Source organism: Acidimicrobiales bacterium (assembly GCA_035533595.1).
Lineage (GTDB): Bacteria > Actinomycetota > Acidimicrobiia > Acidimicrobiales > Bog-793 > DATLTN01.
In genome coordinates this window covers 1-53,076 of sequence record DATLTN010000056.1, presented here as the reverse complement: position 1 = coordinate 53,076, position 53,076 = coordinate 1, and the positions used below count along the sequence as shown (strand labels likewise).

52 protein-coding genes and 1 pseudogene are annotated in these 53,076 nt (G+C 72.5%); 39 read left to right on the top strand and 14 right to left on the bottom strand.

Annotated elements, in window-relative coordinates:
- Positions 1-64 precede the first annotated feature (64 nt).
- On the bottom strand, positions 65-1,588 hold the full coding sequence (locus tag VNF07_10685) for an EAL domain-containing protein (protein ID HVB06697.1): 1,524 nt from the start codon (positions 1,586-1,588) through the stop codon (positions 65-67).
- Between the two features lie 1,062 nt (positions 1,589-2,650).
- Between VNF07_10685 and VNF07_10680 the strand changes: the two genes are divergently transcribed.
- The 20 genes and pseudogenes from VNF07_10680 to VNF07_10585 all read left to right on the top strand — a co-directional run bounded on the left by VNF07_10680 (position 2,651) and on the right by VNF07_10585 (position 21,709).
- On the top strand, positions 2,651-2,848 hold the full coding sequence (locus tag VNF07_10680; protein ID HVB06696.1) for a hypothetical protein: 198 nt from the start codon (positions 2,651-2,653) through the stop codon (positions 2,846-2,848).
- 134 nt (positions 2,849-2,982) lie between these two features.
- Positions 2,983-3,807: pseudogene (locus tag VNF07_10675) on the top strand (transposase).
- A gap of 216 nt (positions 3,808-4,023) precedes the next feature.
- Positions 4,024-4,446: a division/cell wall cluster transcriptional repressor MraZ gene (locus VNF07_10670; GenBank protein ID HVB06695.1), complete on the top strand. Its 423-nt coding sequence runs from the start codon at positions 4,024-4,026 to the stop codon at positions 4,444-4,446.
- 190 nt (positions 4,447-4,636) lie between these two features.
- Positions 4,637-5,578: a 16S rRNA (cytosine(1402)-N(4))-methyltransferase RsmH gene (gene rsmH / locus VNF07_10665; protein HVB06694.1), complete on the top strand. Its 942-nt coding sequence runs from the start codon at positions 4,637-4,639 to the stop codon at positions 5,576-5,578.
- Positions 5,578-6,018, top strand: coding sequence for a hypothetical protein (locus VNF07_10660; GenBank protein ID HVB06693.1), 441 nt, complete (start codon positions 5,578-5,580; stop codon positions 6,016-6,018). The genes rsmH and VNF07_10660 overlap by 1 nt, the downstream gene beginning before the upstream one ends.
- Positions 6,015-7,760 carry a penicillin-binding protein 2 gene (locus VNF07_10655; GenBank protein HVB06692.1) on the top strand — a complete coding sequence of 582 codons (1,746 nt, stop codon included), beginning with the start codon at positions 6,015-6,017 and terminating at the stop codon, positions 7,758-7,760. The genes VNF07_10660 and VNF07_10655 overlap by 4 nt, the downstream gene beginning before the upstream one ends.
- 11 nt (positions 7,761-7,771) lie before the next feature.
- Positions 7,772-9,280 carry a UDP-N-acetylmuramoyl-L-alanyl-D-glutamate--2,6-diaminopimelate ligase gene (locus VNF07_10650; protein HVB06691.1) on the top strand — a complete coding sequence of 503 codons (1,509 nt, stop codon included), beginning with the start codon at positions 7,772-7,774 and terminating at the stop codon, positions 9,278-9,280.
- Positions 9,277-10,311: a phospho-N-acetylmuramoyl-pentapeptide-transferase gene (mraY, locus tag VNF07_10645; protein ID HVB06690.1), complete on the top strand. Its 1,035-nt coding sequence runs from the start codon at positions 9,277-9,279 to the stop codon at positions 10,309-10,311. The genes VNF07_10650 and mraY overlap by 4 nt, the downstream gene beginning before the upstream one ends.
- On the top strand, positions 10,311-11,666 hold the full coding sequence (gene murD, locus VNF07_10640) for a UDP-N-acetylmuramoyl-L-alanine--D-glutamate ligase (protein ID HVB06689.1): 1,356 nt from the start codon (positions 10,311-10,313) through the stop codon (positions 11,664-11,666). Before mraY ends, murD begins: the two co-directional genes overlap by 1 nt.
- Entirely contained in the window at positions 11,663-13,024 is a 1,362-nt protein-coding gene (gene ftsW / locus VNF07_10635) for a putative lipid II flippase FtsW (protein HVB06688.1), read from the top strand. The genes murD and ftsW overlap by 4 nt, the downstream gene beginning before the upstream one ends.
- Positions 13,021-14,157 (top strand): UDP-N-acetylglucosamine--N-acetylmuramyl-(pentapeptide) pyrophosphoryl-undecaprenol N-acetylglucosamine transferase, encoded by a 1,137-nt coding sequence (locus tag VNF07_10630; protein HVB06687.1) that lies wholly within the window; start codon positions 13,021-13,023, stop codon positions 14,155-14,157. Before ftsW ends, VNF07_10630 begins: the two co-directional genes overlap by 4 nt.
- Positions 14,154-15,518, top strand: a complete 1,365-nt coding sequence (gene murC, locus VNF07_10625) for a UDP-N-acetylmuramate--L-alanine ligase (GenBank protein HVB06686.1) — start codon at positions 14,154-14,156, stop codon at positions 15,516-15,518. Before VNF07_10630 ends, murC begins: the two co-directional genes overlap by 4 nt.
- Complete coding sequence (gene murB, locus VNF07_10620) at positions 15,518-16,450, top strand: UDP-N-acetylmuramate dehydrogenase (protein ID HVB06685.1); 933 nt, start codon at positions 15,518-15,520, stop codon at positions 16,448-16,450. The genes murC and murB overlap by 1 nt, the downstream gene beginning before the upstream one ends.
- Complete coding sequence (locus VNF07_10615) at positions 16,447-17,286, top strand: FtsQ-type POTRA domain-containing protein (GenBank protein ID HVB06684.1); 840 nt, start codon at positions 16,447-16,449, stop codon at positions 17,284-17,286. The genes murB and VNF07_10615 overlap by 4 nt, the downstream gene beginning before the upstream one ends.
- A gap of 203 nt (positions 17,287-17,489) precedes the next feature.
- Positions 17,490-18,581, top strand: coding sequence for a cell division protein FtsZ (ftsZ, locus tag VNF07_10610; GenBank protein ID HVB06683.1), 1,092 nt, complete (start codon positions 17,490-17,492; stop codon positions 18,579-18,581).
- Positions 18,582-18,609: 28 nt separating this feature from the next.
- Positions 18,610-19,236, top strand: coding sequence for a polyphenol oxidase family protein (locus tag VNF07_10605; GenBank protein HVB06682.1), 627 nt, complete (start codon positions 18,610-18,612; stop codon positions 19,234-19,236).
- Positions 19,233-19,943 (top strand): alanine racemase, encoded by a 711-nt coding sequence (locus VNF07_10600; GenBank protein HVB06681.1) that lies wholly within the window; start codon positions 19,233-19,235, stop codon positions 19,941-19,943. The genes VNF07_10605 and VNF07_10600 overlap by 4 nt, the downstream gene beginning before the upstream one ends.
- Before the next feature lie 16 nt (positions 19,944-19,959).
- Positions 19,960-20,490 (top strand): cell division protein SepF, encoded by a 531-nt coding sequence (locus VNF07_10595; GenBank protein ID HVB06680.1) that lies wholly within the window; start codon positions 19,960-19,962, stop codon positions 20,488-20,490.
- A gap of 17 nt (positions 20,491-20,507) precedes the next feature.
- Positions 20,508-20,759 (top strand): YggT family protein, encoded by a 252-nt coding sequence (locus VNF07_10590; protein ID HVB06679.1) that lies wholly within the window; start codon positions 20,508-20,510, stop codon positions 20,757-20,759.
- Positions 20,760-20,851: 92 nt separating this feature from the next.
- Entirely contained in the window at positions 20,852-21,709 is an 858-nt protein-coding gene (locus tag VNF07_10585) for a DivIVA domain-containing protein (GenBank protein HVB06678.1), read from the top strand.
- Between the two features lie 18 nt (positions 21,710-21,727).
- Here VNF07_10585 and VNF07_10580 read toward each other — a convergent pair whose 3' ends face one another.
- The 3 genes from VNF07_10580 to ileS all read right to left on the bottom strand — a co-directional run bounded on the left by VNF07_10580 (position 21,728) and on the right by ileS (position 26,253).
- Positions 21,728-22,333: a M24 family metallopeptidase gene (locus tag VNF07_10580; protein ID HVB06677.1), complete on the bottom strand. Its 606-nt coding sequence runs from the start codon at positions 22,331-22,333 to the stop codon at positions 21,728-21,730.
- Positions 22,334-22,396: 63 nt separating this feature from the next.
- A complete protein-coding gene (locus tag VNF07_10575; GenBank protein HVB06676.1) occupies positions 22,397-22,963 on the bottom strand; it encodes an aminopeptidase P family N-terminal domain-containing protein in 567 nt (188 codons plus the stop codon).
- A gap of 101 nt (positions 22,964-23,064) precedes the next feature.
- Positions 23,065-26,253 carry an isoleucine--tRNA ligase gene (gene ileS / locus VNF07_10570; protein ID HVB06675.1) on the bottom strand — a complete coding sequence of 1,063 codons (3,189 nt, stop codon included), beginning with the start codon at positions 26,251-26,253 and terminating at the stop codon, positions 23,065-23,067.
- A gap of 19 nt (positions 26,254-26,272) precedes the next feature.
- Here ileS and VNF07_10565 point away from each other — a divergent pair, with 19 nt between their 5' ends.
- From VNF07_10565 to VNF07_10550, 4 genes are all read left to right on the top strand, one after another.
- Positions 26,273-26,644 (top strand): DUF167 family protein, encoded by a 372-nt coding sequence (locus VNF07_10565; GenBank protein ID HVB06674.1) that lies wholly within the window; start codon positions 26,273-26,275, stop codon positions 26,642-26,644.
- 133 nt (positions 26,645-26,777) lie between these two features.
- Entirely contained in the window at positions 26,778-27,476 is a 699-nt protein-coding gene (locus tag VNF07_10560; GenBank protein HVB06673.1) for a TraR/DksA C4-type zinc finger protein, read from the top strand.
- A 65-nt stretch (positions 27,477-27,541) separates the two neighbouring features.
- Positions 27,542-27,961 (top strand): signal peptidase II, encoded by a 420-nt coding sequence (gene lspA / locus VNF07_10555; GenBank protein HVB06672.1) that lies wholly within the window; start codon positions 27,542-27,544, stop codon positions 27,959-27,961.
- On the top strand, positions 27,958-28,908 hold the full coding sequence (locus VNF07_10550) for an RluA family pseudouridine synthase (GenBank protein ID HVB06671.1): 951 nt from the start codon (positions 27,958-27,960) through the stop codon (positions 28,906-28,908). The genes lspA and VNF07_10550 overlap by 4 nt, the downstream gene beginning before the upstream one ends.
- A 14-nt stretch (positions 28,909-28,922) precedes the next feature.
- On the opposite strand, the gene VNF07_10545 is transcribed toward VNF07_10550, so the two are convergent.
- Positions 28,923-29,651 (bottom strand): sigma-70 family RNA polymerase sigma factor, encoded by a 729-nt coding sequence (locus VNF07_10545; protein HVB06670.1) that lies wholly within the window; start codon positions 29,649-29,651, stop codon positions 28,923-28,925.
- 248 nt (positions 29,652-29,899) lie between these two features.
- Here VNF07_10545 and VNF07_10540 point away from each other — a divergent pair, with 248 nt between their 5' ends.
- On the top strand, positions 29,900-30,499 hold the full coding sequence (locus tag VNF07_10540; GenBank protein ID HVB06669.1) for a histidine phosphatase family protein: 600 nt from the start codon (positions 29,900-29,902) through the stop codon (positions 30,497-30,499).
- A 46-nt stretch (positions 30,500-30,545) separates the two neighbouring features.
- On the opposite strand, the gene VNF07_10535 is transcribed toward VNF07_10540, so the two are convergent.
- A complete protein-coding gene (locus VNF07_10535; protein HVB06668.1) occupies positions 30,546-30,995 on the bottom strand; it encodes an Rrf2 family transcriptional regulator in 450 nt (149 codons plus the stop codon).
- A gap of 82 nt (positions 30,996-31,077) precedes the next feature.
- Between VNF07_10535 and VNF07_10530 the strand changes: the two genes are divergently transcribed.
- The 5 genes from VNF07_10530 to VNF07_10510 all read left to right on the top strand — a co-directional run bounded on the left by VNF07_10530 (position 31,078) and on the right by VNF07_10510 (position 35,943).
- Positions 31,078-32,220 carry an alkaline phosphatase family protein gene (locus tag VNF07_10530; protein HVB06667.1) on the top strand — a complete coding sequence of 381 codons (1,143 nt, stop codon included), beginning with the start codon at positions 31,078-31,080 and terminating at the stop codon, positions 32,218-32,220.
- Positions 32,217-32,765, top strand: coding sequence for a cob(I)yrinic acid a,c-diamide adenosyltransferase (locus VNF07_10525; GenBank protein ID HVB06666.1), 549 nt, complete (start codon positions 32,217-32,219; stop codon positions 32,763-32,765). The genes VNF07_10530 and VNF07_10525 overlap by 4 nt, the downstream gene beginning before the upstream one ends.
- Before the next feature lie 19 nt (positions 32,766-32,784).
- Positions 32,785-34,275, top strand: a complete 1,491-nt coding sequence (locus VNF07_10520) for a leucyl aminopeptidase (GenBank protein ID HVB06665.1) — start codon at positions 32,785-32,787, stop codon at positions 34,273-34,275.
- A complete protein-coding gene (locus VNF07_10515) occupies positions 34,272-35,090 on the top strand; it encodes an ROK family protein (GenBank protein ID HVB06664.1) in 819 nt (272 codons plus the stop codon). The genes VNF07_10520 and VNF07_10515 overlap by 4 nt, the downstream gene beginning before the upstream one ends.
- A gap of 664 nt (positions 35,091-35,754) precedes the next feature.
- Positions 35,755-35,943, top strand: coding sequence for a tail fiber protein (locus tag VNF07_10510; protein ID HVB06663.1), 189 nt, complete (start codon positions 35,755-35,757; stop codon positions 35,941-35,943).
- Between the two features lie 29 nt (positions 35,944-35,972).
- Here the strand turns inward: VNF07_10510 and VNF07_10505 are convergent, their stop codons facing one another.
- Positions 35,973-36,329, bottom strand: coding sequence for a hypothetical protein (locus VNF07_10505; protein HVB06662.1), 357 nt, complete (start codon positions 36,327-36,329; stop codon positions 35,973-35,975).
- Complete coding sequence (locus tag VNF07_10500) at positions 36,326-36,886, bottom strand: hypothetical protein (GenBank protein ID HVB06661.1); 561 nt, start codon at positions 36,884-36,886, stop codon at positions 36,326-36,328. Before VNF07_10500 ends, VNF07_10505 begins: the two co-directional genes overlap by 4 nt.
- Before the next feature lie 85 nt (positions 36,887-36,971).
- Here VNF07_10500 and VNF07_10495 point away from each other — a divergent pair, with 85 nt between their 5' ends.
- Together VNF07_10495 and VNF07_10490 are read left to right on the top strand one after the other, a co-directional pair.
- Positions 36,972-37,727 carry an inositol monophosphatase family protein gene (locus VNF07_10495; GenBank protein ID HVB06660.1) on the top strand — a complete coding sequence of 252 codons (756 nt, stop codon included), beginning with the start codon at positions 36,972-36,974 and terminating at the stop codon, positions 37,725-37,727.
- A 9-nt stretch (positions 37,728-37,736) separates the two neighbouring features.
- Complete coding sequence (locus tag VNF07_10490) at positions 37,737-38,471, top strand: C4-type zinc ribbon domain-containing protein (GenBank protein ID HVB06659.1); 735 nt, start codon at positions 37,737-37,739, stop codon at positions 38,469-38,471.
- 11 nt (positions 38,472-38,482) lie between these two features.
- Here the strand turns inward: VNF07_10490 and VNF07_10485 are convergent, their stop codons facing one another.
- On the bottom strand, positions 38,483-38,755 hold the full coding sequence (locus VNF07_10485; GenBank protein ID HVB06658.1) for a hypothetical protein: 273 nt from the start codon (positions 38,753-38,755) through the stop codon (positions 38,483-38,485).
- Between the two features lie 117 nt (positions 38,756-38,872).
- Here VNF07_10485 and VNF07_10480 point away from each other — a divergent pair, with 117 nt between their 5' ends.
- The 4 genes from VNF07_10480 (at position 38,873) to VNF07_10465 (ending at position 42,581) form a co-directional block, all read left to right on the top strand.
- Positions 38,873-39,025: a hypothetical protein gene (locus VNF07_10480; protein ID HVB06657.1), complete on the top strand. Its 153-nt coding sequence runs from the start codon at positions 38,873-38,875 to the stop codon at positions 39,023-39,025.
- 58 nt (positions 39,026-39,083) lie between these two features.
- A complete protein-coding gene (locus tag VNF07_10475) occupies positions 39,084-40,724 on the top strand; it encodes a DUF2142 domain-containing protein (protein HVB06656.1) in 1,641 nt (546 codons plus the stop codon).
- A gap of 390 nt (positions 40,725-41,114) precedes the next feature.
- Positions 41,115-42,275 (top strand): bifunctional diguanylate cyclase/phosphodiesterase, encoded by a 1,161-nt coding sequence (locus tag VNF07_10470; GenBank protein ID HVB06655.1) that lies wholly within the window; start codon positions 41,115-41,117, stop codon positions 42,273-42,275.
- A 66-nt stretch (positions 42,276-42,341) separates the two neighbouring features.
- Complete coding sequence (locus VNF07_10465) at positions 42,342-42,581, top strand: hypothetical protein (GenBank protein HVB06654.1); 240 nt, start codon at positions 42,342-42,344, stop codon at positions 42,579-42,581.
- 572 nt (positions 42,582-43,153) lie between these two features.
- Here VNF07_10465 and VNF07_10460 read toward each other — a convergent pair.
- The 3 genes from VNF07_10460 to VNF07_10450 form a co-directional block, all read right to left on the bottom strand.
- Entirely contained in the window at positions 43,154-43,657 is a 504-nt protein-coding gene (locus VNF07_10460; protein HVB06653.1) for a MaoC family dehydratase, read from the bottom strand.
- 33 nt (positions 43,658-43,690) lie between these two features.
- A complete protein-coding gene (locus VNF07_10455) occupies positions 43,691-44,881 on the bottom strand; it encodes a CaiB/BaiF CoA-transferase family protein (GenBank protein ID HVB06652.1) in 1,191 nt (396 codons plus the stop codon).
- Between the two features lie 72 nt (positions 44,882-44,953).
- A complete protein-coding gene (locus VNF07_10450) occupies positions 44,954-45,832 on the bottom strand; it encodes a CoA ester lyase (protein ID HVB06651.1) in 879 nt (292 codons plus the stop codon).
- Between the two features lie 536 nt (positions 45,833-46,368).
- On the opposite strand from VNF07_10450, the gene VNF07_10445 reads away from it, so the two are divergent.
- The 3 genes from VNF07_10445 (at position 46,369) to VNF07_10435 (ending at position 49,146) form a co-directional block, all read left to right on the top strand.
- Positions 46,369-46,800 carry a hypothetical protein gene (locus tag VNF07_10445; protein ID HVB06650.1) on the top strand — a complete coding sequence of 144 codons (432 nt, stop codon included), beginning with the start codon at positions 46,369-46,371 and terminating at the stop codon, positions 46,798-46,800.
- Between the two features lie 413 nt (positions 46,801-47,213).
- Positions 47,214-48,476 carry a GAF domain-containing SpoIIE family protein phosphatase gene (locus VNF07_10440; GenBank protein HVB06649.1) on the top strand — a complete coding sequence of 421 codons (1,263 nt, stop codon included), beginning with the start codon at positions 47,214-47,216 and terminating at the stop codon, positions 48,474-48,476.
- Between the two features lie 4 nt (positions 48,477-48,480).
- Positions 48,481-49,146 carry a carbonic anhydrase gene (locus VNF07_10435; protein HVB06648.1) on the top strand — a complete coding sequence of 222 codons (666 nt, stop codon included), beginning with the start codon at positions 48,481-48,483 and terminating at the stop codon, positions 49,144-49,146.
- Positions 49,147-49,415: 269 nt separating this feature from the next.
- Here the strand turns inward: VNF07_10435 and VNF07_10430 are convergent, their stop codons facing one another.
- Positions 49,416-51,854: a kelch repeat-containing protein gene (locus VNF07_10430; GenBank protein HVB06647.1), complete on the bottom strand. Its 2,439-nt coding sequence runs from the start codon at positions 51,852-51,854 to the stop codon at positions 49,416-49,418.
- A 699-nt stretch (positions 51,855-52,553) separates the two neighbouring features.
- Positions 52,554-52,976, bottom strand: coding sequence for a PIN domain-containing protein (locus VNF07_10425; GenBank protein ID HVB06646.1), 423 nt, complete (start codon positions 52,974-52,976; stop codon positions 52,554-52,556).
- Between the last annotated feature and the right edge of the window lie 100 nt (positions 52,977-53,076).

Here is a 53,076-nt window from a genome sequence, read left to right as displayed (position 1 = left end):
TGAACTCGCGTTTTCAACTTCGGACGGTCTCGCGCAGGAAGCCACGTCCCGCTACGAAGGGGGTTCAGCCCGACGGCGGCTTCGGGAACGCCTCCGGCCGGCCGAGGAAGTAGCCCTGTGCGAAGTCGACGCCGAAATCGCGGAGCATGTCCAGGGTCTTCTGGTCCTCGACGCCTTCTGCGATCGTCTTCTTGCCGAGGCTCTTCGCAATCGAGACGATCGTCTGGACGAGGCGCTGGTCGGCTTCATCCTGGACCATCTCCTGCACGAACTGGACGTCGATCTTCAGATGGGTGATGGGCAGGTGACGGAGGTAGGTGAACGACCCGTAGCCGGTACCGAAGTCGTCGAGCGCGAACGCGCAGCCGAGCGCAACGAGCCGCTCGGCGAACCGCCGGCCGTCCTGGAGGTCGTTCATCACCGCGGTCTCGGTGACCTCAAAGACGAGCTTCTCTGCCTTCGCCCCGGTGCGAGCGATCTCCCGTTCAATGTGCACGAGGATCTCGTCGTTGCCCACCGAGCTGGCCGACAGGTTGACCGCGACGTCGCGACCCGAGGCGGCGATCTCCACGGCGCGGGTGATGACCCATCGGTCGATCTGGTTGACGAGCCCGAACCGCTCCGCGGCGGGCAAGAACTCGCCAGCTTCGATGACCCGGCCGGTCGGAGACAGCATCCGGAGCAGGAGCTCGTGCCGGACGGTCTCACCGGTCGTGGTGGAGACGATCGGCTGGGCGTAGAGGACGAAGCGGCGGTGCGCGAGTGCGAGGCGGATCTCCTCGAACCACGCGACCTCCCCGAAATCAGCACGTACCCGTTCACGTTCCGCCAGAAGGGGGGAGATGTCGTGGAAGGCGACCACGCTGCCGGTCCCATCGACGAGGTCGATCGGCGCGGACGAGAACGAGACGGGAAGAGGTGAGCCGTCCTCTCGCCAGAAAATGTCCTCCTGCACATGTATTGACCGACCGAGGCGGCGCACCTTCGTGATCGGGCAGTCCTCGACGAGAAGCGGTGATCCATCGACGCGGCTGTGGTGGGCCGTCGCGTGGAAGTCCGACCCGAGCAGGACGGCTGCCGACCCGTGGCCAAGCAGGCGGATGCCAGCCGAGTTGACGTAGGTCACTAGACCCTCGGAATCAGCGACGACAATGCCCTCGTCGGCGCTCTCGACAATGGCATCGGTGAGGCTGGTGGCGCGCGCCTTGTCGTCCTCGGCGGCCCTGCGCTCGGTGACGTCGCGGCCGATTAAGTGGTACTCGCCCTCGTCGACGGTGATCGTCCACTCGATCCGGCGATAGCTGCCGTCGCTCGCGCGACAGCGGTCCTCGATCGCTACGACGGCAGGCGCAGGATCCCCGAGTAGTAGCCGAACCCGCTTCGTCGCCTCCTCGAGATCGTCGGGATGAATCAATTTCCTGAGTGGCTCGGCTTTGAGCTGCTCCTTGGTCCAGCCGAACGTCTTCTCCCAGGCTGGATTGAGGCAGGTGAGATAGCCGTCGGGGGACGCCGTGCCGAGCAGGTCGTGTGCCAGGACGAAAAGTCGCTCGATCGGGTCCGTCGAGGGGGAGTCCATGTCGCGTGTCATTCAGGCCTCCCATGACCGCACTGGTTCGACACGAACCGGTGGATCCGTGCGCTCGAGGCCACTCATTCTCAGCGATTTCCCAGAGGAATCGTACCGGCGGCCTCGTCCGAGCCCGCGCCTGTAGCGTGGCAGCGCACTCGACAAGCGTCAGGCAGCACTGGCACAACAAGGATCGACAGGACCTCAGCGGCTGCGCTGCACGTTCGGACGAGGAATTGGACCGTCGGGCACCTCGATCGAGATACCCCCGGATCCGCATTGGGTCTCTTGAGGAATCGACCGCGTCGTTGTTCACCTTCGCCAGCCCTTGTCTCAGCTCGCTAGGAGCATGCGGATAGGCATGGCTCGTCACCGGGCGAACGGTTGCGGTCTAAACGATGGCTAGCAGCTGGCGCCAGGCTCCAGAATGGAGGATCGCATCCGTCGGAAACGCGCGCCCCTTTTTGTTGATGCCGAAGAAGCCCAAGAGCCAGTGCGCCACACCTGGGGGTTTCTTGACGACACGACGCCGCCAACGGGCTGGATGCTTTCAACTGCACGCTCGAGGGCGTGAAGGTGCAATGAACTCACGGAAATTGGGCACTTCGACATGGAGCACAATCCGGCGGCTCTCAGAAGCGAGAATGTCGGAGACGGTCGTGTTGACGTCGTCCACGTTGGAGATGTGGCCGTGATGACCGTTTCTGGGTTCGAGCGCGAGGCACTGATCGCGATTTAGTACTCACTCCTATGTAGTTTCCGGCGCCCTGTATCAGTCCCTGCCCGAGCCGCGGGGAACGGCTGGAGCCTTCAGAGATCTGTACCGACGCCGCGTGTCGCGTGCCGCGTCGCCACGACCCGCGTGTTCTCGCGATCGCGCATTCGTTCCACGCGCGTTTCCCGCCATCCCGCGCGGATTCCGCGATTCACCCGCGCGGGGACATCTTTTGCGGCCCGCCTCGGCGCGATCTCCCTCGTCGGAGAGGTGGCAATGAATTACTTGACGCACCCGGAAGGTTTGAGCGCAACCCCCGTTGAACCGCGCGACGATTCAGGCACCCGCACCAGAGAGGTAGGACAGAGATGCCTAAGTTCGAGGTTCTGCTTGAGTTCGAGGCCAACGACGAGAACGGGACCAACCCGGTTGCCATCACGGCCGTTTCCGTTTCGGCTGGCACCGAGTGGGTTCTCTTCTACAGCGGCTTCCGGGATGAGGCTACCGAGGTCGTGGCAGCATTTCCGAAGAGTCGTGTCGTGAGTGTGATCAGGGAAGACGCTTAAACTCGGACCGGCGTTACCTGTGTGAGATCCGCGCGTCAAGACGCCTGCAGCGGGGGCGTCCGATCCCCGGTGTAAAAGGACGACGGGCGTAGGTTCCTTTCAAGCCTGACAAGCAACGAAAAGAACCCACACCCGTGACAACCCGAGTATCACCCACCGAGCGCGTCCGCGCTCAGATTGACGAGCTGTTCGCGTCCGACCGTGACCTCGGCGACGTCCTCGAGGACGTCGCCCGTCTCGGCGTGCGCCTGCTCATGCAGACGGCCCTCGAAGCCGAGGTCACCGAGTTCTTGGGCCGAGATCGCTACGTCCGCGACGAACACGCCCGGGAGGGCAGCCGCAACGGCTACTGCCCGACGACGATCAAGACGACGGCCGGGTCGGTCACCCTCGATCGCCCGAAGCTGCGCGGCACCGACGAGGCCTTCGCCAGTCGGTTGCTCGGGACGGGGATGTGCCGCACCAACGCCCTCGAGTCCCTCGTGATCGCCGGCTTCGTCCGCGGGCTCTCGGTCCGCGACGTCGAGGCCGCGCTCGCCGAGGCCCTCGGTCCCGGGGCCACCCTGTCCAAGTCGACGGTCAGCCGCATCTGCGAGGCGATCAAGGTCGAGTTCGAGATCTGGCGCTCGAGGGACCTGTCCGGGATCTCCCTCGACTAGCTGTTCTTGGACGGGAGCCACTTCAAGTTCCACGCCGGCGCGGCGGCCGAGCCGGTGTTCGCCGCCTGGGGGATCACCACCGACGGACAGCCCGTGCTCCTGGCGCTCGCCCCGGGCACCTCGGAGTCCCACGACGCCTGGGCCGAGTTCCTTGCCGAGCTGGCCGCCCGGGCCTTGTCCCACCGCTGCTCGTCGTCTCCGACGGCGCGCCGTCGGGAACTCCAAGCGCCCGTTGCCGTCACGGTCGAACACGAGGTTGGGCCGGACCTCGCCAGGTCCGTACTGCCGCAGGCCCATTAGTACCGGGTTGACTCTCGCACCCTGAGTGATCGCCGCGTCCCCGCGGACCTCGTCACTCACTTTTCCCAGCTCCCGAACGGTGCAGATGCGTCAAGTAAGTCATTGCCGGAGAGGTGAGGTGGTTGACGGGGGTTCGGAAAGACCATAAAGTGGCGCGAAGTGGAGCGTTAGGGAGGGGAGGGACCCCGCCCCGACGAAGTGAGAGAGGACGCACGGGTGGCGCTCGGTGCGCGGTTCTTCGGCAGGTACGAGCACTCGCTCGACAACAAGGGTCGGGTGATCCTTCCTGCCAAGCTGCGCGTCCACTTCTCCCAGCCCGGCTACCTCACCCCCCACCTCGAGGGCTGCCTCGCGCTGTGGACGAGCGAGGAGTTCGAGAAGGAGATCGAGGTGCGCCTCGCGCAGGCCGAGGGCGACCCCGTGGCCCGCAACGCGGTGCGCGAGTGGTCGGCCGCCGTCTTTGAGGCGGAGATCGACCGTCAGGGCCGGATGCCCGTGCCCGCCCACCTCCGCAGCTACGCCGGCCTCGAGCAGGAAGTGCTCGTCGTCGGGATGATCAACAGAGTCGAGCTCTGGGCGCCCGCAGCGTGGGGCGCGAAGCAGCTCGACGGGGCCGCCTCCTCGGTCGCTGGCGCCTGAGGTGTCCTCGGTTGGTGTCGTCGTCGTCGATCGCCACCCCCCGGGGCGGCTCGTCGCGAGGGCGCTCGGTCTCTCCTGGCTCACCCGCAGTCCCTCGGCAGTGGCGATGGATGGTCAGTCCACATCTCTCTCCGCTAACTCCCATCCGGCTCGCGAAGGTGTTCTTCGTGCCGCGGTCGGGGGGCTGCGGGTGAGCCAGGAGTTCCGCCACGTCCCCGTCCTTTTGGACGAGGTCCTTGAGCTCTTCGACGCGGTGCCGGAGGGGCTCGTCCTCGACGCCACCGTCGGCGGCGGCGGCCACGCCGCAGCGATCCTCGAGCGCCGGCCGGAGCTGCAGCTGCTCGGGATCGACCGTGACCCGGAGGCCGTGGTCGCGGCAACGAGTCGCCTCGCGCCCTTCGGGGCGCGGGCGAAGGTCGTGCACGCCCGCTTCGACGAGCTCGCGGCGCTCGTCGCCGAGGCGGGGGCGCCGCTCGTCGGCGCCCTCTTCGACCTCGGGGTGAGCTCGTTCCAGCTGGACGCGGCGCACCGCGGCTTCTCCTACCGCAATCCCGGCCCCCTCGACATGCGGATGGACCCGAGCCGCGGCCACGGCGCCGCCGAGCTCGTGAACGGCGCCGACGAGGAGACCCTCGTCGACCTCTTCGAGGCGCACGGCGAGGAGCGCTTCGCCCGCCGCATCGCGCGGGCGGTGATCGCGGCACGGCCCCTCGACAGCACCGACGAGCTCGCCGCAGTCGTCGAGAAGGCGATCCCCGCGGCTGCCCGCCGCCGGGGCCACCCCGCACGGCGGGTCTTCCAGGCGCTGCGGGTCGCGGTCAACGAGGAGCTCGACCTGCTCGCGCCGGCGCTCGAGGCGGCGATCGCCGCCCTCGTCCCCGGCGGTCGCCTCGTCGTCCTCGCCTACCACTCCGGTGAGGACCAGCTGGTGAAGCGCACCCTCGCCGGCGCGGCGAGCGGTGGCTGCGTCTGCCCGCCCGGCCTCGACTGCGTCTGCGGCGCGGTGCCGACGATCCGGCTCTTGAACCGCGGCGCGCGCCTCTCCGGCAAGGCCGAGATCGAGCGCAACCCGCGCGCCGAGGCGGCCCGCCTGCGCGCCGCTGAGCGCCTTCCCGCACCGGACCCCCACTGATGGCCGTCGCCGCCAGCCCGCACGCGACCCGCGCCCGCGCGTCGGTACGCCCGGCCGAGAAGGAGGCCCCCTCGGCGAGAGGGCGTCTCGCGGTCGTGAGCGCCCGGCGCCTCGCGGCGCGCACCCAGCGCCGCCGCGCCCGCCTCATCGCGCTCGCCGCAGCGGCCTTCGTCGTCGTCGCCCTGCTCGTCGTTGTCACCGGCCAGGCGCTCGTCGCCTCCCAGCAGGTGCGCCTCGACAACCTCAACGCCTCCCTCGCGAGCGCGACGGCGGCCAACGAGAACCTGCAGCTGCAGCGGGCGGAGCTCACCGCCCCCGGCGCGCTGCTGAAGATCGCGGAGCGGAGCCTGCACATGGTCACGCCCGCGACGGTGACCTACCTCACCCCGGTGCAGCCGGGCGTCACCGTCGCCGAGGCCGCGGCCGCGGCCAACCGGTGAACGGCGCCCGCCCCGCGGGGGCCCGCCGAGCGCCCCGCCGCGCCCCTCACCACCACCGCGTCCTCGGGATCGGGATGTGCCTCGTCGTCGCGGTGCTGATCATCCGTCTCGTCGTCGTGCAGGTCCTCGACGGCTCCCGCTACGCCGCCTACGCGGCGGGCGAGGTGAACCAGAAGGTGAGCCTGCCCGCGACCCGCGGCGCGATCTACGACGCCGGCGGCGACCTGCTCGCGGTCTCGGTGCCGCGCGCCGACGTCGTCGCCGACGACTTCCAGATCACGGACCCCGCCGGCGAGGCGCGACAGCTCGCCCGCTACCTGCACCTCGGCCAGGGCAAGCTGACCACGCTTTTGAGCCAGCAAAACGGGTACGTGGTGCTCGCCAAGGAGCTGCCGACGAGCACGGAGACCAAGATCGAGAACCTCACCCTCTCGGGCATCACCTTCCAGGCCGACACGCAGCGCCTCTTCCCCGGCAGCCAGCTCTTCCAGCCGCTCGTCGGCGGGGTGAACGCCGCCGGCCAGGGCGACGCCGCGCTCGAGTACCAGATGAACGGGTCGCTCTCCGGCCGCGCCGGGAGCGAGGTCGTGGCCGAGGCGCCGGGCGGCGTCGTCCTCCCCGCGGGGGCGAGCGACGTTGTCCCGCCGGTGCAGGGCGCGAGCCTCGTCCTCACGATCGACGAGCCGCTGCAGGTCGAGGTGACCCGCGACGTCGAGGCGCAGATGAAGGCGACGCACGCCGACTCGGGGATCGCGGTGGTGGAGGACGTGCACACCGGGGCGATCCTCGCGATGGTCGACCTCGTCACCGGGGCGAAGGGGGTGATCGGGCCGGCGCAGCAGAACCTCGCGGTGACCTCGATCTACCAGCCCGGCTCGGTGATGAAGCTGGCGACGATCGCCTTCGCGATCCAGGACCACCTGATCTCACCCGACACGGTGTTCACCGTGCCCTACGCCCTCTCGCTCGGGGGCTACATCTTCCAGGACGCCGAGCTGCACGGCACCGAGCAGCTCCCGGTGCGCCAGATCCTCGCCCAGTCCTCGAACATCGGGACGATCAAGATCTCCCAGCTCCTCGGCCTCACCCGCCTCGCCTCGGCCTTCAGCACCCTCGGCTTCGGCCACTTCACCGGGCTCGGATGGCCCGGCGAGTCGCCCGGGATCATCGGCACGCCGAGCAGCTGGCTCGGCTCCGCGGCCGGCTCGGTGCCGATCGGCACCGGCGTCGCCGTCACCCCGCTGCAGGTGCTCGACGCCTACAACTCCGTCGCCAACGGCGGGGTCGAGGTCGCGCCGCGCATCGTGAAGGCGACGGTCGACGCCACGGGCCAGGAGAAGAGCCTCCCGCCCTCGCCGACGCACCGCACGCTCTTGGCCTCGACGGTCTCAGAGGTGGTCCCCATGCTGAGCGGCGTCGTACAGGACGAGACCGGGACGGCCCTCGAGGCCCGGATCAACGGCTACTGCGTCGCCGGCAAGACGGGCACCGCGCAGGTCCCCGACACGACCGGGCTCGGCTACGTGCCCGGCGACTGGAACGCGAGCTTCGTCGGCTTCGTGCCCGCGCAGGCGCCGCAGCTCTCGGGGATCGTGGTCCTCAACCACCCCGACACGATCTACGGTGGCGTCGTGTCGGCTCCCGTGTGGGCGCAGATCATGTCCTACGCGCTCCGCCACTTCAGCATCGCTCCACCGAGGGCCGCCGATGGAGCGCCCGCGACCTGTTCCGTGGCGAAGTGAGGCGCGCCGTCATGTCGACCTCCGCTCTCGTGAGGCTCGACGAGCTCGTGGAGGCCGCCGCCCCCCTCGCCGTCCTCGGCGACCCGCACGGCGTCTCCGTGAGCGAGATCGCCTTCGACCACCGTGAGGTGACGCCGGGGGCGCTGTTCTGCTGCCTGCCCGGGGCGCGCGTCGACGGCCACGATTTCGCCGCCGCGGCGCGCCGCGCCGGCGCCGTCGCCTTCCTCTGCGAGCACTCCCTCGGCCCCGAGCTCGCCGGCTGCGTGCAGCTCGTCGTGCCGCCGGGGACCGCCCGCCCGGCGATGGCGCGCGTCGCCGCCGCCTTCTACGGCAACCCCGCCACCGCGATGCGCACCGTCGGGGTGACCGGCACCAACGGCAAGACGACGACCACCTACCTGCTGCGCGCGATCTTCGAGCAGTACGGCTGGCGCGCGGGGGTCGTCGGCACCCTCGACGGGGCGCGCACCACCCCCGAGGCGCCGCACCTGCAGCGGGCGCTCGCCCGCCAGCGCGACGCCGGCTGCGCGGCGAGCGCGATCGAGGTCACCTCGCACGCGCTCGTGCAGGGCCGCGTCGAGGGGGTCACCTTCGACGTCGCCGTCTTCACCAACCTCACCCAGGACCACCTCGACTTCCACGTGACGATGGAGGCCTACTTCGAGGCGAAGTCCCGCCTCTTCCGCTCCGAGCGGGCGCGCTTCGGCGTCGTGAACGCGGACGACCCCTACGGGCGGCGCCTCCTCGAGCGCTCCTGCATCCCGATGCTCGGCTACTCCCTCGGCGACGTCCGCGACCTCGAGATCGGGGTCTCGGCGAGCTCGTTCCGTCTCGGCGGGCGGATCATCCGCCTCGGCCTCGGCGGGGAGTTCAACGTCTACAACGCCCTCGCCGCGGCGGCCGCGGCCCGCTCGCTCGGGGTGAGCGCCGACGCGATCGTCGCCGGCCTCGAGGCCGCCCCCTCGGTGCCGGGCCGCTTCGAGGCGATCGCCGGCCCCGACGGGGTGACCGCCGTCGTCGACTACGCGCACACCCCGGCGGGCCTCGAGGAGGTGCTGCGCGCCGCCCGGCGGGCGGCGCGCTTCAACGCGCCGGGCGACCAGCCCCGCGAGCGGGGCGACGGGCGGCTGATCGTCGTCTTCGGCTGCGGTGGCGACCGCGACCGCGGCAAGCGCCCGGCGATGGGCGCGATCGCGTGCGAGTTCGCCGACCTCGTCGTGCTCACCTCGGACAACCCCCGCTCGGAGTCCCCCGCGACGGTGATCGAGGAGATCCGCGCCGGCATGCCGGCCGGCGCCGCGCTGCACGTCGAGATCGACCGCCGGCGGGCGATCGCCGCGGCCCTCGGGGAGGCGCGCCCCGGCGACATCGTGATCGTCGCCGGGAAGGGTCACGAGACCACCCAGCAGTTCGCCGACCGCGCCGTGCGCTTCGACGACCGCGAGGTGGTCCGCGACGAGTTCGCGCGCCTCGCGGCGCACCGGGGGGACGGGGCGGGAGCGGCCCGCGCGCCACAGTGATCTCGATCTTCACCGCGGGGGGCATCGCCCTCCTCGTCGCCGGCTTCGGCACGCCGATGCTGCTGCGCTCGCTGCGCCGTCGCGGCGTCGGCCAGCAGATCCGCGAGGACGGCCCGGCGCGCCACATCCTGAAGGCGGGGACGCCGACGATGGGGGGCATCGCGATGATCGTCGCGATCGTCCTCGCCTACCTGCTCGGCCACCTCGGCACGGGGACGCCCTTTTCCGCCGCCGGGCTGCTCGTCGTCGGCGCGGTGATGCTCGCCGGCGTCGTCGGCTACGCCGACGACTGGCTGAAGGTGCGCCGGCGCCGCAGCCTCGGCCTCAACAAGCGGGCCAAGTTCTCCGCGCAGGTGGCGATCGGCCTGCTCTTCGCGCTCGGTGCCCGCTACCTCGCGCACACGAGCACCGCCTTGTCCCTCACCCGCTACAGCGTCCCCGGCGTGCACCTCGGCACGGTGCTGTGGGTGATCTGGGCGGTCCTCATCATCAGCGCCTCGGCGAACGCCGTGAACCTCACCGACGGCCTCGACGGCCTCGCCGCCGGCTCCACCGCCTTCGCCTCGACGGCGCTCACCCTCATCGCCTACTGGGTCTACCGGCACCCCACCTACGCGGTGCACCCCGCGCTCGACCTCGCCCTCGCCGCGGTGGCGATCGCCGGAGCCTGCGTCGGCTTTTTGTGGTGGAACGCGGCGCCCGCCCGCATCTTCATGGGGGACACGGGCTCGCTCGCGATCGGCACCGGCCTCGCCTGCCTCGCCCTCGAGCTCAACGTGCAGCTGCTGCTGCCGCTGCTCGGTGGCCTCTTCGTGATCGAGACCCTCTCGGTCGTCGTGCAGGTGATCAGCTACCGCTGCTTCGGCACCCGCGTGCTGCGCATGGCGCCGCTCCACCACCACTTCGAGCTGCTCGGCTGGCCCGAGACGACGGTGATCGTCCGCTTCTGGATTCTCTCCGCCCTCTTCGCCGCGATCGGCCTCGGGGTCTTCTACGCCGACTTCCTGCTCGGCGTGCACGCGGTGCGCTGATGGGCGCAAAGCGGCACGTCGCGCGGCGCGCCCTCGTCGTCGGCTTCGCCCGCACCGGGCGCTCGGTCGCCGTCGCCCTCGCGCGCCGCGGCTGCGCGGTCACCGCCGTCGACGACGCCGGCGGCGCGGAGATGGCCGCCGTCGCCGAGGTGCTCGGGGTGGCTTTCGTCGCGGCGCCCGACGAGGGGACGCTCGCCGGCCTCGTCGCCGAGGCAGAGCAGGTCGTCGTCAGCCCCGGCGTCCCGCCGAGCCACCCGATCTACCGCCTCGCCACCGCACCGAAGCTCGTCGCGGAGATCGAGCTCGCCTTCTCGCTCACCGAGCTGCCAGTGGTCGCTGTGACGGGGACCAACGGCAAGACGACGGTGACCGAGCTCGTCACCGAGATGCTCGTGGCCTCCGGCCGGCGCGCCCTCGCTGCGGGGAACATCGGCCTCCCGCTCATCGAGGCCATCGACGACGAGCGCGCCGAGCTGCTCGTCGCCGAGGTCTCCTCCTTCCAGCTGAAGTACACCGCCACCTTCGCCCCCACGGTGGCGACCTACCTCAACCTCGCCGAGGACCACCTCGATTGGCACCCGACGATGGAGGACTACGCCGCCTCCAAGGCGAGGATCTTCGCCTGCCAGGGGGCCGACGACGTCGCCGTCGTGAACGCCGAGGACCCGGCCGTGCTCGCCGCCGCGGCGGGGGCCCGCAGCCGACGCGTCACCTTCGGCGCCGGCGGTGACTACGAGGAGTCCGCGGGCTTCCTCGTCGGGCCGGGGGGCGAGCGGCTGCTCCCCGCGGCGGCGCTGCCCCGCCGCCTGCCGCACGACGTGGCGAACGCCCTCGCCGCCCTCGCCACGGCGCGCGCCGCGGGGGCGAGCCCCGAGGGCTGCCGGGCCGCCCTCGAGGGATGGCACCACCCCCCGCACCGTGTGGAGTTCGTCGCCGAGCGCGGCGGCGTCGCCTACTACGACGACTCCAAGGCCACGACCCCCTCGGCCGTCGTCGCCGCCCTCGCCGGCTTCGAGCACGTGGTGCTGATCGCCGGAGGGAAGAACAAGGGCCTCGACCTCGGCGTCATCCCGCGCGCCCTCGGTGCGCGGCGCGACTCCACGCTGCGCGCCGTGGTCGCGATCGGCGAGGCGGCAGGCGAGGTCGCGGCCGCCTTCTCCGGCCTGCCGCTGCGCAGGGCGGCGACGATGGCCGAGGCGATCGGCGCCGCCGGCGAGCTCGCCCGCCCCGGCGACGTCGTCCTCCTCTCGCCGGGCTGTACCTCCTTCGACTGGTACGCGTCGTACGCGGCGCGCGGCGAGGACTTCCAGAACCAGGTGCGCGCCCTCGCCGTCGCCTCGGGGGGCGGGCGATGACCGACCTCCTCGGCGTGCGCGGCACGCCTGTGCTCCGCCTGCTGTCGGGCGTCGGCAGCGCGCGCAGCCACCAGCGCCCGGTGCGCGACGAGCCCTCGGGCCGCGCCGCGCACGGCTCGCGGCGGGAGAGCCGCAGCGAGCGGGCGGCGGCGGCCGAGGTCGGCACGACGAGGACGCGCACCACCGACCTCGCCCTCGTCGGCCGACGCGACGCGGCGCGCCTCGGCGCGCTCACCGCGGCGATCACCGGCTTCGGCCTCGTGATCGTGCTCTCGGCCTCCTCGGTCGTCTCGATCGCCACCTACGGCTCGCCGTGGGCGCTGTTCGAGCGGCAGGTGATGTGGACGCTCCTCGGGGCGGTCGCCTTCCTCGTCTGCTCGCGCGGCGACCTCCGCCGGCTGCGCAAGCTCGCCGCGCCGCTGCTCATCCTCACGGTGCTGCTGCTCGTCGTGGTGCTCACCCCCCACATCGGACGCACGGCGGGCGGCTCCTCGCGCTGGATCGGGGCGGGGCCGATCCGCCTGCAGCCCTCCGAGCTCGCGAAGCTCGCCTTCGCGCTCTTCGCCGCGGACCTCGTCGCCCGCCGCGAGCAGGCGCGCGACCACGTGCAGGTGGTCGTGCGCCCCGTCGTCACGGTGCTCGGCTTCATAGCGCTGCTGATCCTGAAGCAGCCCGACATGGGCACCGCGATCGTGCTCGTCTCGATCGGTGCCGCGATCCTCTACGCGGGGGGCACCGAGCGGCGGGTGCTCGGCGTCACCTTCGGCGGCCTGCTCTTCGTCGGCAGCCTGCTGATCCTCTCCGCCCCCTACCGGCGCTCGCGCTTCCTCTCGTTCATCAATCCCTTCGCGCACGCCTCGACCTCGGGCTACCAGGTCGTGCAGTCCCTCGAGGCCCTCGGCTCGGGCCACCTCTTCGGCACCGGCCTCGGCGGCTCGGTAGCCAAGTGGGGCTTCCTGCCGAACGCCCAGACGGACTTCATCTTCGCCGTGATCGGCAACGAGCTCGGGCTGATCGGCGCGCTCGCGGTGCTGCTCGCCTTCGTCGGCCTCGGCATCCTCGGCCTGCGGATCGCGGCGCGCGCCGCCGACCGCTTCACGAGCCTGCTCGCCACCGGGCTCACCTGCTGGCTCGTCTGCGAGGCGCTGATCAACATCGGCGGCGTGATCGGCATCCTCCCCGAGACCGGAATCCCGCTGCCCTTCCTCTCCTTCGGCGGCTCCTCGCTCGTCGTCACCCTCGGGGCGGTGGGGCTGCTCGTGAACATCGGCCGCAACCCGACGCTGCGCACCGCCCGCCCGGCGCCCGCCGCGCCGGCGCCGCGGCCGCGCCCCCGGCCGGCGGCGGCGCGGCGGTGAGGGGGCAGGGCCGCCTCGAGGTCGTCCTCACCGGCGGCGGGACGGGCGGCCACATCGAGCCCGCGCTGGCGCTCGCCCGCGCGCTCGAGCGCTCGGGGCGCGAGCGCGCCGCGCTGCACTTCGTCGGCGCCCGCCGTGGCATGGAGGGAAAAGCGATCGGCGACGCCGGCTTCTCGATCAGCCTGCTCCCGGGGCGGGGGGTCCGCCGCAGGCTCGCCTGGTCGAACGTCCCCGCCCTCTGCGGCCTCGCGCTCGCCCTCCTCGAGGCCTGTGCGCTGCTGCTGCGCCACCGGCCGCGCGTCGTCGTCACCTTCGGCGGCTACGCCGGGCTGCCGAGCTCGCTCGCCGCGGTGCTGCTGCGCATCCCCCTCCTCGTCGTCAACCTCGACGCCATCCCCGGCGGCGCCAACCGCCTCGTCGCCCGCTTCGCCGCCCGCACGGCGATGGCCTTCCCGGCGCCGCTGCCGCGCGGCGTGCTCACCGGGGCGCCACTACGCGAGGCGGTGCTCGCGGCGGCCGCCGAGGAGCCGAGCGCGGCGCGGGCGCGTCTCGAGCTCCCCGAGGGGCGCGCCGTGCTCGTCGTCGTCGGCGGCTCGCTCGGCGCCGGGCGGCTGAACGAGGCGGCACTCGGCCTCGCCCGACGTTTCGCGGCGCGCGACGACCTCGTGCTCGTGCACGTCTGCGGCGCCCGCAACTACGACGAGGTCGCTGCCGAGCGCGACGCCCTCGGGATCGCCACGGGCGGAGGAGCGGGGCTCGACTACCGCCTCTTGGCCTTTGCCGCCGAGCTGCCGGAGCTCTTTCGCGCCGCCGCGCTCGTCGTCTCGCGCGCCGGTGCGATGACCGTTGCCGAGCTCGCCGCGATCGGCGCGCCAAGCCTGCTCGTGCCGCTGCCGAACGCCCCCGGCGACCACCAGCGGCGCAACACCGCCGAGCTCGTGCGCGCCGGCGGGGCCCTCGTCGTCGACGACGCGGAGGTGACCGCCGAGCACCTCGAGGCCCTCCTCGGCCCCCTCCTCGCCGAGCCGGGCCGCCTCGAGGAGATGGCGCGGGCGGCGCGCTCGGTCGGGCGCCTCGACGCCACGAGCCGCGTGGTCGCGCTCATCGACGAGCTCGCGAAGGCGGCGGCGTGAGCCTCGACCTCACCCGCCCGACCCGCCTGCACCTCGTCGGGATCGGCGGCGCCGGGATGAGCGCGATCGCCACCGTGCTCGCGCAGATGGGCCACGCTGTGAGCGGCTCGGACCTGAAGGCCTCGGCGACGGTCGAGCGGCTGCGGGGCCTCGGGGTCACGGTGGCGATCGGCCACGACGCGGCGAACGTCGCGGGCGCCGAGCACGTCGGGATCTCGAGCGCGGTGTCCTCGAGCAACGTCGAGCTCCTCGAGGCGCACCGCCGCGGCGTGCCGGTGCACGCCCGCGCCGAGCTGCTCGCCGCGATCTGCGCGACGCGCCGCACCCTCGCCGTCGCGGGAACCCACGGCAAGACGACGACGAGCTCGATGCTCGCCCTCGTCCTCCTCGAGGCGGGGCTCTCGCCGAGCTTCATCATCGGCGGCGAGGTGAACGAGATCGGGACCAACGCCGCCTTCGTCGAGGGGGAGTGGCTCGTCGTCGAGGCCGACGAGAGCGACGGCACCTTCCTGCAGCTGCCCGCCGAGGTGGCGGTGGTGACGAGCGTCGAGCCCGACCACCTCGAGCACTTCGGCTCCTTCGCCGCGCTCACCGAGGGCTTCGCCGAGTTCCTCAGAAAGGCCGCGGGCGCGGTCGTCTGCGCCGACGACGCCGGGGCGCGCGCCCTCGCCCCCGAGGGTGCCGTCACCTACGGCTTCAGCGAGGGCGCCGACTACCGGGTGAGCGACTTCACGACGGGGCGCGCCGAGATCGCCTTCGGCCTGATCGGCCCCGAGGGCGACCTCGGCCGCTTCACGCTGCCGGTGCCCGGGGCGCACAACGCCCGCAACGCCGCCGCCGCGCTCGCCGCGGCGCGCCTTTTGGGCGCCGATCCCGACGCCGCCCGCCGCGCCCTCGCGCGCTTCGCCGGCGTCGCCCGCCGCTTCCAGTTCCGGGGCGAGGCGGGCGGCGTCACCTTCGTCGACGACTACGCGCACCTTCCGGGCGAGGTCGCCGCGACCCTCGCGGCGGCGCGCGGCGGGGGCTGGGAGCGTCTCGTCTGCGTCTTCCAGCCGCACCGCTACTCGCGCACCGAGTCCGTCGGGGGCGACTTCGGCGAGGCCTTCGTCGACGCCGACGTCGTCGTGATCACCGGCATCTACGGCGCCGGGGAGGCGCCGCGACCGGGCGTCTCGGCCAAGCTCGTGCTCGACGCGGTGCTGAACGCGCACCCCGAGACGACCGCCGCCTACTTCCCGGACCGCCGCGAGCTCGTCGGCTACCTGGCGCGCCTGCTGCGCCCCGGCGACTGCTGCCTCACCCTCTCGGCCGGCGACCTCACGAGCCTCCCCGACGAGCTCCTCGAGGTGGTGACGGGCTGATGGAGGCCCCCGTCGACCTCGCCGCGGCGCGCCTCGGTCCCCGCGCGCGGCGCGACGAGCCGATCGGTGCGCGCACGACCTACCGGGTGGGCGGGAACGCCGCCCTCTACGTCGAGCTCCTCGACGAAGAGGGCCTCGCGGCGGTCGTCGGCGCGGTCGCCGAGAGCAAGGTGCCGCTCCTCGTGCTCGGGAAGGGCTCGAACGTGCTCGTCGCCGACGGCGGCTTCGACGGCCTCTGCGTCACGCTCGGCGGCGCCTTCGAGGAGCTCGCGCTGCCCGCGGCCGCGCCCGCGGGGGAGGGCGCCGCGGCCACCGTCACCGCCGGCGGCGGCCTCGCCTACCCCGTGCTCGCGCGGCGCCTCGCGACGGCGGGCCTCGGGGGGATGTCGTGGGCCGTCGGGATCCCCGGATCGGTCGGCGGCGCGGTGGCGATGAACGCCGGGGGCCACGGCGCCGAGACGGCGGACCGCCTCGTCGCCGCGGAGCTCGTGCACCTCGACAGCGGCGAGCGCCACCTCGCCGCCGCCGGCGACCTCGACCTCGCCTACCGCCACTCGGCGGTGGGTGCTCACGACCTCGTCCTCGCCGCCACCTTCGCCGTCACCGCCGCGCCGAGCGGGCGCCTCGCCGAGGAGATCGACGAGATCGTCGCCTGGCGCCGTGAGCACCAGCCCGGCGGCCGCAACGCCGGCTCGGTGTTCACCAACCCCCCCGGCGACGCCGCGGGGCGCCTCCTCGAGGAGGCGGGGGCGAAGGGGCTGCGCGTCGGGAGCGCCGTCGTCTCGGAGAAGCACGCGAACTTCATCGGCGTCGACAGCGGCGGCTCGGCCGACGACGTCGCCGCCCTCATCGAGGCGGCGTGCCGCCTCGTCGCCGAGCGCCTCGGGGTGACCCTCGCGACCGAGGTGCGCTTCGTCGGGTTCGACCGATGACGCCGCCGCGCCGGGGGGCCGGCGCGACGATCGAGCGGCCGGCGCGCCGTCCCGCCCCCGAGCCGGCGCGCGCCGGGCGGCCACCGACCGAGCGGCGCTTCCGGGAGCGGCGCAACGCCGTCGCCCGCGACGCCGGCCGCCGTCGCCTCGCGGTGCTCGGCACCGTGCTGGCGGTGCTCGCGCTCGCGGTCTCGGCGGTGGCGATCGTGCACACCTCGCTCTTCGCCGCCCGCCACGTCGTCGTCTCCGGCGAGCGCCACACGAGCGCCGCCGCGATCCTCGCGGCGAGCGGCCTCGACAACGCCCCGCCCCTCATCGACGTGCACACCGGGCAGGTGGCGGCGGCCGTCGAGCGGCTGCCGTGGGTCGCGCACGCCGCCGTGCAGCGGGAGTGGCCCGAGACGGTGCGGATCACGGTGCGCGAGGCGGCGCCGATCGCCTTCGCCGAGGTCGCCGGCGGCACGGTGCTGCTCGACGGGCGGGGGAGGGTCCTCGAGGCGCTCCGGGCGGGGAGCCCGCCCCCCGCGCACCTCGTCCCCCTCGGCCGCCTCGCCGCTCCCGCCCCGGGCGGCACGCTGCCGGCGCGCGAGCTCCCCGTGCTCGCGGTCGCGGGGGCACTCCCGCTCTCGACGCTCGCCCAGCTGACGGCGCTCGTGCACGAGCCGAACCTCGGCGTGGTCGGCGTGCTGCGCTCCGGCGCGCAGGTGATCTTCGGTTCTGCGGCCGAGTTGCCGGCAAAGATGGTGGCCCTCGTGACGCTGCTAAAGAGCACGTCAATCGGCAAGAGCGCGCGCCTCGACCTGCGGGTCCCCGCAGCCCCGGTCTTGACCCGCTGATGCCTCGGCCGTATCGTTCATCGGACCTTGAGAGGCCGCTGCAGCGGGCGCTCTACCGGCAACGTCGCTGGTTCGGGTACCGCGGGCGGGGTGAGCGCAGCACCAGCCCGTGCGGGGACGGGTCTAACGAGAGCGGGCCACAGCTGCGGGAACTCCGTGTTGTCACGGAGCCGTTGCCAGGGCCGGAGAAGGCAGAGGCGGCAATGACCGGGGCATCGCAGAGCTTCATCGCTGTCATCAAGGTGGTCGGCGTCGGCGGCGCAGGCGTGAACGCCGTGAACCGCATGATCGACGCCGGGCTGAACGGCGTCGAGTTCATCGCCGTGAACACCGACGCGCAGGCGTTGCTGATGAGCGAGGCGGACATCAAGCTCGACATCGGCCGTCAGCTGACGCGCGGCCTCGGCGCCGGCAGCGACCCCGAGGTGGGTCGCGCCGCGGCCGAGGAGCACCTCGAGGAGATCGAGGAGGTGCTGAAGGGCGCCGACATGGTCTTCATCACCGCCGGCAAGGGCGGCGGCACCGGGACCGGCGCGGCACCGGTGATCGCCGAGGTCGCGAAGAGCCTCGGGGCGCTCACGATCGGCGTCGTCACCCGCCCCTTCGCCTTCGAGGGGCGCCGCCGCAGCGTGCAGGCCGAGGCCGGTATCCAGCGGCTGAAGGAGAAGGTCGACACCCTCATCATCATCCCGAACGAGCGGCTGCTGTCGCTCGCGGACGCGAAGACCTCGGTGATCGACGCCTTCCGGATGGCTGACGAGGTCCTGCTGCACGGCGTGCAGGGGATCACCGACCTCATCAACCTCCCGGGCCTAATCAACACCGACTTCGCCGACGTGAAGATGGTGATGCACGACGCCGGCTCGGCGATCATGGGGATCGGACTCGCCTCCGGCGAGGGCCGGGCCGTGAACGCGGCCCGCCACGCGATCACGAGTCCGCTCCTCGAGGCCTCGATCGAGGGGGCGCGCGGCATCCTTTTGAACATCGCCGGCGGCCGCAACCTCGGCCTGTTCGAGGTGAACGAGGCCGCCGAGGCGATCCACGCCGTCGCCCACCCGGACGCGAACATCATCTTCGGGAGCGTCATCGACGACGGCCTCGGCGACTCGGTGCGGGTCACCGTGATCGCCGCGGGCTTCGACCGCTTCGACGAGCGGGAGGTCGTCGCGAAGGGACCCTCGCACCTCGCCTCGAAGGACGGCAAGGCCGAGGCGATCGACGTCTTCGCCGTCGGCGGCGACGACCTCGACCTCGGCGACGACGACTTCGACGTCCCCTCCTTCCTCCGCTAGGCCCGCCGCCGCCCTGCCGGGCGGCGCCGTGGCCTGCTGCACCACCGTCGCCGACGGGGACCTCCGTCCGGAGCACTCCGACGAGGCCGCCCGCAGGGCGATCGCCGACCTGCCCTGGCGCTTCTGCGCGCAGGTGCACGGAACGACGGTCGCCCGCACCGGCGCCGGTGCCGGGCGCCCGGTCGCCGACGCCCTCGTCACGACCGACGACGTCGCCCTCGCCCTCCTCGGTGCCGACTGCGCCCTCGTCGCCCTCGCGAGCCCCGAGGGGGTGCGCGGCGTCGCCCACGCCGGCTGGCGGGGCCTCGCCGGCGGGGTGATCGAGAAGACCGCGGCGGCGATGCGCGAGCTCGGCGCGAGCGAGATCGCGGCCGTCTCGAGCCCGGCGATCCACCCCGAGTGCTACGCCTTCTCGCCGGCGGACCTCGAGGCGCTCGTCGCCGTCCTCGGCGAGGAGGTGCGGGCGACGACGGCCGACGGCGAGCCGGCGCTCGACCTCCCGCGCGGCGTCGCCGGTGCGCTCGCCCGCGCCGGGGTCACCGACCTCGGCGCCCTCGGCGGCTGCACCGGCTGCGACGAGCGCTTCTACTCCTTCCGCAGGCGCGGCGAGGCGGCGCGCCACGCCCTCGTGCTGCGCCCCGCCCCGAGCCGGTGAGCGCGCCCACAGGCGGCGGCGCGCTCGCAGGCGACGGCGCGCTCGCCGCGAGCGTCGCCGGCAACCTCGCGCGGCTGCGCGCCCGCATCGCCTCCGCGGGCGACCCCGCGGCGGTGCGGATCGTGGCCGTGACGAAGACCTTCCCGCTCGCCGCGGTGTTCGCGGCGCGCGCTGCGGGCCTCGCCGATATCGGCGAGAACTACGCGAACGAGCTGGTCGACAAGGCAGCGGCGGCTGGCGCGGCCGGCGCCTCGGAGCTGCGCTGGCACTTCCTCGGCGAGCTGCAGCGCAACAAGCTCGCCCGTCTGGCGCCGCTCGTCGCCTGCTACCAGGGCCTCGACCGCCTCGAGGAGGGGGAGGGGTTGGCCCGGCGCCGCCCCGGCGCGCGGGTGCTCGTCGAGGTCGACGTCGCCGGCACCCCCGGGCGCGGCGGCGTCGCGCCGCGCGAGGTGACGCCCCTCGTCGGCGCGCTCGTACGGCTCGAGCTCGACGTCGCCGGGCTGATGACCGTCGCGCCCCCCGACCCCGTCGCGGCGCGCCGGGCATTTAGCCTGGTCGCGGCGCTCCGCGCGGAACTCGGCCTCGCCGAGGCCTCGATGGGGATGAGCGACGACCTCGAGCTCGCCGTGGAGGCGGGCTCGACGATGGTGCGGGTCGGGAGCGCTCTGTTCGGTCCCCGCGCCGGGCAGGGACCGGTGCCACAATGAGGGTCGGAGGAGATCAATGGCTTCGTTCATGAACAAGGCGCTCGCCTACCTCGGCCTGAAGGACCTCGACGACGATCTGTACGACGACGAGGACTACGACGCCGAGCCGCCCCGGGAACGGGCGCGCACCGTCTACCCCGAGCGAGAGCCCGAGGAGGTCCCCCCCGAACCCCGCAGCTTCGGTGGCACGGTGCGGCCGCTCGCCAACAACGAGGAGGTGGGCTTCGGCCGCACCGGGAGCACGGTGCTGCGCCCGGTCTCGCCGAGCCGCAGCGCGAAGGTGCACGTGGTCGCCCCCGAGCGCTTCAGCGAGGCGCAGGAGATCGGTGACGTGATGCGCCAGGCGAACCCGGTGATCGTCAACCTCACGCTCGCGGACCGCGACCTCGCCCGGCGGATGATCGACTTCTGCTCGGGCCTCACCTACGCGTTGAACGGCGCGATGGACCGCGTCGCCGACCACGTCTTCCTGCTCACCCCGCCGAACGTCGAGGTGTCGGCGGAGGAGCGGCAACGGCTTCAGGAGCGCGGCCTCCTCGAGCCCTAGGAAGGGCGGACCGCGTGGTGCTCAACGTGCTGGCCTGGATCGTGCAGGCCTACATCCTCGTCCTCTTCGTGAGGATCGTCCTCTCCTGGTTCCCCTCCAACCCCTGGTCCGCGCTCGGCAAGGTGACGCGCGCGCTGGCGCGCGTCACCGACCCCGTGCTCGTGCCGCTGCGCCGCCGGCTGCCGCCGCTGAGGGTCGGCGGCTCGGCGATCGACCTCTCGCCGCTCGTGCTCTTCGTCGTCCTGGAGATCCTTCTCCGGGTGCTCTGAGCAGGGACGGCGCGAGGGGGGCATGCCCCAGGCGGGGGGCCGCCGGGCAGTAGGATCGGGTCATGGAGATCTCGGGCAAAATCCTTCGGGAAGTGGAGTTTCGCGACCGTCTGCGCGGCTACGACACCGACGAGGTCGATGAGTTCCTCGAAAAGGTGGCGATCGGGGTCGACGAGCTCCACGAGGAGATCTCGTCGCTGCAGGGGCGGGCCGACCGCGCCGAGCGGCAGATGGAGACGCTCCCCCCCACCGATGACGACAGCCTGCGGCGGACCCTCGTCCTCGCGCAGCGCACCGCCGACCTCGCGATCCACGAGGCCCGCGAGGAGGCCGCCCGCCTCCTCGAGCAGGCGCGCTCCCAGGCCGACGGGATGCTCTCCGAGGCCCGCCAGTCGGCGAGCGCGATGCGCAGCGAGGCCGAGCGCGACCTGCAGGCGCGCGTCGAGCACCTCGGTGAGGAGCACGACCGCCTCACCCGCCAGATCGGCGTGCTCACCTCGCTCGTCGACGGCGAGCGGACGCGCATCACCGAGGCGCTCTCCAGCCTGCTGGGCTTCGTCGGCGACGCGCTCTCGGTCTCGCCCGAGCTCGCCGAGGGGAGCGCCCTCCCCGGCTACCGCAGCGACGCCGAGGAGGGCGACCGCTACGGGGACAGCGAGTTCGGGAGCAGCTTCAGCGACTTCACCCCGCCGGAGACCTCCGGCCAGCCCTACCGCCACGACGACGACCCCCTCGATCTCGGCCTCCCCGACGTCGAGGCGGAGCTCGGCGAGGACGCGGCGATCGCCTTCGGCGGCGCCCGCGAGCTCGACGCGACCGAGAAGGCCCCCGCCGAGCTCGACCCCGACGAGGAGCTGTGGTCGCGCTGGGCGAGCGCCGAGGGGGACGAGAAGCGCGAGGGTGGCGAGACCTTCCGCTTCGGCCGCCGCGAGGACGACGAGCCGAGCTGAGCCCCTCGGGCCGGGGCCTCAGCCGGCGACCCAGATCCCGTGCTCGCGCCTGCCGAGGCGCTCGCCGCCCGCCGCGGTGACGACGACGCTGTCCCCCCAGTTGAGGGGGTGGCTGCGGTCCGCGCAGCGCACCTGCGGCTTGAAGATCACCACCGGGTTCTGCCGCAGCACCTTTTTCAGCTCGACCGGTGACTTCGCGTCGTTGGTGATGATCGGCCCGTCGTCGCCGGCGCCGCGGCCGTGCATCATCAGCTGCGCGGTCGCCCCCGCGGCGGGGCCGGAGGCGGGCGCCTCCTTCTCGCAGATCGCCCGGCAGCGCTCCTGCAGCTCGCCCGCGGTGGCCCCCGGCCTCAGCTCGGCGGCGAGCTGGAACCAGACCTCTCCCTGGAGCTTCGCGAGCTCGTCGTAGACGGGGTCGCAGCGCTCGACACAGACGGGCTGCACCCCCTGGGAGCGCCAGCCTCCCCAGGAGGCCTCGAGCTCGTTCAGGATGAGGTCGCCGGCCTCGAGGCGGCGGTGCGTCGGCCGCGTGAGGGTGCGCGTCGGGGCGGGCCCCGAGACCCAGTTGAGTGGACCGTCGCCTCCGAGCCGCGCAGCATCATCTCCGAGAAGGCCTTCGCCCAGACGACGTAGTCGAGCTCGCCGGCGCGCGCGCGGCGCGCAGCGCGTGGAAGCCCTCGTCGATGATCAGCGCCGCCTTCGGAGGAACTCGATCTCCTCCTCGCTCTTGGTGAGGCGCACCTCGTCGAGGAGGTCGGTGGCGTCCTCGAAGGTGGCGGCGGGGAAGGCCTGCTGGAGGGCGAGCATCGTGTGGTAGAGGACGGTGCCCTCGGGCGAGCGGGTCCCCGTCCCGAGGCCGGTGATGCCCACCCGGTCGTCGGTGACCCCGAGCTCGTGGAGGCGCTCGACGGCGACCTTCCCGTAGTCGCGGCGCGCCTCCCGGATGTCGGTGACCCAGTTCTGGGCCCGCGGCCAGCGCTCGGCGGCGGAGGTCGCGCCGACGGTCACCTCGCCGTCGAGGGGGAAGATCACCGTGATCTCCGCGCCCTCGCCGCCGCCGCAGTGCGAGAGGTAGCGGGAGTTGGCCTGGAAGTCGAGGCTGTGGCCGGTGTGTGCGGGGGTGACGATCGCGGTGAGGCCGCGCTCGGCCATGAGCGCCCGCAGCGCCGCCCAGCGACGGTCCCGCTCCGCGAGGGAGAACCGCGGGTGGGGGATCATCTGCTCCTCGTCGAGCGGTGCGCGCTGCCCGGCCATCTCGGCTCCTCGCTCCCCGGTCGCGCCCTCGGCCGCGGCCCGCTCCGAAGCGAGACCCCGCCGCCCGCCGCCCGCCACTGCCCCGCCCGCTCAGCAGGCGGTCAGGTGCCGCGCACGTCCTGCAGCTCGATCGCGAGCAGCGAGCCGTCGGAGAGCTCGGCGAGCACCGCCCCGGCGGGCTTCTCGGCGAGCGGGTGGAAGGTGAGGCTGCGGGCGAGGGTCTGGGCGGCGATCTCGGCGGCGTGCGGGGCGAGGCGCTCGGCGAGCTCCGCGTCGCAGTAGAGGCGGAGGTCGATGCGGTCGGCGACGTGCAGGCCGGTGTCCTTCCGGTGCTGCTGGATCTCGCGCACCGCGTCGCGGGCGAGGCCCTCGGCCCTCAGCGCCGCCGTCACCTCGACGTCGAGGAGGACGAGGCCGCCGCTGTCGAGGAGGCGCCCGGTCGTCTCCTCGAGGGGCGCGGCGCGCAGCTCGTACTCGCCCTCGACGAGCGCCTCGCCACCCACCTCGACCGCGCCCGCAGCGGTGACCTCCCACTCGCCGCGCCGCCAGGCACCGATCACCTGCTGGGTCTTCGCGCCGAGGCGGGGGCCGAGGGAGGCGGGGACGAGGGTGAGGCGCTCGCTGGTGCGCCCGCCGGCGTCGGCCTCGAGGTGCACCTCCTTCACGTTCACCTCGTCGGCGATGAGCGCCGCGAACTCGCCGAGGCGCTCGGCCGCAGGGCCGGCGTAGGTGAGGGCCGCGAGCGGCAGGCGGGCGCGCAGGCCGTTCGCCTTGCGGATCGAGTGCGCCGCCGAGCAGAGCTCGCGGACGAGGTCCATCGCTGAGACGAGCTCGGGGTCGGCGGGGAGGGCGTCGGCGGCCGGCCAGTCGGTGAGGTGCACGCTCGCCTCGGCGGTGAGGCCGCGGAACACGACCTCGGAGAGGTAGGGGAGGAGCGGGGCGCTCACCTGGCAGAGGTGGACGAGGCAGGTGTGCAGCGTGTCGTAGGCGTCGCGCTTGTCGGCGTCGGCCTCGCCCCCCTCGCCGAAGGCCCGCCAGAAGCGCTCGCGGCTGCGCCGCACGTACCAGTTGGTGAGCGCCTCGAGGTAGGAGGCGACCGCCGCGCAGGCGCCGGCGAGGTCGTAGCGCTCGAAGGCCCCGGTCACCTCGGCGACGAGCGCGGCGGTCTTCGCCAGCAGGTAGCGGTCGAGCAGCCCGCGCTGGTCGGTGCGCAGGCGCCCGACGGTGCCGTCGGTGCCGCCGTAGAGGCAGAGGAAGGCGTAGGTGTTCCAGATCGGGTTGAGGATCTGGCGCAGCGGCTCGGTCATCGCCTGGTCCTCGACGGCCGCGTCGAGGCCGCGCAGGATCGGCGAGGAGAGCAGGTACCAGCGCATCACGTCGGCGCCCGCCTCGGCGAAGAACTCCTCGGGGTCGGGATAGTTGCGGAGACGCTTGGAGAGCTTGCGGTAGTCGTTGCCGAGGAGGATCCCGTGCGCGATGCAGTGCGAGAAGGCGGGGCGGTCGAACAGCGCCGTCGACAGCACGTGCAGCGTGTAGAACCAGCCGCGGGTCTGGCCGACGTACTCGCAGATGAAGTCGGCGGGGAAGTGCGACTCGAAGCGCTCGACGTTCTCGAAGGGGTAGTGGAGCTGCGCGAAGGGCATCGCCCCCGACTCGAACCAGCAGTCGAAGACGTCGCTCACCCGCCGCATCGTCGAGCGCCCGCTCGGGTCGTCGGGGTTCGGGCGCACGAGCTCGTCGATGTAGGGGCGGTGGAGGTTCTCGGGGCGCACCCCGAAGTCGGCCTCGAGCTCGTCGAGGCTGCCGTAGACGTCGACGCGCGGGTAGGCGGGGTCGTCGGACTTCCATACCGGGATCGGCGTCCCCCAGAAGCGGTTGCGGGAGATCGACCAGTCCCGCGCCCCCTCGAGCCAGTGCCCGAAGGCGCCGTCGCGCACGTTCTCCGGCACCCAGGTGATCTGCTGGTTGAGCTCGAGCATGCGCCCCTTCACCGCCGTGACCTCGACGAAGTACGAGCTCACGGCGCGGTAGATGAGGGGCGTGTCGGTCCGCCAGCAGTGCGGGTAGCTGTGGTGGTACTCCTCGCGCCGCACGAGGCGGCCCTCGGCCGCGAGGCGCTCGACGATCGGTTCGTTGGCCTCGAAGACGTGGCTCCCCGCGTAGTCGGGGACCTCGCCGGTGAAGACCGCGCGGTCGTCGACGGGGCAGCGCACGGCGATCCCGGCGCCCTCGCAGAGGCGCTGGTCGTCCTCGCCGAAGCCGGGCGCCATGTGCACGATGCCGGTGCCCTCGTCGGTCGTCACGAAGTCGCCGGCGAGGACGACGAAGGCCCCTTCGTCGGCGGCGAAGTAGTCGAACAGCGGCCGGTAGCGGCGGCCGACGAGCGCCGCGCCGCGCACCTCGCCGAGGGGCTCGGCGCCCTCGAGCTCGGCGGCGTAGGCCTCGGCCCGCTCGGCGCCGATCACGAGGACGTCGCCGCCGCGGCGGTAGAGGGCGTAGCGCACCTCGGGGCCGACCGCGAGGGCGAGGTTGGAGGGCAGCGTCCACGGCGTCGTCGTCCAGACGAGGAACTTGAGCGGCCCCTCGAGCGGGCCGCCCTCGCGCCCGGAGGCCTCGACCGCGAAGCTCACCGTGACCGCCGGGTCGACGCGGTCGCGGTAGGCGTCGTCCTGGCGGGTCTCGAAGTTGGAGAGCGGGGTCTCGCACTCCCAGCAGTAGGGCAGCACGCGGTAGCCCTCGTAGACGAGGCCGCGGTTGTGCAGCTCCTTGAAGGCCCACAGGACGCTCTCCATGTAGTCGGCGTCCATCGTCTTGTAGGCGTGTTCGAAGTCCACCCAACGGGCCTGGCGGGTCACGTAGCGCTCCCAGGCGTGGGTGTAGCGGAGCACCGCGGTCTCGCACGCCGCGTTGAAGCGGTCGATCCCGTACTCGGTGATCGGCCCGCGCCCCGAGACGCCGAGCTCCTTTTCGACCTCGGTCTCGGCGGGGAGGCCGTGGCAGTCCCAGCCGAAGCGGCGCTCGACGAGCTTGCCGCGCATCGTCTGGTAGCGGGGGACGGCGTCCTTCACGAAGCCGGTGAGGAGGTGGCCGTAGTGCGGGAGGCCGTTCGCGAACGGCGGGCCGTCGTAAAAGACGTACTCCGGGCTCTGCCGCCTGCGTGCGACCGAGGCCGGGAAGGTCCCGTCCACCTCCCAGGAGGCGAGCACCTCCTCCTCGAGCTCGGGGTAGCGGGGCGGCGAGGGGATCTTGCGCAGGTCGGGGTAGGCGTGGGTGCTGTCTGGGTCCGCCATCTCCCTAGAGTAGGCGGCCATGCCCGCACAATTGTTCGAGGTCGTGGCCCCCACCGGCGCCGACGAGACGCCGGCGATCACGCTCCATGCGCAGCTGCACGCCGGCGCAGGGAAGGCGGAGCTGACCGGCTTCGGCCAGTCCGCGCTCGTGCTGCGGGTGGCGGCTCCCCCCGCATCCCCGCCCGCCAACCGTGCCGTCCGCGAGCTCGTCGCCGAGCTCTTCGGCGTCGCTCCCGAGGCCGTGAGCGTCCTCGCCGGCGAGCGCAACGCCGGCAAGCAGCTGCGCGTCGAGGGGGTCGACGAGGCCGAGGCGACCCGCCTCCTCGACATCGCCCGCGCCCACCTCGGCGATGCCCCAGCGGCGCGTGGCCGTGCGGGTCGCGGCCACTGAGCCCTCGGCGCTCCCGACCGGCCGCACGGCGGGATCGGTTAGTCTGTCGCACCCTCGTCCCCCGAGAGGAGGCAGTCCGATGCCGCTTCGCACCCGGACTCCGGCGTCCGCACCCGCGGAACCATCCAAGGCAGTGCCCGGCGCGAAGAGTGCCGCGACGAAAAAGACCGCACCCCTCGCGGGCAAGGCGGTCGCAGCCAAGCGCGCGGCGCCCGAAAAGGGCGCCCCGCCAAAGAAGGCCGCCGCCGAGAAGGCGCCGGCCAAGGCCGTCGGCAAGGTGACCGCGCAGAAGGCCGGCGCCGAGAAGGCGCCGGTGAAAGCCGCCGCCAAGGAGACCCCCGCGAAGGCGGCCGCGAAGAAGGCGCCGGCGAACAAGGCCGTCGCCGAGAAGGCGCCGGTGAAGGCCGTCACCAAGTCCGTCCCCCGTCCCCCCTACAAGCCCACCCCCGGCGGGTACGCCAACGACGACCGCTTCCTCGCCCACCAGCGCGAGGCGCTCCTCGCTGAGCGGGTGACCTACCTCGAGCAGGCGGCGAGCCTGAAGGCCGAGGCGGAGTCCCTCGTCGAGGAGATGGAGCCGGGCGACGTGCAGTTCGACGAGGAGTCCGGCGAGGGCGCCACCTCGACCGTCGACCGCGAGCGCGACCTCGCCCTCTCCGCGCAGGCGCTCCTCGCCGTCGAGGAGATCGACTTCGCGTTCGCGAAGATCGCCAACGGCCGCTACGGCGTCTGTGAGGGCTGCGGCGAGCTGATCGGCAAGCCCCGCCTCGAGGCGCTCCCCTATGCGCGCCTCTGCATCGCCTGCAAGAGCGGCGGGCTCTCGCGGCGCTGAGCACCGCGACCTCGCCGGCCACCGGCCGGCGGCGCCTCGCCGCCTCCGGCGCCCTCGCCCTCGCCGTGATCGCCGCCGACCAGGGGACCAAGGCGTTCGCCGTCGCCGCCCTCTCCGACGGCCACGACGTGCACCTCGTCGGCCCGTTCTCGCTCGTCCTCGCCTACAACCGCGGCGTGGCCTTCTCGCTCGGCTCCTCGGTGGGGGCGCCGCTCATCGCGCTCGCCGCCGTCGTCGTGGTCGTGATCGTCGCCTTCGGGCGGCGGCTCCCGGGCCGCCTCGGGGTGGCCTCGCTCGGGCTGGTGGTGGGCGGCGCGCTCAGCAACCTCGGCGACCGGCTCTTCCGCCCGGCGGGCGTCGTCGACTTCCTGCACAGCACCTTCTGGCCGACCTTCAACCTCGCCGACAGCGCGATCGTCGTCGGTTGCGTCCTCCTCGCCCTCGCCCTCCTCAGGGAGCGCCCCGCAGGGTCGCCGGCACGGTGAGCGACCCCGTCGAGGTCCCCGCCGCGCTCGACGGCGTGCGCGTCGACCGCGCCGTCGCCTTCCTCTCCGGCCGCTCGCGCGCCGAGGTCTCGCTGCTCATCGAGGCCGGCGCGGTGACCGTCGGCGGCGTCGTCGTGACCCAGCGCAGCCGCGCCGTGCGCTCGGGGGAGCGCCTCGGCTTCACCCTCGACCCGCTCGCCGCGGCGAGCGGCCCGCTGCGCGGCGTCGCCGGGGTGGCCTTCGCCGTCGTGCACGCCGACGAGCAGCTGATCGTGATCGACAAGCCGGCCGGCCTCGTCGTCCATCCGGGCGCCGCGCACCGCGAGGACACGCTCGCCGCCGGGCTCCTGCACCGCTTCCCCGACCTCGCCGCCGCGGCGGCCGCCGGGGCGGGCGAGGCCGACCGCCCCGGGATCGTGCACCGCCTCGACAAGGACACCTCCGGGCTGCTCGTCGTCGCCCGCACCCCCGAGGCCTACCGCTCGCTCGTCGCGCAGCTCGCGGCGCGCACCATGCACCGCCGCTATCTCGCGCTCGCCCTCGGGCGCGTCGAGGCGGAGGAGGGGCTCGTGGAGGCGCCGATCGGCCGCAGCCGCCGGCAACCGACCAAGATGGCCGTCACCGTGGACGGCCGGGAGGCGCGCACCCGCTACCGGGTGCTCGAGCGTTTCAGCGAGCCGGAGCCGGCGACCTACCTGCAGCTCGAGCTCGAGACCGGGCGCACGCACCAGATCCGCGTCCACCTCTCGGCGATCGGCCATCCCGTCGCCGGCGACCCCCGCTACGGCGGCGGGCGGAGGGGCTTCGGCGCGCTGCGGCGCCCCTTCCTGCACGCCGCTGAGCTCGAGCTCACCCACCCCGGCACGGGCGAGCAGGCGCGCTTCACCTCGCCGTTGGCGCCGGAGCTGGAGGCGGTCCTCGCCGGGCTGCGCCGCGCCGCCGAGTAGACGGGCGGCGGAGCTCAGGCGGCGGGGTGCAGCGCGCCGACCTCGGGCTGGGTGGCGAGGAAGCGCAGCGCCTGTGCCTCCACGCTGCGCACGCGGCGCACGCCGATGCCGAGGCGCTTGGCCGTCGTTTCGAGGGAGGCGGGCGGCTCGCCCTGCAGGCCGAAGCGGAGGCGGACGACGTCGCGCTCGAGCTGGCCGAGGCGGTCGATCGCCTCGCCGAGCTGCTCGAGGGAGACGAGGTCGGCGACCTCCTCGTCGATCGGCGAGAGGTCCGCGGCGAACAGGTCACCGAGGGTCGCGGTCGCCTCGCTGCCGAGCGGCTGGTCGAGGCTGGCGACGACGCGCGGCAGGCGCGGCTCGCCTCCCTCGCCGTCGCGCTCGGCCGCCGACTCGGCAGCCACCGCGTCCTCGGGGAGGCGGATCGCCCGTCCCTTGGACTGCACGGCGCGCTGCAGCGACTGGCGGATCCACCAGGTGGCGTAGGTGGAGAACTTGAAGCCCCGTCGCCAGTCGAACTTCTCGACGGCACGCATCAGGCCGAAGGTCCCCTCCTGGATGAGGTCGGTGAGGTCGATGCCGCGACCCTGATAACGGCGCGCCCAGTGGACGACGAGGCGCAGGTTGGCGGAGATCATCTCCTCGCGGGCCTGGTCGTCGCCCTCTTCGACCCGGCGCGCCAGCTGCACCTGCTCGTCCGCGCTGAGCAGCGGGTGACGACCGAGGTCGTCAAGGAACAGCCGCATGAGATCGGGACCGGCACCCGCACGCTCGAGGATGTCGTCTCCGTGGGTCGTGGTAGCGATGACCGCGCCTCCTTGGCACTTGCGCCGTTACGGTCGTAGGGAATCAACGACCGCTTCCGGCCCCGACCTGAGTCTTCTGGTCGGGTTCTAACTTTGCAGCTGTACTAACGCTTCATTGCCCGTTCGCATTCCAATTCATGTCCCCGAAACGGTGAGCAACCTGGGAGCTTGCCGAGATGAGGTGGTGAATGGCCTCCGTGCCGGATAGTACGGAGCGGCCCGTCGGCCGGATCATCGTCGTGCGACACGGGTCGACGGAGTGGAGTCGCTCGGGCCGTCACACCGGCCGCACCGACGTTCCCCTGGACAGCGCGGGCCGCTCCGCCGCGGCGGGGCTCTCGGGCCGCCTCGCCGAGCTCGGGATCGTGGCCGCCTGGAGCTCGCCGCTCTGCCGGGCGCGGGAGAGCGCGGCGCTCGCCGGCTTCGCCGAGGCGCGCCTCGCCGATGACCTCATGGAGTGGGACTACGGGGACTACGAGGGACGCACGACGGCCGAGATCCGCGAGGAGCGCCCCGACTGGGCGCTCTTTCGCGACGGCTGCCCGGGCGGCGAGACCCTCGTTGAGGTCGAGGCGCGCTGCACGGAGATGATCGGGCGCGTCCCCCTCGATCCCGAGGCCGAGGGGGCGGCGGCCCTCTTCGCCCACGGCCACTTGCTGCGGGTCCTCGCCGCCACCTACCTCGACCTCGGCGGCGCGGCGGGCGCGCACTTCGTGCTCGACACCGCGACGGTCGGGATCCTCGGCTTCGAGCGCACGACGCGGGCGCTGCGCGGCTGGAACGCCTGAGGGCGGCGCTTGACACCGGGGCCAGGCCCGGGCGTCGTGCCGCTGATCAGTCGAGGAGCGGGATCGCGCCGGCCATGCCGCGGGCGCGGGCGACCATGTCGGCGAGGGTGAACGAGTCGAGGTGGTGGCGCATGTGCTCGCCGACCTCGGACCAGACGGCGAGCAGGGCGCACTGCCCCTCGTGGTCACAGGCACCGTTCTGGTGCGGCTCGCCGAAGTCGCCGACGACGATCGGCCCGTCGACCGCCGAGACGATGGCGCCGAGGGTGATCTCGTCGCTCGCCCGCGCGAGCACGTAGCCGCCGCCGACGCCCCGTTTTGAGCGCACCAGCCCCGCGCCCTTCAGGGCGAGGAGGATCTGCTCGAGGTAGGGCTGGGGGAGCCCGGTGCGCTCGGCGATGTCCCGCACCGAGGTCGGGCCGTTCTCATCGACGCGCAGCGCCAGCGACAGCAGTGCCCTGCTCGCATAATCCCCGCGAGTCGAGACAGAGCGCACCTCCCCATGCTACGGCGCACGGAGGGTTTGAGCTGCGGCTCGCCGGGGTCGCGGCGGGTGGGGCGGACCTAAGCTCCCGGGAATGGCACTGCGGGACGACCAGCCTCGCGACGCGGCCGTGCTGCTGCCCGACGCCGTCCTCCCCGACTTCGGGGGCGCCTGCATCGCCTCGCTCGTCCCCGCACTGTTCTCCCGTCACGACGGGGCGGCCCCGGACTGGCTCCCTCCCTCGCTCATCGACGCCGAGCAGGTGGTGCTCTTCGTCGTCGACGGCCTCGGAGCCCGCCAGCTCGAGGAGCGTCGCTCCCTCACGCCGGTGATGTCGGCGATGGAGCGCTCGCTGCTCACCTCCGTCGCCCCCTCGACGACGGCCGCCGCGCTCACCTCGATCACCACCGGCCTCGCCCCCGCCGAGCACGGCCTGCTCGGCTACCGCCTCGCCGAGCGGGGCGCGGTGCTCAACGTGCTGAAGTGGCGGATCGGCGAGGAGGACGTCCGCGAGCGCCTCGCCCCCGCCGCCTACCAGCCGCACCTCCCCTTCTTCGGCCGCCCCGTCCCGGTCGTCAGCCGCGCTCGCTTCTCGGGCTCGGGCTTCACCGAGGCGCACCTGCGGGGCGCGCCCCTCGTCGGCTGGAGCCTCGCCTCGAGCATCGCCGTCGAGGTGCGCCGCCTCCTCGACGCCGGTGAGCGCTTCGTCTACGCCTACTACGACGGCCTCGACGCCATCGCGCACGAGCGCGGCCTCGGTGCCCACTACGACGCGGAGCTCGCGCACGTCGACCGCCTCGTCGCGGCGCTGCAGGATGCCCTCCCCGCCGGCGCCGCGCTCGCGATCTCCGCGGACCACGGCGAGATGGAGGCCGCCTCGCCCTCGATCGACCTCGCGCCGGCGATCGGCGAGGTTCCCGTCCGCCACTCCGGCGAGGGGCGCTTCCGCTGGCTCGGCGTCGCCCCCCACGAGGCGGCGGGGCTCGTCGGCCGCCTGCGGCACCACCTCGGCGAGCGCGCCTACGTCGCCCGCCTCGATGAGCTCGAGGCCGTCGGCCTCTTCGGCGGCCCGGTCGCCCCCGAGCACCGTGCCCGCCTCGGCGAGGTGGCGGTGATCGCCCGCGCCGCGGTGAGCTTCCTCGACCCGGACGACCCCTCCGAGGGACGCCTCGTCGGCCGCCACGGCGGCCTCTCCGCCGCGGAGATGTACGTCCCGCTGCTCGGTGCGCGACGGTGAGGATCTACACGCGCCACGGCGACGACGGGACGACGGCGCTGCGCGCCGGCGCGCGCCTTTCGAAGGCCGACGGCCGCTTCTCGCTCCTCGGCGACCTCGACGAGAGCCAGGCCGCCCTCGGCGTGGCGCGCGCCGAGGCCGAGCCGGGCGGGGCGCTCGACACGCTGCTCCTCGAGCTCGAGCGCGACCTGTGGATGGTGATGGCCGACGCTGCGCTCCCGACCGAGCGCCTCGCCGCCGAGGCCAAGGTCGACGAGGCGATGGTCGCCCGCCTGGAGCGCGAGATCGACCGCCTCCGCGAGGCGCTCGCCCTCTCGCCCAACTTCTCGGTCCCCGGCGCCAACCGCTGCTCGGCGGCGCTCGACCTCGCCCGCGCCGTCGTGCGCCGCGCCGAGCGCTCCGCCGTCGCCCTCGGCCTCTCGGGCCCGTTGCTCGCCTACCTCAACCGCCTCTCCGACCTCTGCTGGGCGCTCGCCCGCGACGCGGAGGAGGTCCACCTCGTGCACGGCGCCCGCCGCCGCGGCGAGCCCGAGACGGCCACGTGAGGGCCGAGAAGGAGCAGCGATGAGCCCCGAGCTCCACGGCACCTCGTCCGCGCCCGACGCCGACGCCACCGCGCGGGGCGTCTACGAGGAGCTGCGCGCCGCCGACGGCGGGATCCTCGACGCGGGCGCGCTGCAGCGCCGGGGCTTTTCCGGCAAGCTCGGCGAGGCGGTCGCGAACGACGTCGAGGGGCGCCTGCAGATCCTCGTCGGCCTCGGCCTGCGCGCGGAGCTCGGCACCGAGGCGCTGCGGCGCGCCGGGGCGGCGGCGGCGCGCGCCGCCGCCAGCTGCCTGACGCTCGTCATCGACCTCACCGGGATCGACCTCGAGGGCGTCTCCCCCCTCGCCGTCGCGCAGGCGACCGGCGAGGGGGCGCTCCTCGCGAGCTACCGCTTCGAGCGCTTCCGGAGCGAGGAGGAGGGCCCCGGCCTCGCGCAGATCGCGCTCACCGGCCTTGACGGGGCGGCGCTCGCCGAGGGGGCGCGGCGCGCCAACGCCGTCGCGCGCGCCGTCGAGCTCTGCCGCGACCTCGTGAACACCCCCGCGGGCTCGCTCACGCCGCGCGACTTCGCGGCGACGGCGGGCGAGGTCGCGGCCGCCGCTGGGCTCGGGATCGAGGTGCTCGAGGAGGAGGGGATCGCCGGCGAGCGCCTCGGGGGCCTCGCCGGCGTGGCCGCGGGCTCGGAGGCCCCGGCGCGCTTCGTGAAGCTGCACTACGAGCCGGAGGGCGCGCCGCCCTTCACCGTCGCCCTCGTCGGCAAGGGGATCACCTTTGACTCGGGCGGCCTCTCGCTGAAGCCGGCGAACTCGATGATGACGATGAAGACCGACATGTCCGGCGCCGCCGCGGTGCTCGGGGCGATGAGCGCCTGCGCGGCGCTCGGCGTCGGGGTGCGGGTCACCGGCTACCTGCCGATCACCGAGAACATGCCGGGCGGCGCGGCGACCAAGCCGGGCGACGTGCTCACGATCCGCAACGGCAAGACGATCGAGGTGCTGAACACCGACGCCGAGGGGCGGCTCGTCCTCGCCGACGCGCTCAGCCTCGCGGTCGAGGACGGGGCCGACGCGATCGTCGACCTCGCCACCCTCACCGGCGCCTGCGTGGTCGCCCTCGGGATGGAGATCGCCGGCGTGATCGGCAATGACGACCGCCTGATCTCCAAGGTGCGCGCCGCGGCGGCGGCCGCGGGGGAGGCGCTGTGGCCCCTCCCGCTGCCCCCCGCCTACCGCCGCCACATCGATTCCGAGGTCGCCGACATGAAGAACATCGGCACCGCGGGCCAGGCGGGCGCCCTCGTCGCGGCGCTCCTCCTCGAGGAGTTCGTCGGCGACGTGCCCTGGGTCCACCTCGACATCGCCGGGCCGGCGCGCAGCGAGGAGGACGACGGCTACCGCCGGAAGGGCGGGACGGGCTTCGGTGTGCGTACCCTGATCACACTGCTCGAGGGCTACGAGCCCCTCGGCGGCGTCGTCCAGGGCAGGGCTGAGGGGATCGAGGTGCTCCGATGAGCGAGACGGACAGCGCGCCGGAAGCGGCGCCGGCGCCAGCGCCGCAGCACCCCTTCACCCTCGCGGTCGACGTCGGCGGGACGGGGATCAAGGCCTCGGTGCTCGACGCCACCGGGAAGATGGTCGCCGACCGCGTGCGCGTCGACACCACCTACCCGCTCTCGCCGGAGACCTTCGTCAGCGACATCGTCGAGCTGGCGAAGCCCCTCCCCTCCTACGACCGCGTCTCGGTCGGCTTCCCGGGGGTCGTGCGCGAGGGGCGGGTCGTCACCGCCCCCCACTTCGTCACGACGCACGGGCCGGGGAGCAAGGTCTCCAAGGAGCTGCTCCGCGCCTGGAGCGGTTTCGCCGCGGTGGACGAGCTCTCCAAGCGCCTCGGGCACCCGGTGCGGATCCTGAACGACGCCGACCTGCAGGGCCTCGACGTCGCGCAGGGCAAGGGGCTCGAGCTCGTCGTCACCTTCGGCACCGGCGTGGGCACGGCACTGTTCATGAACGGCGTGCTCGCTCCCCACCTCGAGCTCGCCCACCACCCCTTCCGCAACGGAGGGACCTACAACGACCAGCTCGGCGACGCGGCGCTGAAGCACGTCGGCGTGAAGCGCTGGCGCAAGCGCGCCAAGCTCGGCCTCGAGACCCTCGACGAGCTCGTGAACTTCGACCACTGCTTCGTCGGCGGCGGGAACTCCCGCCACCTGTCGGGGCGCCTCGACGAGGCCCGCTACACGGTGATCGACAACATCGCCGGGATCCTCGGCGGCATCAAGCTCTGGGAGGACTCCCCCGGGGTCCCCGGCGAGGCGCAGGAGGCCTAACCGCCGGGCACCTCCGGCGCGGGCCGCCGGCGCTCGGGCGCGGCGCGCGCTCTCACGGCTTGTCAGCACCTCTCGTCGCGTTTCGTGCACGACGGATGGCGGACACGCATCCCCCAGTTGCGGCGCGAGTGGCTGGGCACCCCCGGTGCCGCCCCGGCGCCGGCCTGCCCGATCGGAGGACCCCGTTGGCCCCCCGCTCTGGGCGAGCACGAGGTAGCCGGCGGCGTTCACGCAGGCGACGGCTTCGGTCGGGGCTGCGGGGTGCGACTCGGTCGCCGTCGCGATGCCGGCCCCGGCGGCGAGCAGGCCGGCCGCGGCGAGGCCGGCGGCGAGCGATGACGAGGATCTCGCTCCCCCTGAAGCCGGAGCGGGGCCAGACCGGGCCCCGTGGCGCGCCCGGGGCAGCGGGCCCCGCAGGGGCCGGCGGGGCCGGCCGGCGCGGTGGCGGGGGCACCGGCCCCGCGGGGAGCAACGGCTCCAACGGCACGAATGGCGCGAACGACAGCAACGGGGCGGTCGGCCTCACGGGGGCGGCCGGCCTCACGGGGCCGTCGGGGACGGCTTCGCTCTTCGGGGCGAACACGAGCGGCACCTCCACCGCCGAGAGCGACGGGGGCGCCCTGCCTCCTCGGGCAGGTCTTCCTCACGGCGGGAACGGGGGCCGGTGGGGAACCCGGAGACGATGCCCGCCGACGGCCAGCTCCTCACGATCAACGGAGCCACCGCGCTGTTCTCGTTGCTCGGCGTGACCTACGGCGGGAACGGCACGAGCAACTTCGCCCTTCCCGACCTGCGCTCGATGGCGCCCGACGGCCTCACCTACGTGATCTGCACCACGGGCACCTTCCCCTGAGCGGCGGCACGGCCGCCCCCGGGGCGGCCTCACGCACCGGCGAGGTTGGCGCACTGCGCCCGCAGCGCTCCCGTGAGGTCGCTCTCGGGGACCCGCGAGCTCTCCGAGAGTGTGGCGGCGAGCGCCTGGAAGTCGGTGTCGCTGCTCGCCGCGAGCGCCGCGTTCGGCAGCGCTTCGCGCAGGTCGACGTTCGCCCGCTGGAGCAGGCGCACCTGCGCCGCGCCCGTCGCGTGCTGCGCCCGGCCGTAGAGGCGGAGGGAGGCGTCGACCTGCGCACAGGCCTGACGGGCGAGGCCGGTGGACTGCGAGCTGCAGGCCGAGAGGCCGAGGGCGCCGCCCCCGACGAGCGCGACCCCGACGAGGCGGCGGCCGAGCCGGCGCCTCATTCCCCGAGCCAGGCCGGCGTCGCGTCGAGGAGGAAGCGGCTGACCAGAAGGGCGCGGTCGAAGGTGTCGCAGAGCAGCTCCTCGCCGGCGAGCACCGCGGCGAGGGAGATCTCGCGGCGGGCGACGATCGTGAGCCGTCGCGCCGGCGGGTCGGTCACCGAGCCGAAGGAGTCCGTCGCGGAGATCTCGAGGGGGAGGTCGACACCGCCGACGCCGGCGAGGTCGATCGCCAGGCGGAGCAGGTCGGGGCCGTGGGTGAGCGGCGGGATGCCCCAGTTGAAGGTGATCGGGAAGGCCCACTTGTCGGGAGGGTCGGCGTCCTCGGGGAGGGCGACCACGGTGTCCTCGAAGTCGAGGAGGATGCGCGGGTCGACCTCCAGGGCGAGGTGGAGGTCGATCGGCCCGCCGCAGCCCTCCTCGGGGTGCAGGTCGACCTCCCAGAACTGCCGCAGCGAGTAGGTCTCGACGAAGTGCCGCTCGTCGTGGACGTGGAAGCCGTGGTCGACGGCGTGGTCCTTCAGCTCCGCGACGTACCCGGCGACATCGATGACCGCCATCGCGTGGAGTGTAGGCAGCACGGGCGGCCCTGCCGCGCCGGCGGGAGGCAGCGGCGGGGGAGGGCCACCGCTAACCTGCGGCCCGATGGCCGAGCGCGACCTGCTGGCGGTGCTCGAGGAGGCCTCCGCCGCCGTGCGCGCCGCCCTGTCGGCGCTGCCGGACTGGGGCCCGGCGGGGACGATCGCGGGCCAGTACCACTCGGACCTCGCTGCCGATGCGGCGGCGATCGCGGTGCTCGAGGGCGCGGGCCTCGGGGTGCTCTCCGAGGAGAGCGGCCTCCACCACCCCGAGCGGGCGCTGCTCGCGGTGCTCGACCCGCTCGACGGCTCGACGAACGCCTCGCGGGGCGTCCCCTGGTACGCGACGAGCATCTGCGTCCTCGACGGTGAGGGCCCGTTCGCCGCGCTCGTCGTCGACCAGGCGAGGGGCACCAGCTACCGGGCCACCCGCGGTGGGGGGGCGACCCGCGACGGCGCGCCGATCGGGCCGAGCGGCACCGAGCGCCTCGGCGAGGCGGTCGTCGGCCTCGCCGGTTACCCCGCCCGCTACCTCGGTTGGCGCCAGTTCCGCGCCTTCGGCGCCGCGGCCCTCGACCTCTGCCTGGTCGCCGACGGCGCCCTCGACGCCTACCTCGACGTCAGCAGCGCGGCGCACGGCCCCTGGGACTATCTCGCGGGGATGCTCGTCTGCACCGAGGCCGGAGCGGTCGTCGGCGAGCGCGAGGGCCGCGACCTCGTCGTGCGCGAGCACGGGCCGCGGCGCGCACCGCTCGCCGCGGCGACGCCCGCCCTCGCCGCGGAGCTGCGCGCCGCGGTCGCCGGCCCCTCGGGCGCTCGGTAGGTTGGCGGGGTGACCGACGGCACCGAAGCTGGCGGGGGCTACGCGCCGCTGCTCGCCCTGCAGGCGCTCGACTCGCGCGTCGACCAGCTCCGCTACCAGCGCGAGCACCACCCCTCCCGCCTCGCGCTGAACGAGCTCCTCGCCCGCCACAAGAAGCTCGCCGCGGAGGTCGCGCCGCTCGAGGCGCGGGTCGCCGAGTTCGACGCCCGACAGGGCGAGCTCGAGCGGGAGATCGGCGAGACCGACGCCCGCGTCGCCACGATCGAGGCGCGCCTCAAGGCCGGGAACGCCGGCTCCTACCGCGACGAGGGAGCGATGTCCGAGGAGATCGCCTCCCTGCGCCGCCGCAAGAGCGCGCTCGAGGACGACGAGCTCGAGGTGATGGAGGCGCGCGAGCCCGCCGACGAGGCGCTCGCCGCGCTGCGCGCCGACGACGGGTCGACCGCAGCCAGGGCCAAGCAGGAGCACGCCACCCTCCTCGCCGCGGAGGCCGCGCTCGACCGGGCCCTCGCCGAGGCGGCGGCGGAGCGGGCCACCCTCGCGGGCGGCGTCGAGGGAGCGCTCCTCGCCGACTACGAGAAGCTGCGCGCCCACCTCGACGGCGTCGGCGTCGCCCGCCTCGAGCACGGGGTGTGCTCGGGCTGCAACCTCGCCCTCTCGGCGGGGGAGCGCGACCGGATCGTGCACGCCGCGGCGGGCGAGCGCTTCCACTGCGAGCAGTGCGGGCGGATCCTCGTTCCCTGAGGGCAGCGGCCCTAGGGGCCGGTCGGGGGCGGCGGGCGGCGGCGGCTCAGCAGCGCCACGATCAGCGCCGCGAAGAGCACCGAGACGATGAGGCCGAAGCCGTAGGAGTAGCGGTAGCGCCAGCCGAAGACGAGGCGGGCGAGCAGGCCGCCGAGGAACGAGCCGGCGAGGCCGATGACGATCGTCTGCAGGATCGGCATCGGGTTCGGGCCGGGGACGAGGAGGCGCCCGAGGGCGCCGACGATGAGCCCGGAGAGGGCGAGCGAGACGATCAGCAGGAGCACCCCGCCATCGTCGCGCCACCGGCTCGGGCGCGCTCACTAGCGACCGTCGGGTCGGGTCCTCCCCGGGCGCCGACCGGCCGTACCCCTCAGGACGAGAGACCGCGATGGGAGGGCCTGATGAAGGACCGCTCGCCGCTCCAGAGGCTGCTCCGCCGTCTCCTCCCGCTCGTCCTCGCCGCCAGCCTCGGGATCGCCGCCGCCTGCGGCGGGTCGGGCGGTGGCGGCACGAACACGACCAACACGGCGCACAACGGCGGCATCGCCTACTGAGGCTCTCGGCCATCGGCTCCCTCGCCGGGCGGGCGGGGTGGGCGATGATGGGAGCGCTGTGCGCCCGATCCGAGAGAACGCCGCCGCGCGCGCCGCCGCGCGACTGAGCGCCCGTCGCTTTTTCCTCCTCTCCTTCCTCGTCCTGTTCGGCGCCGCGGCGATCTGGTCGGCGGCGAGCCCGATCCTCGGTGGCCCGGACGAGCGCGCCCAGGTGATCAAGGCCGCGGCGGTCGATCACGGCCAGTGGACCGGGTGCTTCCTGTACGCGCCGAAGCTCGGCCACTGCGTCCCTGACCCGACGAAACCGGACTCGCAGGTGAAGCTCCCCCAGTTCTTCGCGCTGATCGCGGCCAGCGTCCCGCACGACCCCTCCGACGGCCCAGACCTCGCGTGCACGATCCACCGCCCGACGGTGCCGGCTTCCTGCATGAATTCCCTCGACCGGCCGCCGAGCAAGCGCGACATCACGGATGGTTCCATCCTCTACGCGCACACCTATGTCGCCCGCTACCCCCCGCTCTACTACCTCGCCGTCGGGCTGCCGAGCCGTCTCGGCGGGAGCTCGATCGACATCTACCTGATGCGCCTCATCTCCGCCGCGCTCTCGGCGCTGTTCCTCGCGCTCGCGTTCACCGCCGCCTTCTGCTGGTCGCGCAACCGCCTGCTGGTGCTCGGCCTGCTGGTCGCGGTGACCCCGATGGCCCTCTACCTCGCCGGGGTGGTGAACCCGAGCGGCCTCGAGATCGCGAGCGCGACCGCGTTTTGGACCGCGGGGACGATCCTCGTCACCGAGCGTCTGAGCGACGCGCCCGCGGGGCTGCGCTGGCTGTTCGCGCTCTCGGGCGCGACCTTCGCCCTGCTGCGCGGCATCTCCCCATTCTGGGTGGCCTGCAGCCTGGCGCTGCTCGCCCTCGTGCCCCGGCGCGCCGCGCTCGCACGCGCGTTGCGGGGACCGCGACTCCTGCTCCCGCTCGCGGCGATCGCCGCCGCCTCACTCGGTGCGCTCGCCTGGATCATCCCCGAGCACGCGCTGCTGCAGTTCCACGGGACGCTGCACGCGGGGGTGCCGGCGAACGTCTCGACCTTCACGATCCTCGCCAACTCCTTCGGCCACACCCGCTACTACCTGGCGGACATGGTCGGGGTCTTCGGCTCCTTCGACGCGTACTCACCCCTCGTCACCTTTGTGGTCTGGGGCCTCCTCGTCCTCGGCCTCGTCCTCGCGGCGATGCGCCTCGGCGGCCGGCGCGCCGTCGTGCTGCTGGCGCTGCTCGTCGTCGGGATCATCCTCCTCCCCGTCGCGATCTCGAGCTCGCACGCCCACGAGTACGGCTACAACTGGTCGGGGCGCGACACCCTCCCGCTCGGCGTCGGCCTGCCGATCCTCGCCGCCGGCTTCCTCGGGGCCTGGTCCTCGGGGGAGGGGCGCGAGCGCGCCCTCCGCCGCGCGTCGGGCGCGCTCCTCCCGTTGTGGGGTGTGGCGCAGTTCCTCGCCTTCGCCGAGGCGCTGCGGCGCAACGCCGTCGGCACGCACGGTGCGATCGTCGGCTTCATCACCCGCGCGAGCTGGCACCCGGCGATCGGGATCCTCCCCGCGCTGCTCCTCGAGATCGTGGCCCTCGCAGCGCTCGGCGGGGTCGCGGCGGTGGTCGGGGCGCGCAGCACCGGGTCGCCGCCCCGCTCGCCGGCATCGCCCTGACCGCGGGGCCACCGGTACGGCCCGGGGGGTGCAGGTGAGTGCCCGCGCCCAGCTCGGGGGAACGATCGAGTCGATCGAGGAGGGGGTAGGCACCGCCGATGCCTACGCGCTGATCAGGTCGTCCGACGTCATGTTCGGACCGGCAGAACGAAGAGCCGGGGGCGGCTCGCCACGTCGCCCACCGGGACGGGCGCCCGCGTCGAGCGCCACCGGCCGGTGCACGCGATCGTCGGGCCGTTCGCCGCCTCAAGGATCGCGACGACGAGCCGATAGGTAGGCCATGCGGCCGAGCGAGAATGCGACCCCGCGGCGCACGAGCACGGACAGGCGTGCGCTCGTGGAGGTCGAGACTCCTCCGCGCTGGCGCAGAAGCCCCGACCGACCAGGGCGATGACGATCGTCACCCGCGCCCCCGCCGACCGCGACGGCGACCACGTGGCTCGGCTCGGTGACGACGAGTTCGCGATCCTCGTGCACGGTCACGCCGCCGTCGCCTCGACGCCCGCCGCCCGCCTGCTCAGTCGCCCGGAGAGCCCCTTCGTCGCCGGGGGCAGGGAGATACTCGTGCAGGCGAGCGTGGGGGTCGTCGACAACGACCTCGCCCGCTCGCTCCAGCCCGACGACCTGCTGCGCGACGCCGACCTCGCGACGTGCCTCGCCAAGTCCTCGGGCAAGAACCGGGTCGTGACCTACACCGCCGGGGTCGACCGGATCGTGCGCGAGCGAGCGGAGCTCGCTTCGGACCTCCACCAGGCACTGAGCGGCGGCCAGTTCGCGGTGCACTACCAGCCAGTCATCGCGGGCACCGACGGGCGCCTCGTCGGGGTCGAAGCGCTGCTGCGTTGGAACCACCCGACGAGGGGGCTCGTTCCACCGATGGAATTCATCCCCCTCGCTGAGGAGACTGGTGAGATACGCGAGATCGGCGCCTGGGTCCTCCGCACCGCCGCCGCCCAGGTCGCCGCCTGGCAGCGAACCATCGAGGGCTGTGAGCAGCTCGAGCTCGCCGTCAACCTCTCACCGGTCCAGCTCCGCGACGGGGACCTCGGCGAAGCCGTGCTCGCGACCCTCCTCGCCACCTCGCTCCCCGCGGAATGGCTGACCCTCGAGGTCACCGAGACGATGCTGCTGCTCGACCTCGATCGAGCCCGTCGGCACCTCGACGTTCTGCGGACCGCCGGCGTGCGGGTCGCGATCGACGACTTCGGGACGGGCTACTCCTCGTTCTCGTATCTCTCGACGCTCCCCGCCGATGTCATCAAGATCGACCAGTCCTTCGTGAAGGACCTCGAGGTGGGCACGGGCCCCTTCGTCCTCGTGCAGGCGGTGATCGACATGGCGCGGGGGCTGCGGCTCGACATCGTGGCAGAGGGGGTGGAGGAGAGCGGTCAGCAGGCGATGCTGAACGAGCTGGGCTGTCCTCACTCCCAGGGCTATCTGTTCTCGCCCGCCCTGCCGCCAGTGGAGTTCGCCCGCTTCGTCGCCGCGTGGCCGGCGAGGTCGGCGGAGATCGTCGAGGGCTACACCGTGCCGAGCGAGATCGCCTCGTGAACCCGAGCGCTGCGGCTCTCGTCGCGCGAGCAGCGACAGCGGCGAGCGGCGCGGGCGGCACCGAGGATGAGGTCGGGGGCCGCCCGCGGCGCGGGCGGCTGTAGCGGCGCGGCCACCACGAGCGATCCCGCGACCCTCCTCGTCGGAGCGACAGCGGCGCCCCTCGGCGGCCATCTCTGGCACATCGTGCTCCTCGGCGCCTGGCCATCGATCTTCGGCGTCCTGTGCTCGCCGAACTGGTGCGAGCCCGCCGCGCCGCGCCGCTCCGCGGCGGTGCGGCCGGTCGCGAGCTCGTCGGTCGGGTGATGACGGCCACGCCCGCGCCGCCGGCGTCGACGGAGCGGCGGCTGGAACGACGTGGCTGCAGGCGACGGCGGTGCGCGGCGCTGATCCACACCGCCGTGATGCCGGCGCACTTCGCGCAGTCCGTCTGGAACGGCTCGTTCTTCCTCGCCGCCGCGGTCGGCCAGCTGTGCTTCGCGGCGCTCGTGATCATCAGGCCGTGCCGTCACGTCGTGCTGGCGGGCATCGCCTGCAGTGTGTCGGTGGTCGTGCTCTGGCTGCTGACGCGCACCGTCGGGTGCCGATCGGACCGGATCACGGCGCGACGGAGCCGTTCGGCCTGCTCGACATGCTCGCCGCCGCCCTCGGCACCCTTGCGGTGCGTTCGTGGAGCAGCGGGCCTGCGTGGCGCTGGTCACGGTGGGGGATCGCGATGCGCTGTGCTGCGCCGGCGTGATCGCAGGAGCCGTGGCAGCGAGCCTTCTCGGTTCACGCTCATGAGGGCGCGAGCGCGCCCTGTCCCCGCCAACTTGCGCGGGCGCGGCGCCGCCCCGAGGCGACCGGTCGGCAGATGCCGGCCGCGCTGGCCCGGGCGATCACCCCTCGGTGACGGGCGGTCGCTCGAGCTTCGGGCCCTCGCCGCGGCGATAGACCATCACCGAGCGGACGAAGACGATCACGGTCACGCCGTCCTGGTTGAAGCCCGTCGTCTCGACCGTCACGATCCCCGCTTCGGGGTGCGAGCGTGACAGTCGCGCCTCGAGCACCTTGGAGCGCGAATACACGGTGTCGCCCTCGAAGACCGGGCTCGGGAGCGTCACGTCCTTCCAACCGAGGTTCGCCATCACGTTGAACGAGACGTCAAGGACGCTCTGGCCGGCGACGAGTGCGAGGGTGAACGCCGAGTTGACGAGGGGCTTGCCGAAGGAGGTGTGCGCGGCGTAGTTGTGGTCGAGGTGGATCCGCGCGGTGTTCTGCGTGAGCATCGTGAACCACTGGTTGTCAACCGTCGTGATCGTCCGCCCCATCGAGTGCTCGTAGACGTCGCCGACGACGAAGTCCTCGAAGAACCTGCCCTGCCAACCTTCGTGTACCGCCACGTGGAACCTCCGTTCAGCGACCGGTCGGCGCCATCATCGCGAGATGACCCCCTCGGCCTCGAGGAGGTCGATCTCCGCGTCGCTCCGCCCGAGCTCGGAGAGGATGCGCGCGCTCGACGCGCCCACGGCCTCGAGCGGGCCGAGGCGGGGCTCGCCACCGCCGAGGCGGAGCGGCGGCAGGAGCGCCGTGACCGCCCCGGCGGGCGTCTCGATCTCCCGCCAGCGGCCCCGTTCGGTGAGCACCGGGTGCTCGACCGCGGCGGCGACGGTGTTGACCCGGCCGTGCGCGACGCCGGCTCGGTCGAGCGCCTCCTCGCACGCCCCGACGTCGAGGAGCGCGAGGCGCGCGTTGACGAGCGCCTTCACCTCCTCGCGGTGCTCGACGCGCGCCGCGTTGCGCGAGAAGCGCGGGTCGTCGGCGAGCGCCGGGTCACCGAGGAGTTGCTCGCAGAACGAGCGCCACTCCCGCTCGTTCTGCACCGCGAGCACGATCGCGCCGCCGCCCGCGGTGCGGAAGAGGCCGTAGGGGACGACGGTCGCGTGGTCGACGCCGCGCCGCGTGGGCTCGATCCCCGAGTAGCGCGTGTAGAGGTGGTGCGCGCCCATCCATTCCGACAGCGCGTCGAAGAGCGAGACCTCGACCGAGGGCGCGGCCCCCGTCGTCGCCCGCTCGAACAGCGCCGCGAGGATCCCGCTGTAGGCGTACATGCCGGCAGCGATGTCCGCGACGGAGATCGCCGCCTTGGCGAGGCTCTCGCCCTCTCCGGTCGCGGCGACGAGGCCCGTCTCGCACTGCACCAGCAGGTCGTAGGCCTTGCGGTCGGCCCACGGGCCCTCCGCGCCGAAGCCGGTGATCTCGCAGGTGACGAGGCGGGGGTAGCGCTCGGCGAGGGTGGGCCGCGAGAGGCCGAGGCGCTGGGTGGCGCCCGGCGCGAGGTTCTCGACGAAGACGTCGGCGGTGGCGAGCAGCTCGTGCACGAGCTCGATCGCCCGCGGGTCCTTCAGGTCGAGCGCGAGCGACTCCTTCGAGCGGTTGAGCCAGACGAAATAGCTCGCCTGGCCGAGCACCGCCTCGTCGTAGCCGCGTGCGAAGTCTCCGACCACCGGCCGCTCGACCTTGATCACCCGCGCCCCGAGATCGGCGAGCTGTCGCGTCGCCAGCGGAGCCGCGACCGCCTGTTCGAGGCTCACCACGGTGATGCCGCGCAGTGGCTGTCCGGGCACGGCGGGCAAGCTACCGCGGGCCTTTGTGACCGGCCCGTCCGCAGCTCGCGCCCTCACCGGCCGGCTGACCGCTCACCCGAGGCCAGCTGCACGGGCGCGCCGCACCGTCCGCTCGGCGAGCTTGCGGGTCGCCTCGTCGACCATCGCGCCCTCGTGGCGCAGCGCCCCGGGCGCGGAACCATCGAAGAGTCGCGTGATCGCGAGCGCCCTCGCGAGCTCGGCTGCGGTCGGGGTGAACGTCTCGTTGACGGGCGCGATCTGCGATGGATGGATCGTGAGCTTGCCGTCGTAGCCGAGCGAGGCGGCGCTCCGGGCTTCCTGCAGCAGCCCCGTCTCGTCCGCGGGACGGAAGAAGGGGCCGTCGACGGCGCACGCCCCCACCGCCCTCGCCGCGATCAGTACCCGCGCCCGGACCATCAGAAAGGCGGCCTCCTGGGCGGGGTCGAGCGCAGTAAGGCCGTCGGCGCCCGGCATCGCCAGCGAGGCAGCGAAGTCGAGCGGCCCGAACAGCACCGTGTCGACGCGCCGCGAAGCCGAGAGGATCTCGTCTAGGTGGACGAAGCCCTCGGCGTGCTCGATGATCACCGCGAGGCCGATCTGCTGGGGCGTGATGCCCTCGCGCTGCTCGAGGGCGCTCAGGCGGTGGTCGAGCTCGGCGACCTGTGCAGCGGAGCCCGCCTTCGGCAGCGCGACGCCGTCGAGCCGTGACCCCGCACCGCTGACGAGCGCGTCGAGGTCGTCGGCGAACCAGGAGGAGTCCGAGGCGTTGACGCGTACGAGGCACGTCGCGTGCTCGAGCGTCCGGCCCTGCAGCACCTCGACGGCCGCGCGGCGCGCCGCCGCCTTGTCTGCGGGCGCGACGCCGTCCTCGAGGTCGAGCAGGAAGGCGTCCGGGGCGAGCGAAGCCGCCTTGGAGAGGAAGCGCTCGTTTGACGCCGGCACGACGTGCATCGACCGGCTCGGCCGCTCCCTTGTCCGCTGCGACACCTTCGCTCCCCCCATCCGCGCCTGGCCTGTGCGGCGGATGCCCCGCGGGCGCCGATGCGCGGCCTCGGCGGGGCAGGCCGCGTTGTCCCACTCTCCCGCAACATCCACGTCGGCGCCCGTTGCCCTGTCCGTGGGGCCATCGAGGTGGTCCCGTGGGGTGGTCGCGGGGTGCGAGCGGACCGCTCGAGTTGGGGACGGCCTCGGGTCCCGGGCGATGCGGAGGCGCAAGGCGGGTGAAACGGGATCAACGAGGACAGTGGGGCAGCTGAATGAACAGCCAAGGGCTCGTTGTGTGGCGCCGGCGGATCGATGCCAGGGCGGCACGAAAGGCTCCCGCCCGGTCAAGGGTCCCGAAACGCTGACCCGCGGGATCGTGAACCGCAGAAGATGCGCCATCGTTCACCCTCGCGACCAAGAAGTGTCATGCGCCGACCCTCGACAGCACTTTCTCCTCGCGGTACCTTGCCGACCGGCGCGTTCGCGACAGACGGAGGACAACCGTGAGCTGGGGAAGCGACCTCAAAGCCAAGAACACCACGATGTTCGAGTACGCCCGGCGAGAGGACCCGCCCGGCCTTGACGCAGCGCTCCAACAGGGAACGATTTGGTACGACTGCCTGTACTACTTCGCACAGACCGAATTCAGTCAAGAGAACATGGACTTCCTTCGCAGGCTCGAGGCCTTCAAGGGCAGCCCGAGCAATGCGAGCGGCAAGGAGCTCTACAAGTGGAGCGGGGACAACATGAACCTCTCCGGTGCCGTGATGCGCGACCTGGGCGAGTCCTTCGGTGACGACGCCGACGCGGACGCAGCCGTCGACGGCACGGAGTTCGACACCGCCCGCGGAGAGGCGTACACCAACCTGACGGACACCTATTCGCGGTTCACGCGTGCGGTTGCAGCGCTGCAGGAAGAGTTTCCTGCCGAATAGCAGCCGCTCAGCTGGCGGCGTCCCGCATCCGCTGCCGCCGCCGGACCCGTCGCGGTGCGGCCGAGGAGGCGCGTTCCTTGGCGGCTACCCACTCACCCAGTCCGGCGAGCGCGATGCGCAGCTCGATTTCCGCCGCGACGCTCCTCGACCTCGGTCGCAACGCGCGGGGCCCGGAAGGTCGGAATGATCTTGCGCGGGTCTCGGAGGAGCGCCGAGTCGAGGGCAGGCAGGTCCGGGAAGGGCGCTTGCATCCAGGCCCGATGTCGAGGGTCCTGGCTCGACGCAATCAGGGGTTGCTCCAGTAGCGCCACGACGTAGGCAGTTGGCTGCTTTGCCGCGCATTGACCCTCCACGTGAGGGACGCGGTTCATTGCGGGTATTCGATCGACGTGCACCCAGTTCGCGTTACGCCGATGAGCGCGGGTAGCGGGACCACGATGTCCGAATCGAGCATCGCCGCCCCGCGCGACGGCAATCGTGACGAGGCCTTCCAGGATCTCCCCGGACTCGACCCCGCCGCGACCTCCCTCGATGTCGACGACCTGTTGAACGACCTCCTGCAGCGGGTAACCCGGCTACTCGGCGTGGACACCGCGGCCGTGTTGCTGATCGAGCCCGGGACCGATCAGCTCCTCGCCCGTGCAGCCCTTGGGGTGGAAGAGGAGGTCCGCCAAGGAGTGCGCGTGAGAATCGGAAGTGGCTTCTCCGGTCGGATCGCCGCAGACCGACGCCCGGTGGTCCTCAATCGCATCGACGCGTCCACGGTCCAGAACCCGATCCTCTGGGAGCGGGGGATCCGAGCGATGCTCGGAGTGCCGTTGCAACGCGGCCCGCATCTCCTCGGCGTCCTTCACGTCGGCTCCTTCGTCGAACGCGTCTTCACCGAGGACGATGCCGCGCTGCTCGGACTCGCGGCGGATCGGGCGGCGGGCGCGGTCGAAGCGCGCACCATCGAGCTTGAGCGCTCGGCGGGCAGCGTCCTCCAGCGCAGCTTGCTGCCGTCGGTACTCCCGGACTATCCGGGGCTGGAATTTGGAACGCGTTACGTCCCGGCACAAGAGGGCGGCGTCGGCGGCGACTGGTACGACGCGTTCGTGCTGCCGTCAGGTGATCTGTGGATCATGGTCGGTGACGTGTCCGGCCACGGCCTCGGCCCCGCCGTGATCATGGGCCGACTTCGTTCGACGGCGAGGGCCTACGCGCTCGAGGGTCATGGGCCGGCCGAGGTGTTGGAGCTGACCGACCGCAAGTTCCAGTTTTTCGAGCGGGAGGGAATGGCCACGGCGCTTTGCGGATTGGCCCACCCGCCCTACCAGACGATCGAGATCGCCTCGGCAGGCCACCCGTCGCCGGTCATCGTCCGGCCTGGCGAGCAGGCGGAACTCGTCGAGGTTCCGGTTGCGGTCCCACTCGGCGTCGAGAAGCGCCTCGGCGCGCGCACGATCGAGGTCGACTTGCCGGTCGGTAGCGTGCTCGTCGCCTACACCGACGGCCTTGTGGAGCGGCGGGGCGAATCCCTCGAAGACGGACTCGATCGGCTGGTGGCGGCAGTCTCTGCGGGGCATCCCGAAGCGCTGTGCCGCGACCTGATGGAGAAGATGATCGGCCGACAGATCCCCCGTGACGATGTCGCGGTGCTCGCGCTTCGCAGAGTGGCCACCGCGAGCGGCGGTTGAGCCGATGACCGGCGACGAAGACACGAGGTCGCCGTACCGCGAGGTTGCGGACGACCACCCCGAGTTCGAGGACCTGCTCGCCGCGAACCGCGCCTACGTCGATACGCATCCGCCGCTCGCTCCCGTGGTGGAACCGGTACCACGGCTCGTGGTCCTCACCTGCATCGATGCTCGCATCGACCCCGTTGCGGCGCTGGGCCTCCCGGTGGGCTACGCCCAGATCTTCCGCAACCCCGGCGGACTCGCCACCGAGGAGGCGCCCACTGCGCTTGCGCTCTCACTCCACTGGTTTGGCAACGGTCGCGTCGTGGTCATGCACCACACCGATTGCGGACTCACCAAACTCACCCCCGAGCGCGCCCGTCGGCGCATCAGGGAAGGAACAGGTGCGGACGCGTCGGGGCTCGCGATCACCGCAATCGGCGACGCCGACGAGCGTCTCCGTGAGGATGTCGCACTCGTGCGGTCGTCGCCGTTCGTCCGCGTGACAGTCCCCGTCATCGGCCTGATGTTTGACGTCACGAATGGCCGGGTCGCTCCGCTGTTATGGCTACGCCCTGCGACAACAATCTTCAGGATCGGCTGCGCGTACGCGAGTCGGCCTATAGGCGGCGGGGTTCTGTTTAGGGGGGTTTCACCATCTGCGCAGATGGTCAGAAACCAGTGTTGAACAGTGAAGTTGGTCGACCACAGTTGGCCGCCGTTGACCGCCTTTGTCCAACAGGGTCCCAGGCCAGATCGAACTGAGTGGGCGGTTTCCGAGCACGGGGACGACGTGCCGCCGCAGGTTGGTCTCGACTTGGGCGGCCGTGCTGGGCCGGGTCTGGTTATCGACTTCGGGCCGTAGGCGAGAGGGAGACGACCATGCCCGTGGAGGCATCACCGACAATCAGACGCACTCCTTTTGAGGCCCCAACCGGATGATGGGCCCGGCCCGGTTCAGCTTGTCAGCGCAATCCCGATCATCGGAGACGACGGCCTTACCGAAGTCGACCCAAATGAAGGAGCCGGCCCGAATGGGTAGACGATTCCCGTGTCAGACAAGAGGTAGTAACCAGTTCCGTTGGAATTGGCTGCCATCGCCGCAATCGGGGGCAGCCCGTGACGTCGAGCGAGCGAGCCGAAGAAGCCCGCATCGCCGAGGTTGAACACATTCCCAGCCGCGGTAACGAGCCAGTACCCATTGCCGCTCGGGCTCGGGGTGATGGCAACTGCCGCCTGGCGACGGGGCGTGCCTCCGTAGGAGTGGACAGCCCCGAAGCCCGTCACGACTCCGTTTGTGCCAACGATCCAGTAGCCCGCTCCAGTCGGGCTTGAGGCAATGGCGGCCGCAGGCAGCAGCTGGCGGCGAGCGGCGAGCGAACCGAGAAATCGCGCATCCCCGTAGCTGTATACGTTCCCACGGCTCGTCAAGAGCCAGTAGCCCTTGCCGTCGGAGGTCACTGCCATGCCGACGATTGGCGCGAGGTTGTGGACGTGAACGGGTGACCCGTAGTAGCCCGCATCGCCGACATTCGAGATCTGGCCGCGACGAGTCACGGTCCAATAGCCCCCTCCATGAGGCGTCGATGCGATGGCAACGACCATGCCTCGGGGACTCGGTTGCACGAAGGAGACCTGGCCATGACCGAAGACTGAGCCGTCGGCTCGAGCGAGCCAGTAGCCCGCGACCGAGGTGCCTGCGTTCACTGGCGCGGTTGTCGTCGTGCTTGGGGTTGTCGTCGTGTTTGGGGTTGTCGTCGTGCTTGGGGTTGTCGTCGTGCTTGGGGTTGTCGTCGTGGTATTCGCCACGGTGACAGTGAGGCTGAATGATTGAGATGCATTCAGGCCCGTCGGGTTGGACGCGCCGATAGTGAGGCCGAAAACGGCCGAGCTTGTGACGTTGGGCGTGCCCGACAGGAGGGCAGAGCCGTTGCCCTCGTCGGTGAAGGTGACGCCGTTCGGGAGCGTGCCGCTCTCGGTGAACGACGGCGTCGGGGTGCCCGTTGCGGTGATCGTGAACGTCCCCACCGACCCTGCGGAGAACGTTGTCGCGCTCGCCGAGGTGATCGCCGGCGCCACTCCGACGGAGAAGATCTGGAGATTCGCAACCGGCTGGCCTGCGGATGAGGAGCCGGCGACGGCGATCGCGACACTGTTGGGTAGAGCGATCAGGCTTAGAGCGGACTCTGCAGTTGTCAGTGATCCCGTGGCCGTCCACGTCCCGCTCGACGGGTCGTAGGTCTCGGCCGAGGACAGCGTTACGAGCTGACCACCGCTCGAGCCCGTCCCGCCAGCGACGAGGACCACGCCGTTCGGGAGAACGGCGGCCCCTGCGCCGAAGCGGGCACTCAAGAGCGATCCCGTCGCGGTGACGGTGACAGCGGAGGGGTCGAACAGGTACGCGGTTGCGAGCGGGGTGATATCCCCGCTCGCGATCGTCTCTCCACCGGCAATGAGCACCCGCCCATTTGCGAGCAGCGACGCCGTCGCGCCGAACTCGGCGGTCGGAAGGGTGGCCGTCAGCGTCGACCAGCTCCCGTTCGCTCCGACCGAAGGGTCGTAGAGCTGCAATGTCGAAAGGGCGGTCGGAACGCCCGAGGCGATGTTCTCGCCGCCGATCACGATGACCGTCCCGTTCGCAAGAGGCGTCTCCGTACCCCCCGACTCCGCGGTCGGGAGCGTGGTGGTCGTCGCCGCCCAGGTTCCTGTCGCGGGATTGAAGAGGGCGCTCGTGCCCACCGATGAGGTGACCCCGGCGACGATGTCCTCGCCTCCGGCGACGAGCGCCTTTCCGCTTGCGAGCAGGGTAAGTGTGCCGTCGAAACCTGCCGATGGCATCGCACCGGTGGCCGTCCATAACCCGGTGCTCGGGTTGTAGAGCTCAGCGTTGGCGAGCGGCGTCGGGACGCCGGCAATGATGTTCTCGCCACCGGCGATGAGCACATCCCCGTTCTGGAGGAGCACCGCGGCCGCATTGATCCGCGGCGTGTTGAGCGACCCGGTCGCGGTCCACGCGCGCGTCGTCGGGCTGTAGAGCTCGGATGCGCCCACGGCGGTCGGGACACCGCTCGGGAACACCTCGCCACCGGCTACGAGCACGAGCCCGTTTGCGAGCAAGGTTTCCGTCGCGTCGATCGTTGGAGTGATGAGCGCCGCACCGGATTGCCAGTAGCCGACGACACTTGAGGCGCCGCTGGTAGCGGACGTCGCGAAGCTGAGGAGCGGCGCGGCAACAGTGAGGGCGACCAGCGCGACGAGGCGACGCGATCGAACCCGGCGCCGCCTCGATGGAAGTGCGAGATGCATCGGAAGTGAGTCACGACTCATGGAATCTCCGAAACGCAGGAAACAGCCGGATGAGATTACCGGAAAGAAATTGTAACAAATGTTGCTCATGTGGACAACGTGGCTCTTGGGATTTCGCAGTCCCTGACCTGTAGGCAATCGGCGACGCCGCATAGGGCGAGGGGTCGGAGATCGGCCGACGGGTTCCGGGCGACATCGCGCATACCGTTCTTGATCACGTCACGTGGTCAGGGGCCCGGTTTCGCCTCTTGCTCCTCGAAGGACCGCGGCGGACCACAGTCGTCCTCGGGATCAATATTTGCCCGTTCTTGGCAAAAAGCAGGGGCGCGGCCGCGGAGTGCCTTGTCCTGCCGCAGGCGAAGGGAAGTTCTGGTCCGTCACCAACACTGCGCGCAGTCCCTGGTTCAACACACGGCGCGCGCCCAGCTACAGCCCATGATCTCTGGCCGTCCGTCAATAGCCCCCGTGCGCGATCGAACGTGTGGTTAGTGGCAGGACTGGCCCGTCGTCGTCGTCCTCCGACGGTCGCGTGCGGTCGCCCCTCCGCTAACTCGTTGTGTTAACCCATGTCAGAGCCAATATTGGCGGCGAGTCGGCCTGTAGGCGGGGTTCTGTCCTCTCAAGGCTGTGAGCTGGGGCTTTGCTGCTCCCGAGGCAGGTTCTGACGCGGCACTGACGCGGCAGCTCCGAGGACGTCCTGGAGGATTTCCAGCGGGGGAGTGAGCTTGCCCGGAGCGACCTCGTAAGTGCTTGAGGGGTGGTCGCTGACCCTCACGCCCTCGTTCGCCGCTATCTCGCTCCGGGTTCCTCCGCGCCAAGAACCGTCAGCACGCGTAACCCGTCGACTTCTTGAAACACGCTGTCGTGGGTGACGAGGGGGTGGTCTGCGCGAACTGCGACTGCCGCGATCCAGCGGTCCCCGTCATGGCTCTTGGCTCCGATCGGATGTCCTTGGGCGACCGCCCAGTCTCGGAGTCGCGCGTAGGTCGTGAGCGTGAGGTCGTCTGGCTGAGCGACGAGCAGCTCCGCGAGCGCCCGTTCGGTTCGACGGACGCGCAGCTCGCCCCAGCGGGCGCGCATCATGCCGAAGCGAATCTCGGCCACAACCTGGAATGGGACCACGATCCGCCGGGGACCAATGAGCGCCCGGTACGAGTTGGTCCGTTCGTCGTCGCGGTCTTGAAGCAGCCAGCCGAGGACGTTCGTGTCCACGGCGGCACGATCGTCCTGTTCGCTCACTCCTCGGCGAGCGCCGCGAAGAACATGTCCCACTCCTCGTCGGTGACGTCAGGAATGGCCAGCACCTCACGCG

Excerpts from the sequence above, each read along its gene's own strand:
- VNF07_10545 (HVB06670.1), bottom strand. The coding sequence starts at position 29,651 with ATGCGGCTGTTCCTTGACGACCTCGGTCGTCACCCGCTGCTCAGCGCG.
- VNF07_10660 (HVB06693.1), top strand. The coding sequence starts at position 5,578 with ATGGCCGTCGCCGCCAGCCCGCACGCGACCCGCGCCCGCGCGTCGGTA.
- VNF07_10495 (HVB06660.1), top strand. The coding sequence starts at position 36,972 with ATGGCCGAGCGCGACCTGCTGGCGGTGCTCGAGGAGGCCTCCGCCGCC.
- VNF07_10430 (HVB06647.1), bottom strand. The coding sequence starts at position 51,854 with ATGAGCAACATTTGTTACAATTTCTTTCCGGTAATCTCATCCGGCTGT.
- ileS (HVB06675.1), bottom strand. The coding sequence starts at position 26,253 with ATGGCGGACCCAGACAGCACCCACGCCTACCCCGACCTGCGCAAGATC.
- VNF07_10615 (HVB06684.1), top strand. The coding sequence starts at position 16,447 with ATGACGCCGCCGCGCCGGGGGGCCGGCGCGACGATCGAGCGGCCGGCG.
- VNF07_10595 (HVB06680.1), top strand. The coding sequence starts at position 19,960 with ATGGCTTCGTTCATGAACAAGGCGCTCGCCTACCTCGGCCTGAAGGAC.
- VNF07_10465 (HVB06654.1), top strand. The coding sequence starts at position 42,342 with ATGAGGTCGGGGGCCGCCCGCGGCGCGGGCGGCTGTAGCGGCGCGGCC.
- VNF07_10515 (HVB06664.1), top strand. The coding sequence starts at position 34,272 with ATGAGCGAGACGGACAGCGCGCCGGAAGCGGCGCCGGCGCCAGCGCCG.
- VNF07_10440 (HVB06649.1), top strand. The coding sequence starts at position 47,214 with ATGAGCGCGGGTAGCGGGACCACGATGTCCGAATCGAGCATCGCCGCC.
- VNF07_10650 (HVB06691.1), top strand. The coding sequence starts at position 7,772 with ATGTCGACCTCCGCTCTCGTGAGGCTCGACGAGCTCGTGGAGGCCGCC.
- VNF07_10505 (HVB06662.1), bottom strand. The coding sequence starts at position 36,329 with ATGAGGCGCCGGCTCGGCCGCCGCCTCGTCGGGGTCGCGCTCGTCGGG.
- VNF07_10680 (HVB06696.1), top strand. The coding sequence starts at position 2,651 with ATGCCTAAGTTCGAGGTTCTGCTTGAGTTCGAGGCCAACGACGAGAAC.
- VNF07_10450 (HVB06651.1), bottom strand. The coding sequence starts at position 45,832 with ATGCACGTCGTGCCGGCGTCAAACGAGCGCTTCCTCTCCAAGGCGGCT.
- VNF07_10470 (HVB06655.1), top strand. The coding sequence starts at position 41,115 with ATGACGATCGTCACCCGCGCCCCCGCCGACCGCGACGGCGACCACGTG.
- VNF07_10480 (HVB06657.1), top strand. The coding sequence starts at position 38,873 with ATGAAGGACCGCTCGCCGCTCCAGAGGCTGCTCCGCCGTCTCCTCCCG.
- VNF07_10685 (HVB06697.1), bottom strand. The coding sequence starts at position 1,588 with ATGACACGCGACATGGACTCCCCCTCGACGGACCCGATCGAGCGACTT.
- VNF07_10500 (HVB06661.1), bottom strand. The coding sequence starts at position 36,886 with ATGGCGGTCATCGATGTCGCCGGGTACGTCGCGGAGCTGAAGGACCAC.
- VNF07_10565 (HVB06674.1), top strand. The coding sequence starts at position 26,273 with ATGCCCGCACAATTGTTCGAGGTCGTGGCCCCCACCGGCGCCGACGAG.
- ftsZ (HVB06683.1), top strand. The coding sequence starts at position 17,490 with ATGACCGGGGCATCGCAGAGCTTCATCGCTGTCATCAAGGTGGTCGGC.
- VNF07_10435 (HVB06648.1), top strand. The coding sequence starts at position 48,481 with ATGACCGGCGACGAAGACACGAGGTCGCCGTACCGCGAGGTTGCGGAC.
- VNF07_10575 (HVB06676.1), bottom strand. The coding sequence starts at position 22,963 with ATGGCCGGGCAGCGCGCACCGCTCGACGAGGAGCAGATGATCCCCCAC.
- VNF07_10530 (HVB06667.1), top strand. The coding sequence starts at position 31,078 with ATGGCACTGCGGGACGACCAGCCTCGCGACGCGGCCGTGCTGCTGCCC.
- VNF07_10520 (HVB06665.1), top strand. The coding sequence starts at position 32,785 with ATGAGCCCCGAGCTCCACGGCACCTCGTCCGCGCCCGACGCCGACGCC.
- VNF07_10540 (HVB06669.1), top strand. The coding sequence starts at position 29,900 with ATGGCCTCCGTGCCGGATAGTACGGAGCGGCCCGTCGGCCGGATCATC.
- murB (HVB06685.1), top strand. The coding sequence starts at position 15,518 with ATGGAGGCCCCCGTCGACCTCGCCGCGGCGCGCCTCGGTCCCCGCGCG.
- murD (HVB06689.1), top strand. The coding sequence starts at position 10,311 with ATGGGCGCAAAGCGGCACGTCGCGCGGCGCGCCCTCGTCGTCGGCTTC.
- ftsW (HVB06688.1), top strand. The coding sequence starts at position 11,663 with ATGACCGACCTCCTCGGCGTGCGCGGCACGCCTGTGCTCCGCCTGCTG.